The following is a 56692-nucleotide window of genomic DNA, read 5'->3' as shown; positions in this document are numbered from 1 at the left end:
TGTTTGTATAGGTGTAATCCGTAATATTAGTTCCCCGATAGGAAACCATCTCAGCGTAGTCGCCGGATTGATTATCGGTAAAGTTGAAAGTGAATTTACCGACAGCATTCTTAACCACGCTAGCAATATTTACAGCATTACTCAGCGTCGCGCTAGCTACAGCATATTCAGCATAAGCGGTTAAGCGAATGGGGCTAGCAGCAACAGCCTCAGCGCTAGCAGCATCGATAATAGCTTGAATGTTGATAGGTGTTTTTTGGCCGCTCATCTTCTATTCCTTACGTTAATGGTTATCTCTTTAGGGTCAGTATCGTTCCCAAAAGTATTGTCGTAGAATCTAACCGAAAACCCTGTTAGTGATTCATCGTATGTAGAAGAATCATTAATAGGATTATCAGTTTTCCAATTGATAGTAACTACATAGTCCTTAACAGCCGCTTCAATGAAATCAAATCTGTATCTGCCTGTAGATATCTTGCTAGCTGTAATGTTTATTCCATCTCTGATAGTGTTGCTTTCGACATCGTAAACACCGTAAGCAAAATCGGATACAGGAATAGCTACGTTTGTGATTTCAAGGCTAACTGATGCGGTAATGCTATCAGTATCGACAGGGACATAATGAGAAATGCCTGATCCTTTAATCCATACGTTTACCCCTATTCCATTGCGAGCAAAAAGCTTCAGAGAATCGTAGTTTGCACCATAAGGCGCTAACAGGAAGTTTTGATAGTTTTCTAGCTTATGAAACTCTGGTTGCACAAAATAGCCAGAGTCCCATTTTGCAAAGTTAAGGAATACAGGGGTTAAAAACCGCCCCCACACAATTGCATACGGCTTGGGATAACGAGATATTTCTACCTTTACCGCTTCAATGATTTCAGGAAATTTGAAAAATAAAGGGGATTTTCCATCAAATGTATGATTTGAAATGACTTGAATGAAGTCTGCCATTAATGGTTTATCCCCTTTATTCAATAAGAGAGCTATCTAGCTCAGCTCAGAAGTGATGGTAACGGCTACCGTAACTTCAGCAATTCGGACATCCCGATCCGTGAATGCGCCTTGCTGGGCACCTTTAATAGCACGTACCGATTCAATGTTGTTGCCTTCAGCCTCGCTGAAAACTTCAGCCTCATTGACTGAAGCGCTCCAGCTTGCACCAGTCCAATACTCGCTAGACGCGCTTGCTTCATCCGGCCCAGAAACTAGAATCCAGTTCATGTTTTGTTGTTCTCCGTTTGGTAGGTAATTTAGTTAGCAAATAGAAACGAATACAGAAACCTAGATGGTTTCGACAGTCCGGACACGCGGGCGAACTAAGGTAATTTTGCGCTGACGGTAGTTGCCACCGCTGACAGTAGAGGCAAAAGTATCCGCTTTTCCTGGCATGACCATGATCACGAATTGCCCATCCGGCAAGGCACCGGGCTGATCATACTTAATCTCAAAGGGAATGCCGCCGACACGGGCAATGTCAAGCTGCTTGCGAGCAACAACGGTTTTGTTTTCGCCTAGAACTTTGGTGTAACCAGCAGCGGTAAGGATCCCTTCTTCTACATCCTTAAAGAATGTCTGCCGTACAGCGGTTGTAGCAGAGAGATCGCCGTAATAAGTGTTCTTTGTCCGTTTGGCTTGTTGCGCCATAGCTGAAAACCTCAGAAGTGATGTACTCAACTTAGCCCTGAAAATCTCAGTTCTGGCTAGCGGTAAAACCTATAGCTTTTGGTAAAACCCCACTAGATCGGCATAAGATGGATTTTTTGCAAGAGCCATCTATACCATTTTTTGTCACCTACTATACTGAAGCGCTTATAAAGAGAAAGCGAATATAATTAGAATAACGTTACGCTTTTATAAGGAGCGTATGAAGAATGGGCAGAAATTTGAAGTTCGGCGTACCCGCTAAGGCTAAGCGAGTGCCTGAGATTATGCCTGATGAGGTGTTGGATGAAGTGATCGAGCGATGGCTAGAACTGGATTGCCCCGATCGTTCAGAAATTGAAATCACAATAAAGAAAAAAGAGCAACCGAGTAAGGATGTATAAAAAAATAAATTAGAAGTTCAGTATATTTACGGATTTCTAATTCAGGGCTAACAGTGCATGATGTGATTGTCGAGGAAAACGTAACGTTACTAAAAAGGTAAGGGGGAATCGATGGAACCAGAAAAAATATGCCATGTTGGCGGCCCTTTGTTTGGACAATTTGCTGGATTTCTCACGGTAGAAGTCGAAAGCGGTCAGTTAATGTTTGATTTCAAGCCATCAAAAGAATATCCACATCTAGTAGGGAAGAACTTTAGATATCGGTTGATCGCTAATACTCGCTCTAGCATCAAACGCGAAATTCCTGAAGCGCGTTTCATTTTCTAGGATTTCGTAACGTTTCGATATTCACCAACTAAAAAAGGCGACAAAGTGAACAGAACAATCATTGACAACCTCAAAGCAACATACCGAGACAGCATTATTGACCTGCGATTGATGCACATCTCTTTATTGCAGCTTGAAACGAATTCATATGTGATAGAGACACATAGACAGGCAAGCTTGATAAATGTTCAAACAGCGATCGAGGAACTTGAAACAGAGTCTTTATCGCCTGTCTGTTGCAAGCTAGACAAAGCAGAATTGGAGCTAATATGCAAGTCTTTAACCATATCCAAGCGGGTCAATGAAGGCAAGCCTAATCCTGAAGCTATCAAGCGCTATAACGCGACTTGCAGACTGCTTGGAAAGCTAAAAAAACAGCTTGAAGCTTTAAGCTAAAACGTAACGTTACGGAATTAGGGCGAGGTGACTAAGCCCTGTATTCACTTTCAATTGCTAACCAATTTACCTAGTAAATAGGAGAAAACAGAAAAATGGCTACAAATGATCAAAACCCTGGCGGTACTGAAAAAAGCAAAGAGCTGGAACGAAAAGGCCGTGAAGTTAGAGAGGGCGAGCAGTGGCAGCAACCACATAAAGGCAAGTCAATAACGATTGCTTTGCTGATAGCTACAAGCTTAGCTGTGCCACTGCAAAAACCAGCGCTAGCAGATGACGGCAGACCTGATGATCTAAACAACCCTTGCCCTATTTACGTTCCCGGTCGCGGTTGTGTTCCATCCTGGGTAGTTCTATGAATCAGTTTGAGGTCAAGTGCATATTCCCTAATAGCGGGACAAACCAGATCTACACGTTCAGTTTCAGTGCTGAAAATCCTACTGAAGCATTCTCTAAGTTCCATCAAAGATTTAGAGATGAAGTATACCAAATCAAGTCGATCAAGAGAGGGTAGCCATGTCTTATCAAGACAAGAATTCAGAGCTAATAAAAACTGAGCTAGCCAACCAAAAAGCAGAGTTTGTAGATATACAGAAAGTTATCCAAACTGCTCAGTTAAAACTCGCTCTGTTGTTGATTGAAAGCTCCAACGATGAGGATCTAAGAGAGGCTGCAAAGCATTTATGCGAGTGCAGTAAGTCAGTTAGTGATTACTACATTAGAAAGCTTGCAGAGTAGCCAAGCTCGACAAGGGGTGCAATTCCCCTTACAGGTATTCCCGAAAGGGAAGTAAACAAATAAAAGGAATGCAAAGCAATGTCTAAGTCTAACGAGTCTGCAAAGCTTCAGGTTACTCGCACTAACGTTATTGCCGTTTGTGATGAGTTGGTAGCAGCCGGAAGAACTCGGTTTACAAATCGAGAAGTAGCCGATCGTTTTGAGTCTCCTACGTCTCCTAAAATCCCCGTCTATACGGCAGATTATCGTGAAGAGAATGCTATGAAGCTTACCTTTTCTTCTCTGCCTGAAGCGGTACAGCAGCACATTAAAGACCAGGATGAAACTATTCAAGATCTACGCAACACTATCGACGATCTACGGGCTGAGTTAGCGAACGAAGGCAGCTTCTTTGAGTCGGGTGCGCACGAGCAAAACTAGCAGCAGTAAACCAATAGAAATAAGGGGTGAAATTCCCCTTTTTATCTCAATGCAGAAAGTGAAATGGTACCTGGTACTGTACGGGTATTTCAATAGGGCACCATCGCCAGAGATGCTTGAAGATGGCGGCTTGTGGGAGGAAAAGCTGTGCCATATACAGGGTGACAGTCGATTCGACCCCAAACAACCTAGAGCCGTTAATTACGATCGAGATTTCGTGATCAAGTGGCTAGTTAACAAGCTACTCAAAAAGCTAGAACCCGCCAACTATAACGAGCTGCAAAAGCTAATTTCCGAAGCCTGGAGGGTGTGGAAAGATGAAGAAAAGGCTGACAGGGAAAAGAGCCGCGAAGGGTTTTTGGATTGACCCTTTAGATTTCAAGCGGCATCCCTCAAAGGCGAATGATCGTTGCAAGTGGTTTGACTCAGAGCTAGAATTCACCGTCTATTTAGCCCTGAGACAAACTAAAAAACAAGTGATTATTAAGCCTTCAGTGGTAGTCATTCCATCGTCTCAAAAGTATCAAGAGAAAGTATGGAAATGCGATTACTGTCTACTAGCAGGCAAAACAATCTATGTAGAGGCTAAGGGCAAATGGCTTCTGCACGATAAGGCAGAATTGGAGCTTTTTAGGATGAAGCTTCAATGTATTGAATACTTCCGGCCTGATTTGTTTGAGAATTTAATTCTCGTATCAGATGAAGTGTTCAAGATCGACGGAAATGTATCAACAATTCACTACCAACAATTAAGAGGATCAATAGATGGCATTCTTTAGAAACCCAGCGAATGAAAGTAAAGGCGCTCCATATGCGACCCTTGGAGGGAAAATCGAGGAGCAGAATGTTAAGGCTGAATTCTCAGACCTGCGATTCGTTTCAGATGATGAGAACGTCACTGTATACGCCTATTTTACAAAGTTCAGTGAAGTAGTAGTAGAAAAGGAAGATGGAAAGTGGAACCGTAAAGATCTTCCTGATGAAGTACACAGCTTCAGCATTCGATCGAGCGGTGAATCACTGGTAGAGAAGTCTCTGTTTAAGTTCTTCAAAGAAGAGTTAAGCGAGGATAAAAACTACAGTGGCAGAATCGATTTTTCTGGAACTCCTACCCTTAGCATTTACCTCTCTGGAAAGAATGAGGATGGAGAAGAGGTAGATGATAATGTCATCAAAACTATCATTCTGCCATCTCTCATCAAGTGCAAAGAAGTTGAGCCATCCGGCAAAATCGATGCTAGCAAGCTCAAAGTTCGCAAGGGTAAAAAAGGCGGCGGTAACTGGAGCAATGCGGCCTCTCAGAGCGCTAAGGAAGCTTATGCAGAGCGCTACGCTATCTTCTGCGAGCTAGTGGGTGCTAAGGCTGATGAAGGCTTGCTAGTGGCGTCTATGCAGCTAAAAGATCTGATGCCAGCGGCAGAGGATAGAGAGATATTTCTAGCGGTTCTAGATGTGGTTCTAGGCTAGATTCCCCTGTCTTTCCCTGTTTGCTAGGTAAATCACTTAGCAAATGGGGATAGATAGCCCTTAGCTTCCAGGAATAGCGAATAGAAGGGAAGTTGCAAACTATCAACAGCTTTGAGAATGGCAGACGATATTGACTTTGATTATATAGACCCCGATGAAATCTACTCCCAGTTTGAAGAGTCAATCTTGGAGTTCTGGGAGGATGACTTAAATTTCGCTGAGAATGTCATCAACATCTTAGGAAAATGCTTAATCATTCCCTACCCAGATATCCAGTTACCCATCATTGCATCCTATATTCTGGGTTCTCAAAAATGGGCTAGAGTCCTCCCTTTAATGTTCCATTACGGTGATAAAGGATCGGGCAAAAGTACCACAGCGTTTATCGCTGCTAGGATACATGGTTTCAAGCAAACTCATGCAGCAAAAGACACTGTTGTTGCTCTCAGGAACACTCTAGATAATAGCCGTTGGCTTAATCCAGAAACCAAAACGAAGGAACGCGATGGAGTCATCTTATGTTGGGACAACGTAGGGATTGATACTCTTGATGATCCTGACGTATACGAACTGATGTTAATCGGCTATGACAGGAACTCCAGCCGCAAGGCAACGGGGGGTGAGGTTAAAGGGACTAATGCCGAATACGAGACTTTCGCTCACAAGCTGTTCTCAAGTGTTCATGCAATTCATGAGAATCCTTCGTATGACGAATTGCACAGACGTTTATTAATGATCAGGCATAAGCCTTACCACTTAATGTCTGATGCTGAGAAAAAAGGCAATCAGTGCAATCCTGATACTTTGGTCAATTTCAATAACTATAACTGGGATGCATTAAGTGAAAAGTATTTCTCTTTCTGGAGAAGCAGAGATGTAGTTACCCTGTACGTTCAAACTCGCAAGGCGCTAACCGCATCTAAAAAGACTTTCGACATCCCTATGAGTTCTAATAGATGGGTGATAAGCATTGATATTCTTTGCACAATGATAGTTCTGAAAATCGCAAAGAATATTCCTGAAGCTATCAGCATAATGCAGGCTCATTGGAACTACCTTGATGAGAACTTCAAGAATGTCAATTCTGAGATGGAAATGGTAGAAAGCTACCTATATGAAATGCTTTCATCTCAAAAAGTCTCTCAAGATGTGGCTAGGGCTACTGGCAAACAGCCTGAGAAACTGAAAATTCAAGCTGCCTTAGTCGGGCAGTTCTTAAAAGACAGAATTCGCCTAGGAGAGATTGACAGCGAATATAACAAGGTGAAGAAACAAGTCGCTCTAATGAACGGCTTGGGCTATTCAAGGCGAACGATAGACGGTGAAATATTCTGGGTAGAAAAAATCTAACTTTCTATCTCTCAATTTGCTAACCAAAATAGTAGGTAAATGAAATGACACTCTCTCAGATGACTGATGCCATTGAAGGCAAAAAAGGCGACATTACAAGCGCCTACGAGCGCAACTTGCTACCTAGCTCTATGGAATTAAAGCTAGCTGCTGGAGAAGCTTTAATGCTTGCTTGGAATGCTGCCATAAGCGCTGATAACGAAGCAGAGCGCAACTGGCTGGAGTATGCGGCTACATACATCCACCTAGCGCTAGAGCGCTCTTATGAAGGCTATTCATCGGGGTTCAGACCATACGAACTACAGCCTAGCTATCTGTCTGTAGTTGAACTACAAAACGTACCTTGTGGCGAGTTGTTTAGGGAGATAGGCGGCAATGCATAGTTACATCAAAGAAGAGATACAGGTAAAAAACTTACAGGTAGGCGACACAATAGAATTCAACGCTAGCCGAACTCTCAACCCATCTCTTAAGCACCAGAGAGAACAGCATCTACCTATGCAGGGAAGCATCAAAGCGATCGAGACTTACCCTAGCGGTTTAACGGTGATAGAAACTTACGGCTCTATCTGCATTAAATACACTGCACCTACAACATGGGTACACAAGCTGGTAGAGGATCCTCATCAGTGGGTAGGGTATGAAGCGCCTATGCAGATTAATAATCAGGGTGCAACATTCGAGGGAATTAGCATTGAGTAACTAGAGCAGTTAGCAGTAACCAAGGGGAATAGAAGCAATGGCAATGTATTCTGTGAACATAGAAATCGATGTTGAGACTATCGATACTATTAATCAAGACTCAATTGCACTCAAGCTACAAAATGCAATTGATTCAGTGATTAGTCCATCAGACCAACTAGACTGTGAAATTTTGATAGAAGCTAATTACGACTGCAAGCGATGCGAGGATGCTCGTTTTATTGAAGTAAGAACCGATGTCGATAGCTTCACTAAAAAGCCTTGTCCTAGTTGCAACAGCGCCTTAGATCAGTATTAGGAAGAGAAAAAATGCCTGCTATTTTCACTAAATGCAATTCAATTAACGATGAGCGATTTACCCCTAAAGAGTGGATGGATAAAGCAGCAAAGCTAATCTGCATTGATAATTTTGAGCATGATTTTGCTACATGCTCTCAAGCAATTGAGTATCACGGGTCAATTCCTAACAACTACACTAGAGAATACTCGTTTCTAAATGCTCATTGGATATTTAAGGAAAATTGGTTCCTTAATGCGCCTTTTAGCCTAAATTTAGAGTTCGGATACCACTTGATGAAGATGGCTGACGCTGGCTTATTAGGCGATGGAATCATTCTATGCAATGCCAACACCGAAACAAGATGGTTTAGGAATTATGCAAAAATATCCGATTGGGTATGGTTCCCTAGCAAGCGTGTTGACTTCCTTAACCCTGAGACGCTAGAGCCTGTAAAGAATAATCCTAAGCCGCAAGCTTTCTTTATTAGAGCCAGCCATATCCCTAAGCCTGAAGATGGGATTCTAGCCAAGCTCGACACGGTTACTCACCCGCCAGCGCGATCGCGAAAAGGAAAATCCTTAAAGAGCAGTACCACGGGCAACTAGATCAACTGCTCTGAGAAGCAGAAAAACTAAACGTTGACATCTAAGCTAATACATGCTTAGGTATCGGATGGGTATCACTGGCGGTTAGCTCAGTTGGTAGAGCGCCTGAAGAAACGCTGAAACCTTTATCCTGTAAGCGATGGGCGGTACTGGACTCGAACCAGTGACATCCTGCTTGTAAGGCAGGCGCTCTACCAACTGAGCTAACCGCCCCCGTTGCTTGCCGAATTGTATTGTAGCAGACCTACCCGCTCTGTGTACCCCCTTTTGGAAATTTGCAGTAAGCTAAGTCTGCTGATACAAACGCACCATGCCCTCAGGTCGCACCCACGATCGCATCACGCTTTGGAGCCTGCCCTTAGTTTTGCTGCTAGCGTTTCGGCTGACGCTGAGCTGGTGGCTCACCGGACTGGTGGGAATGGGCTTTCTATTTGGCGGGTTTATGTTTGGGCCAGATCTAGATGTGCGATCGTTGCAGTCGCGCCGTTGGGGCTGGTTTCGCTGGATCTGGGTGCCCTATCGCGGCAGTCTCAAACACCGATCGCGCTTTTCCCACGGCCCGATTATGGGAACGGTAGTGCGGGTGCTGTACCTGTCGCTGTGGATGGCTGTTGCAGGGCTGATCGGCGTAGAAATCATCAACACTCTGGGGCTGAGCGAAATTACCTGGACAGAAATCGGGCAGAGTGTTGGTCAATCTCTGAGACACTACTGGCGCGAGTGGCTGGCGCTGGTTGTCGGTTTGGAACTGGGTGCCCTCAGCCACTACACCAGCGACTGGCTGGTTTCTGACTACAAAAAGTCGCGTAAGCGCCGCCAGAAGCAGCGGAAATCTAAGCGAAAATGAGAGACTAAAAGGGTTTTCTCCAAAACCAAAATTTTCCATGACCCACGCTCAGCCTGATACCGCTAACAGCCTAATGCCGCCAATTCTCGCTGCCCTGCAGCGTCTTGTGGAAGTTGTAGCCCAGCTCCGCCATCCTGAAAGTGGCTGTCCTTGGGACTTAGCTCAGACGCCACAAACCCTAATTCCCTATGTGATTGAGGAAGCCTATGAGGTGGTAGACGCTATTCAGGTGGGCAGCCTTACAGATATTGCCGAAGAACTGGGAGATCTGCTGCTACAGGTTGTTCTGCAAGCACAGGTAGCTCAAGATGCCGGACAGTTCGATCTCGCCGTGGTAGCTAACGGCATTGCCGACAAGCTCATTCGCCGCCATCCCCACGTTTTTGGCGAGGCTGAAGCTACCAATATTGATGACATTCACCACACCTGGGAGCAAATCAAGGCCGCAGAAAAAGGGATACCGCACGAACCCAATAAGCTCACGCCCAAGCTGACCAAGTACAGCCGCACGCTGCCGCCGTTAATGGGCGCTATGAAAATTTCCCAAAAAGCAGCGGCAGCCGGGTTTGAATGGGAAACCATAGATGGGGTGTGGCAGAAGTTCCACGAAGAACTAGAAGAACTACGGCAGGCGATCGCTCATGAACCCAAAGCCAACCAGCAGGCTGAACTAGGAGACCTGCTGTTTACCCTTGTCAACATCGCTCGCTGGCATGACCTCGATGCCTCTGCGGCCCTACAGGGCACCAATCGCCGCTTTATTCAACGCTTTGCCCAGGTGGAGGCTGTAGCTGAGGGATCTCTGGCTGACTACAGCCTAGAAGAACTCGAAGCCCTTTGGCAAAAAGCGAAAGCTAAGCTGGCCCGTGAGGCTGATTAATTGGCGATCGCCGTGCTCGGCCAGGGCTGGGGACGGGCGATGCCGTATCCCTGTAGGTAGTCGACCCCAATTTGGCGCAGGTGCTGCATAGCTGTCTCAGTTTCGACAAACTCAGCTACAGTTTGCAGACCCATCACATGCCCTACGTGATTAATAGACTCGACAATGGCATAAGCTGTCGGGTCGTTGACCAGATCTAAAATAAAGCGCCCATCGATTTTGAGAAAGTCAACTGGCAGGGTCTTCAAGTAGGCAAAAGAGGACATGCCGCTGCCAAAATCGTCGAGAGCAAACCGACAGCCTAGAGCCTTAAGTTCCTGGATAAAGTGAGTGGCTTTGTTCAAATCTGAGATGGCAGCCGTCTCGGTAATTTCAAAGCAGATGGCTTCGGGAGCAATCTTATACTGATCAAATTGTTCTCGTAAGAACGCCAAGAAATATTTATCGTTGAGGCTAGCCCCCGACAGATTAAGCGCGTGCAGTTCGTAGGAAAAATTTGATGATGCCTGGGTTTTATGCTGCAAGGTTTCAAAACAGTTGCGGACTACCCAGCGATCAATTTCTGGCATCAGATCATAGCGCTCAGCGGCGGAAATAAAAGCTGAGGGTCGAATTAGCTGCCCCGCATCATCCACCATGCGCAGCAAGATCTCGGTGTGGGCCTGGTTAGCGCTGTTAGTAGCAGAAACAATCGGCTGGTGATACAGGCGTAGCTGACGCAGCTCTAGAGCCTGACGAACCCGAATGCTCCACTGGCGCTCTTGGCGCTGGTAGGTTAGTGTAGCGTCATCGGGCTGATAGACCTGTACCTGGTTGCGTCCGGCATCTTTGGCCGCATAGCAAGCGGCATCTGCTGCACTCATGACGCTCACCAAGTTGAGGCTGTCAGCATTGATCACAACCAGGCCAATGCTGACACCCACCCCAAAAGAATTGTTTTCCCAAACGAAGCGAAACTGATAAACAGCCTGCCGCAGTTCTTCCGCGATCGCGATCGCCCGGTCCAGCGGACACTGATAGAGCAAGATGCCAAACTCATCACCGCCTAGCCTTGCCAGGGTATCAATTGTACGGATACCGTTTCTGATCAGCCGCGCTAGCTGACGCAGCAGCTCGTCACCTGCTATGTGCCCGCAGGTATCGTTAACCACCTTAAACTGGTCAAGATCAAGGTAGCAGAGGACATGGTGCTGATTTTCCTGATGAGCACTTTCAAGTGCCTGAGTCAGCTTTTGCTCAAAGTAGTTGCGGTTAACTAAGCCCGTCAAAGTGTCATGGTTAGCCTGCCAGGAGATTTGCCGCGCTAGCTTGCGGGCCTGGGTAACATCACGAAAGACTAATACAGCACCAATCACAGTGCCTTTGCGATTGCGAATGGGCGCGGCGGAGTCTTCAATACTAGAGCGGGTACCCTCCCGGTGAATCAGGGCTGTGTGATTAGCTAGGCCCAAGATTACCCCTTCCCTGAGGACGCGCTCTACCGGGTTGGGAGCAGGTTCTAGGGTGATTTCATTGATAATCTGGAAAACTTCTAGTAGGGGACGCCCCTTAGCCTCAGCTTCGCTCCAGCCTGTGAGTTGTTCAGCAATGGGGTTGAAGTAAACCACATGCCCAGTGGCGTCAGTGGTAATCACCGCATCACCGATTGACCGCAGCGTAATTTGGGCCAGCTCTTTTTCTTCAAACAGAGCTTGTTCAGATCGCTTGCGATCGCTGATATCTCGAATAATTTGTAGAACCGTATCTTGGGTATAGGGTACCGTTTGAATCTCTTCATATTGCAGGCGATCGCCAATCCGTACCTGCTGTTCGTGGAGCTGAATTTCACCCGTTTCCAAAGCCTGATGACAAGCTGCCAAATGCCGCTGGACAATTTCAGGCGGGAGGAATGTCTGTAGCGGCTGACCGATGGGATCAAAGGTATCGTCCAGAATGTTGATGTCTGAATTTTGGCGCACTCGCTTCGTGTAATAGCCATCCCGATGCAAAATCATCATTAGATCTGGAATAGCCGAGAGAATGGTGCGGGTCTCAACCTCTTTTTCTACCAGTGCGTTCTCAGCCTGCTGCCGCTGGGTCACATCTTGAGCTAAGGACAAAATTGAAACGAGTTCGCCGGCGTCGTTGAATAGGGCAGAGTTATACCATTCGCAGTAAACGATTCCACCGCTCTTGGTGTAGTTGCGATTATGGATAATACTGCACGAAGTCTGACGGTTGAATAGTTCTGCCGCTGCTTGCTGGACAACCTCTGCGTCGGCTTCGTAAATAAATTGCCAGTCATTTATCTCTCTGCCGGCAACTTCTGCAAATGTCCAGCCGAAGATACTCTCCGCATTTTTCGACCACTGTTTCACGCAGAAGTTTTGATCCCACTCGATCACCGCAAGCGGAGAATTTTCAAAATGAAACTGTAGCTGCTGTAGTGCCTGCTGTAGCTGGAAAGCGGTTGCTCGCTGGGTCGTAATGTCTGTGATGGTGCCCACATAACCCGTAATCTTGCCTTCCAGGCTGCGTTCGGCAATGGCCTGTCCATACACCCAGGTGGTTTTACCCGCGCGATTTCTGAAACGATATTCTAGTTGAAAAGGCTGCCGGGTCTGAGCTGCTTTTGTCCATTCGGTATAGATTGTCTCTCGATCGTCTGGATGCAGGGCCTTCACCCAGCCCTCACCCAACGCTTCCATCAGCGTCAGTCCGGCAATTTGGCACCAGCGCTCATTCACATAAAGACAGTTACCTTCGACATCGGCACGAAAAATACCAACCGGAACCACCTCAGTCAGACTGGCATACTGAGACTGACTTTCTAGCAGCGTTTTTTCAATCACCTGACGCTGCTTGATTTCGGCCTGAGCCTGCTGGTATAGCTCACCTTGATGAATGGCGATCGCCACCTGAGCCGCTAACTGCCGTAAAAGTTCAATTTCGGTCTTTTTCCAGGTGCGTGGGGAACGGCACTGATGCGCTGCTAAAACGCCCCACAGCTCCCCCTCATAGTCAATAGGCAACACTAATCTTGCCTGAACACCATACTGCTGCAGACACTCTCTAAAAGCTGGTACGATGACCGCCGTACTGAGATCGCTATCGGCAATTACAAAGTCCTGAGAAATATTGAACTGTTGGCCTAATGGCTGAGAGTCAGGCAGTAAAACATTTTGCAAGGGCGGCCAGGGTGAAGCTACGGACTCAACTTGTACCTGCTGCTGACCGTCGGGTAGCAGGCGGTTGACTAAAACCCGATCTGCTTTCAGAAATTGACGAACTTCGTTTGCGGTAGTCTGAAGAATTGTTTCGATATCTAAAGACTGGCGAATACGCTGAGTCAGAGTGGTTAGCAGCTGATTGAATTCAAGCTGTTGAGACAGTTGCTGCACACGCTTAATCGCTCAAAGTAAGCTTCAAATTAGATGCAATAGCGTATCAAAAAATACGTTTTTCCTAAGTGATACTTATCACTTAGAAACATTCTTATCCTATCCCTGAGAACTTAGACTTCCCTAGAGATAAGCGACTGTCACACCAGTGCCGCCGTCAGCCTGAGCTGCCGCCTCCCATCGATCTACCTGAGGGTGACGCTTAAGAAATTCGTGGACACCTCGCTTCAGTTTACCTGTTCCATGCCCATGAATAATCCAGATGGGGCCATTGGCTCTAGCGATCGCCTCTTCCAACACTACCTCAGCTTCACTGACCCGCTGCCCGCGTAGATCGAAAGTGTTACGAGAGGTACGCACCGCTGGCGCTTTGGGGGGTGGGATCGCGGCAACCGGAGCGGGGGCTTTCGCCGGAATGTCGGCTTTTTCGCCTGATAACGACTCAATCTCGGCCAGGGAAACCGTCATTTTCATCAGGCCGAAGCGCACTGTCAGTCGGTTGTCGTTGTCGACCTCACTCAGCACTTCTGCGGTTTGGCCCAGGCTGGGAATGCGGACGCGATCGCCCGTTTTTGGCTTAAATCCAGGCTTGGGCTTATTAGGCGCTGGCGGTTGGGGAAGCTGCTGCTGGGCAATTTTGTCAATGGCTGCAGTTGCTTTTTGCGCTTCTTGGGCTTTAGGTTCTCCCTGCTGCAGTCGTCGAATTACCTTAGCAATTTCGCCTTTCGCCTCCGCGATCGCCGCTTGCACAGCCTGTTCCTGCTGTCGCTTGAGATCTTGCTCTCGTTCTTGAAGCTGCTGAGCCTTGGTGGAGACTTCCGCATGGAGCTTTTCGGCCTGAGCCAGCAGCCGCGCCGTTTCTTCAGCGCTGTTTTCCTGCCGTCGCCGCTGGGCTTCTAGGCCCGCAATCACCTGATTCACATCTTCCTGACTGCCAGCGCCGACATAGTTTTCGGCCTGAGCAATGACGGTTTCGTCTAATCCTAAACGGCGAGCAATGCTGAGCGCGTTCGATCGCCCCGGAATGCCCCACAGCAGCCGATAGGTAGGTGAAAGGCTGATGTCATCGAACTCCACCGAAGCATTTTCAAACCGCTCGTCCTCATATTTCAGCGCTTTGAGTTCGCCAAAGTGGGTAGTAGCAACGGTGAGCTGAGCGTGGTCGGCTAAATGCTGCAGCAGAGCGATCGCTAGGGCGCTACCTTCGGAGGGGTCAGTGCCAGCGCCAACTTCATCGAGCAGGACTAGGGCATTGGCGGGATGATCAGTCGTGGGCAGTGAGGAGGAAACCGTCGTGTCTGTCGTGTCACCGGTAGCCTCGGTTGCAGACGGGATAATTTCCTCAGAAGCGGCATCATTTCCGCTCTGAGCAGCAGTAAGCCGATCGAGAATGCGGCTGATGCGGCGAATGTGGCCGGAGAAAGTGGAGAGGCTTTGCTCAATCGATTGCTCGTCACCAATGTCGGCTAGGATTTGCTCAAACCAGGGAATCTCAACGGGTTCACGGGCAGGCACAAATAGCCCTGCTTTCGCCATCAGGGCGGCTAGGCCCAGCGTTTTGAGCGTGACGGTTTTGCCGCCGGTGTTAGGCCCGGTGATAGCGACGACTCGAATTTGTGGCTGAATAATAACGTTGATCGGGATAACCGCGTGGCCTTCTTCATGCTGGGCCTGCCAGACTAGCAGCGGATGCTTGAGCTGACGCAGTGTGGTCACTTCGGCTGGGGCCGTGAAACGGGGCGGATTGGCCTGCAGCCAGCGGGAATAACGGGCACGGGCCGTAGCTAGATCAAGGATTGTGGCGATCGCCAGCAGATGCTCTAGATCCGGCAGCACTTCGGCAACCTGCTCTGAAAGCTGCCGCAGAATTTTTTCTTCTTCTGTTTTTTCCTGTCGCTGCAGTTGCCGCAGGCGGTTGCCCATTTCAATCACGCTTTGCGGCTCAATATAGAGGGTGGCCCCGCTGGTAGAGGCGTCATGGACAATGCCGGGAATCGCATCTTTCTGCGGTGCTTTCACCGGAATCACAAAGCGATCGCCCCGCTGCGTAATCAACTGTTCCTGCACGGCTCCGGCCTGTCGCTGCAGAATCCGCTGCAGCTTCTGCTGAATCTGATCGCGCCCCTGCTTGAGCTGGCTGCGAATGCCTCCCAGCTTAGGGCTAGCGCGATCGGTCACATCGCCTAAGTCATCAATGGCGTGGTGAATGGCCTGCTCTAGCTCTGGAGAAGTGCGCAAATCAGCGATTAGTTCGCTCAGCACCGGCAAGTCATCAGCATGAGTATCAATCAGCCGCCGTAGCTGGCGCATTCCGTTCAGCGTCGTGGCGATCGCCAGCAGTTGTTTGCCAGATAGCATTCCCTGCTTCTCAACCCGCTCTAGCGCCGCGCTGATGTCTTCTACGCCGCTGAAGCTCAGCCCGGTCGTCTCGCTCTCTAGCCAGTCCACCTCCCGCGTTTGCGAGAGCAGGTACTCGCTACCTGCCTGACTATCAGGCAAATGCAAATGACGCGCCGCAATTGCCCCTAGCTTAGTGGCCGCAAAGGTGGCAAGCTGTTGACAAAGACGAGGCCATTCCAGCAAATCAAGCGTTTCAGATTGAATCAAGGTTAGCTATGCAATAAGGCTGATGTGGGTAGATTAGGAGTTGAATATCCGAAAAATGTGTTACGCGATCGCAACTGGGCCGTGCTCTTGAAAAACGAGCTAACGCTTAAGCCTCGATCTACAAAACAAAGTGAAATTACTCCTATTGATCAGTATAGAAGCCATAAAAGCTTTAAATTTTGCCAGGTAATTAGGCCATTTAGCTGGAGTTTCGCTAAAAAATTTAGTTTGAGTGGAAAACTATCGATAATTAAGCTGTGGTGAATCTACCTAAATCGGTTTTGAGACTGACAATTTTTAGCCGCTGACGGCTTCGGCTTCAGTGAATGCAGAACAGATCCTACCTAGCCTAGTTACAGGTCTAGCTGTGGCCACCGCCAGCCAAAACGCAAGCACAACTGACCAGTCAGCCAAAACGACAGATCGATAGTAGCCAGCCTGATAGCTTCACGTCCTATGGCCCACTTCTCCCTCAAGCGTTCTCTCTCCAAAGCGTCAGGCAAGCTGCCGCTGCGCAACGTGCTTGTGGTCTCCTTTGTGGTGCAGGTGACAGCCGTTGTCGGTCTCACCGCCTGGATTTCTTTTCGCAATGGTCAAAAGGCAGTTCAGTCCTTAGCAACTCAGCTCAGTCAGGAAATTAGCGCTCGCATTGAAGATCACGTGCAAGACTATCTGGTGCAGCCAACCTGGGCTTTGGAGCAGAGTCTGAGCGCGATCGCCAGCGGTGATCTATCAGCGACAGACTTAGCCTCGTTGGAACGCCACTTTTGGCACCAGCTACAGGCGGCTGAGTATCTAAGTAGCCTTTACTTTGGCAGCGAAACCGGAGCCTTTGTCGGTGTGCAGCGGCGCCAGGATGGCGAACAGGTACTTTGGTACACCGATAGTGACTCTGTACCTCAGCGAGCCACCTATCGCCTGAACGCTCAGGGCCGCCAAATTGAGCTGATGGATACCCAAACATACGATCCGCGCCTGCGTCCCTGGTATCAAGCGGCGGTTAGCGCTGGTGAGCAAACCTGGAGTCCAATCTATCGCTTTGCCTCCCACGACTATGCTCGGCTCGGCATTACTCCGGCTGCGCCTGTCTATGGCGATCGCGGTCAGCTTCAGGGGGTCTTAGCGGCTGATCTCACCCTTGAGCAAATTAGTGAATTTTTACGAGACTTGCGCATCAGCGAAAACGGTCAGGCATTTATCATCGAACGCTCTGGTGAAGTTGTCGCCAGTTCAGCTCAGGAGCTGCCCTTTGTCAGTACCCGTGAGCAGCCACAGCGCCTCCAGGCCACCGCTAGCCAGTCACCCCTGATTAAGAACACGGCTTTGGCCCTGCTAGAGGACTACGGCAGCTTTAATCAAATCAAGCGGGTGAAGCAGTTTAGCTTTCTGCTCAATGAGAGACGGCAGTTAGTCAGAGTGGTGCCTTTTCGAGATGGGAATCGACTGGACTGGCTGATTGTCACGGTGATTCCAGAAGCTGACTTTATGACCCAAATTGCCGCCAGCAATCGCAATACAGCTTGGCTATGCGTCGGCTCTCTGATTATTGCCAGCCTGATTGCAGCGATGACTTCTCGTTGGGTTGTCAAGCCAATTTTGCGACTCAACACTGCAGCCAAACAGCTAGCCGTTGGCAACTGGGATCAGCCTTTGCCCGAAGCCCGATTTGAGGAACTGGCTGAACTCGCTACGTCCTTTGAACAAATGGCAGAGCAGCTGCAGCATTCTTTTGAAACCTTAGAAACCCAAAATACGGAGCTACAGCACCTCGATCAGCTCAAAGACGAGTTTCTGGCTAATACCTCCCACGAATTGCGCACACCGCTAAACGGCATTATTGGCATTGCCGAGTCTTTAATCGATGGCGCGACCGGGTCTCTCCCCCCCCTAACGCGGGCCAACTTAGCCATGATTGTCACCAGCGGGCGGCGGTTAGCAACGCTGGTCAATGATATTTTGGATTTTTCCAAAATGCGCCATCAGACTTTGGCGCTTCAGCTCAAGCCTATTGGTCTTAGAGAAATTGCTGAGATTGTTTTAGCCCTCAATCGCCCTGGGGCTAGCGCTAAAAAACTACAGCTAATCAATGCTGTCTCGCCTCATCTACCAATGGCCCTAGCCGATGAAAATCGCATACAGCAAATTCTGCATAATCTGATTGACAATGCGGTCAAGTTTACCGAAACCGGCATGGTCGGCGTTTCGGCCCAGGTGAAAGCCAGCCCCCAGACTCGGGACGAATCAGAGGCTGAGGCTCTACCTGCCTCTGATTCAGATTTCATCGGCCAGCTCGCAGTCACAGTCTCTGATACAGGACTGGGAATTGCGCCTGAGCAGTTGCAGAAAATTTTTGAACCCTTCGAGCAGGGAGATGGCTCTACTACTCGCACCTACTCCGGTACCGGATTGGGGCTAGCCGTGACCAAGCAGCTAGTAGAGCTACATGGTGGCGTAATTCAGGTCGTGTCGCAAATAGGCGCTGGCTCGCAGTTCACTTTCACTTTGCCAATCGCTTGGTCACCTACCAAGCGGCTATTCAAGACCTCACCTACCAGCCCAGACCCATTAGACTCACCAGAAATTGTAATTCCGGTGGTAACTGAAATCGGCCCATTGACAACAGATTCTTCAGATTCCAATTTAGAAGAGGCTACCCAGCGGCTATCCCTCAATCCAGAAATACTGAAGATTCTAGTCGTAGATGATGAGCTAATTAACCGTCAGGTTATTGCCAATCATCTGCAAATCCACCACTACGGCGTCTTGCAGGCTGCCAATGGCCCAGAAGCACTGGATTTAATAGAAAAGGGACTGCGGCCAGATTTATTACTGCTAGATGTGATGATGCCGAAGATGACTGGCTATGAAGTCTGTCGGCGGGTACGCCAGCGCTTTCCGGCGCATGAGCTGCCAGTTGTGATGCTAACGGCTAAGGGGCAAATTCCCGACATTGTAGAAGGGCTAGATGCGGGGGCCAATGACTACCTAACAAAACCCGTTTCTAAAGACGAGCTAATTGCGCGGATCCGAACCCATCTGCGTCTCTCTAAAATCAATTTGGCCTATGGCCGTTTTGTACCTCAGGAGTTTTTGCAATTCTTGCAAAAAGACAGCATTGTGGACGTACATTTAGGCGATCAGGTGGAGCAGACAATGTCGGTTTTATTTGCCGACATTCTGGACTTTACGCAGCTGTCGGAGCAGATGACGCCAGCAGAAAACTTCCGCTTTATCAATGCTTTTCTCTCCCGCATGGAGCCAGCGATCGCGGAGTGTAACGGCTTCATCGACAAATATATCGGTGACGCCATCATGGCGCTTTTTAGTGGCCGGGCCGATGACGCCATCAAGGCTAGTTTGTCCATGCTGCAGCGCCTCGCCGATTACAATAGCAGACGTACTCGCAAAGGCTACGTGCCGATTCAAATTGGCATTGGTATCAATACCGGGCCGTTGATGCTAGGTACTGTCGGCGGTAAAAATCGGATGGATAGCACCGTTATTAGTGATACGGTCAACGTGGCCGCTCGCATTGAGCGGATGACTCGGCAATATCAGGTGTCGCTGCTGATCTCTCACTATACGTTTTTGCAGCTACAGGATATGGGCCAGTACAGTATGCGAGTAATTGACCGGGTACAGGCGAGAGGTAAAACCGAGTTTGTCAGCGTCTATGAGGTGTTTGATGCCGATCCGCCTCTGGTACGCGATCGCAAACTAGCTAACAAAACCGAGTTTGAAACAGCGCTCATTCTGTACTATCAGCAGAACTACCGCGAAGCCGCCCGTAAGTTTGCGGCCTGCCTGCAGGGAAACCCAGCCGATTCAGTTGCTCAAATTTATGTTGAGCAGTGCCATCGTCAAGTCGTCAGAGGATAGACCCACGTTAACCAGCGATCTGCTTATCTATCGGCTCAATGGTGAAAGCGTTACGCCCAAGCGCTTGGCCCTGACCGCTGCCAACCTCCAGACAGCCGAGGAATTAATTACCCTATTCCAGCAGGCAGTCGATCAGCCCCAATCCCGGCTCAACCAGCAGCTTCAGGAAATTGAAGGGGAAGAAACCGACTATCGCATCAAGCGTGGACTGGCTCATCTACTGCGCAGTGGCTTCAGCACCTTTGACATTGTCAGTCCCCTAGAGCCGATTGAACTACGCCAGCGCGTTTTTGCCCTGTCAGCCCAGAGCGTCTCCAGTCCGTCCCAGAGCGAGCAAACCTTGACGGTTTTGGCCCAGCAGCTTAGCCAAGAACTGGAGCGAGACGTAGAAGTCGCCCACATTCGCCAAGGACTCTATGCCGACCTGCAGGAAAATCGAATTTTAGTGGCTTTTGACCCACCTACTCCTGCAGCCCTGCTGCATCGCTACAACCTGTCCCAGGTACAGGGAGTTTTCTACCGTGCCAGCCAGATTACGCTCAACGTTCACCGCAACGATCCTGGTGAATACAAGCTGATGTTTCGCTATCTCAAGCTTTTTCGCCTCATGACCTACATCGAAGGCGACGCCGACCACGGCTTTACAATTGCGATTGACGGACCTACTAGCTTGTTCAAAGCCAGCACCCGCTACGGCCTAGATATTGCCAAGCTGATTCCGGCCATTCTGCATGTCACCCGCTGGAGCTTGACGGCTACGCTGCAAATTCGTGACAGCTACAGCAATACCACCCGACAGAAACAGTTTACGCTGGACGCCGACTGTGGTCTGGTCAGCCACTACCCGCCCGGCAAACCCTACGATAGTTTAGTAGAGGCCGCTTTTGCCGATCGCTGGAGCAAGCTTAAAACCCCCTGGCAGCTAGAGCGTGAAGTGGATTTAATTCCCCTGCCCGGCAGCGCCATGATTCCCGATTTTCGCTTAGTGCATCCCGATGGCCGCACCTATCTGCTTGAAATCGTAGGATATTGGCGACCTGAGTATCTGCGCAAAAAGTTCTATCAGGTGCAGCAGTCTGGACGCAGGGACTTAATTTTGGCCGTTTCGGAGCGGCTGAATTTAGATAAAGCAGGTATTAAGCTCAGCCAAACCCCTGCCAGGATTGTTTGGTTTAAGGATAAACTACAGCCTAAAGCAGTTTTGAGCCTGCTAGAGCCTACCGAGTGATATCGCCAGTGCCTTGCCGCGATATAGCTTGCATTTCTTGAGAAGTCTAGTGATTATAGACTGGATAAGCTGAACAGAATGTCGCAGTTTAACAGAAAGCTATGAGTACGGTCTTGATTGTAGATGACAGCTCAACCCTAAGAGAAATGATTTCAGGTCTTCTGATCAAGGCTGGTATGACGGTCATTGAGGCGAAAGACGGGGTTGAAGCGAAGGCAAAAATTCAGGCTAGTCCCCCTGACCTGGTGGTTTTGGACATTGTCATGCCTAACATGAACGGCTATGAGCTGTGTCGCTGGGTAAAGAATAATGCGGGTACCGAAGATGTTCCAGTTGTAATTTGCTCCTCTAAAGGCGAAGAACACGATCGCTACTGGGGTATGAAACAGGGAGCCGATGCCTATATTGCAAAACCGTTTCGTCCAGCGGAAATGGTCGAAACGGTGAAGCAGCTTTTGCGCAGTCGCGGCTAGGGTAGGCTGGGCACTGCCCGCCTCATAAGTTTTCCGATGTTAGCTAGGGTAGGGCGGGCACTGCCCGCCTCACCCAGGATTTTCGTGTCAGCTTTTCCTCTAAATCAGGGCCAACAGCCTCCTAGCGGCCAATGCCCAGATAGCGGAATCCAGCCTCTTCAATGATGGCCTGCTCTAGGAAGTTACGACCGTCAATCAGGATTGCAGAGTGCATAGACTCGGCCATCTTGACGTAGTTGAGATTCTTAAACTGCTTCCAGTCAGTCACCAACACCAGCGCATCGCAGCCATCGGCGAGGAGTTCCGGGTCAGTTTCTACAATGACGCCCGTTAGCCCATCGCGCATACCGCTTTGAGAAATAATCGGGTCGTAGGCTTTAACCTTAGCCCCTAGACGATTTAGCTCCTCAATTAATTTCAGAGAGGGAGCATCGCGCATGTCATCCGTATCAGGCTTGAAGGTGAGACCGAGCAGGCCCACGGTTTTACCCTTGAGAATCTTGAGAACCTGCTGCAGCTTCTCAAGCGTAATTATCCGCTGGCGCTGATTGACATTGATAGTCGCCTTGAGCAGCTCTGCTTCATAACCATAGTCGTCTGCGGTATGAACTAGAGCAGAGACATCTTTCGGGAAGCAGGAACCGCCCCAGCCTAGGCCAGCCTGGAGGAACTTATTGCCGATGCGAGAGTCAAGACCGATGCCCTTAGCCACCTGTACCACATCTGCACCCACGCGATCGCAGATGTTGGCAACCTCATTGATGAAGCTAATCTTAGTAGCCAGGAAAGCGTTGGAGGCATACTTTACCATCTCCGCCGAGCTGAGATCAGTCACCACCACCGGAACTGGCGGCAGAGACTTATCTTCAGCAAGCTGGCGCTCTACGATGGGAGTATACAGCTCTTTCATCATGGCGATCGCTTTGCCGCTGTTGCTACCTAGAACGATGCGATCGGGATTGAACGTATCATAAACCGCAGAACCCTCGCGCAGAAATTCGGGGTTGCTGACAACATCAAAGTTCGCATCTACTACCGGCGGTGCCTCAACCGGAGCACCAGCCCCGACTAAGGCTTTCTTACGCTCGGAAATCCCGTCGAGGACAATCATGCGGACCCAGTCACCAGAGCCAATGGGAACAGTGGACTTGTTGACAATGACCTTGTAGCCGCCATTGAGATGCTCACCAATGCTGCGAGCCACCGCTTCTACATAGCGCGTGTCGCTTTCGCCCGTCGGTAGAGCGGGGGTGCCAACGGCAATAAACAGAATCTCGCCGTGGCTCACGCCGGCGGCGATGTCGGCGGTAAAGGTGAGCGTACCCGCCTGCATGGAAGACTTCATCAGATCAGACAGGCCCGGCTCATAGATAGGCGACTGCCCAGACTGCATGAGCTTGACTTTTTCTTCGTTATTATCGACGCAGATAACGCTGTGGCCAGCATGGGCTAGGCAAACGCCTGTCACTAGGCCGACATATCCGGTTCCAATTACACAAACACGCATAGGGCTGAATCCTCTTCAATGAATTAGGGCTATTAGCTTTAGGAAAACTCTTATCAGTCAAACGGTGGGGAAAGGGTTACTTCAAACACGTTACGCCGTTGCAAAAACTCTTCGTTGGGCAACGATGCCTCTCAAAGCAGCAATAGGGGATGCTTTGTAGGTTTGAGCAGGGCAGTTAAACCGAAGTGGCCGCGATCGCTTTTTCTGTCATTAACCGCTCTTTAAAATCACGAATGGTTAACTCCAGTCCTTGATTGAGCGGAATAGTTGGCTCCCAGTCCAGCCAGGTCTTGGCCCGCTTGATGTCAGGCTGGCGGCGGCGGGGATCGTCTTGGGGCAGTGGCTCAAACTTCAGCTCCGCATCTGGATTAATCATGCTCTGAACGGTTTGAGCTAACTCTAAGATCGTGTATTCATCAGGATTGCCCAAGTTGATCGGGCCGACATGCTCCCTATTCATCAGGCTCATCAAGCCTGCCACAAGGTCAGAAACATAGCAGAAGCTACGGGTCTGAGAGCCTTCGCCATAGACTGTGAGCGGCTTGCCCTGAAGCGCCTGCACGATAAAGTTACTCACAACGCGACCGTCGTTTTCTAACATGCGGGGGCCGTAGGTGTTGAAGATACGAGCTACTCTGATATCGACATCATTTTGACGGTGATAGTCAAAAGCTAGGGTTTCTGCCACCCGCTTGCCTTCGTCATAGCAGCTCCGAATCCCAATGGTGTTGACGTTGCCCCGGTACTCCTCCGGCTGAGGATGGACTTCTGGATCCCCGTACACTTCTGAAGTAGACGCCAGTAGAAATCTGGCCTTGACGCGCTTAGCTAGACCCAACATGTTGAGTGTTCCCATCACGTTGGTTTTGATCGTTTTGACTGGATTGTACTGATAGTGAACCGGCGAGGCTGGACAAGCTAGATGATAAATCTGCTCGACTTCTAAGCGAATAGGTTCAGTAATATCATGGCGAATCAGTTCAAAATTAGGATTGTTAAACCAGCGGAGAATATTGCGCTTATGGCCGGTATAAAAATTATCTAAGCAAATAACTTCATGACCTGCTTCCATCAGCCGATCAATGAGATGGGAGCCAATGAAACCAGCGCCACCCGTAACTAAGATTCTCATATCGTTAACAAGTTGAGGAACATTGGGAGCTAAACCTACACCAGCTAACTCAGTGTTTTCTTTAAGCCAAAGCGTCTAAGCTATGTAGCTTGCAAGCAATCTAACAGAGGATTTGGAGCTAAGCGAAACAACCCTGCGTGGGTTCACTAAAACTTCAACGCTCTCTAAAGGAATACCCAAAAAACACGGTTTTTCATCAGAGATTGAGAATATTGGGAGTACCTGCTCTAATTTGTCTGGGCCAGGAAGGCTTTGCTCAAAATCAATTTTGGCCTATTCTCTGCGATTTGGCGTCAATAGGACGACCAGCGCTCGCTTAAGTCTGTAGATTAGGCAGCAGAAACTTTTGGGCGCGGTATCTGTATCAGGTTGTTTGGGCATTTGTGCAAGTTTTTATCAGCTAAGTTTCGGACTCCTCTATGCTCTCGGATGCAGTTGGAGCAGTGAGAGCTTGCCAAAGTCCCCGAATGATCCAGACAAATACCGCTAAGAACAATATCAGCAGTAAAGGCGCTAAACCGGCAAAGGGCGCAAGTACGCTTAGCAGCAGCAGCCCGAAGACAAAAATTTTCAAATTGGGGCGATCCATCAGTTTAGAAGATAGTGAACATCACTCCTAAAGTAAAAGACTCCCTTTGCTTCCATCCTCTAGCGATCGAGACATTTTGTTTTGGCTCAGAGTCCGCTAACCCAGTTACAGTTCATCTTGTAAAGACTGGACTATATTGACGAAAATGCTCCCACACGAGGTTCTATGTTAGTCACCCAACAGCCAGTTCTGCGCCGTTTCTGGTACCCAATTTTGCCGATGGAACAACTGCTCAAGACCCCAGCTTCCTTCACGCTGCTGGGCGAAAAGCTGGTGGTATGGCGAGATCAGGCCGGACAACCGGCAGTGCTGCGCGATCGCTGCTGTCACCGCTCTGCTCAGCTCTCCCTCGGTCAGATCAAGGACGGTAGTATTCGCTGCCCCTACCACGGCTGGGCCTTTGACGCAGCAGGAACCTGTGTGCATGTGCCGCAGCTACCGACAGACGGCGCTATTTCGGCGAGCTATCAAGTCAAAGCCTATTCTTGCGTGGAGCGCTACGGGTATATTTGGGTTTGTCTGGCAGACGAGCCGCTGCAGGAGATTCCGGAGATTCCGGAAGCTAGTGAGGCAGACTTTCGTCTGATTCACGAGTTTTACGAACCTTGGGAGTGTGCTGGCCTGCGGGTGATGGAGAACGAGATGGATATGGCTCACCCTGCCTATGTGCATCCCACTACCTTTGGCAGCGAAGCCTACCCCACTCCAGATGAAATGGAGCTGAAGGAAACTGAATGGGGCATCAACTATCGCAGCGTTCTCAAGGTGGTCAATCCTGACTTGCAAAAACAAAACCTAAAAATGGCTCAGGATCAAACCGTAAGGACAATGACAATGCGCTGGTTTATGCCCTTCACTGTGAAGCTGCGGATTGACTATCCCAACGGGCTGTCTCATGTGATTGTTAACACGATGACGCCTATCAGTGATGGAACCTCTCAGATGGTGCAGTTTTGCTTACGCAATGATACCGAAGCCGAGGTGAAGGCAAACGATGTGATTGCTTTCGATCGCGCCGTGACTTTAGAAGATAAGCGGATTTTAGAGACAACTGACTACGACGTGCCGCTGTCTTTGGGCCACGAGCAGCACATGGCTACCGACAAACCCGGCATTTTGATGCGCAAGAAAATGGCGGCTCTGCTCAAAGCTCACGGAGAATCAGAACAGACTCGGCATCGCAGCCGTGAAGCAGCCTTTCCAACTATGCAGCTAGTTTAGAGGCGTCATGACGGGAAAATTGACTACCCACATTCTCGATACGGCTCATGGCTGTCCGGCTGCTGGACTCAAGATTGCCCTGTGGCAGATTGCCCCTGATTCAGAGACGCGATCGCTGCTGAAAACCGCCGTGACTAATGCTGACGGCCGCACTGATGTTCCCCTACTAGCAGACGCTGAGTTCCAGGTGGGCATTTATGAAATTGTCTTTGCTGTCGGTGCTTATTTTGGGCAGCGGGTTAGGGATCTGCCCGACCCGCCTTTTTTGGATCAAATTCCAATCCGCTTTGCGATCGCCGATACCAGCGCTCACTACCACGTGCCGCTGCTGGCTTCTCCTTGGGCTTACAGCACCTATCGCGGCAGCTAGGAAGACTCCAGTCCCGCATCTTTGATAAGATCAAAGGCTTGCAACTGAAGTTAGCTCAATCTGGCTGAAAGGAGAATCCCCCAATGGCTCGCATGTATTACGACAACGATGCCAATTTAGACCTGCTCAATGGTAAAACCGTTGCCATCATCGGCTATGGCTCTCAGGGCCATGCCCATGCTCTAAACCTCAAGGATAGCGGCGTCAACGTGATTGTTGGCCTCTATGAGGGCAGCAAGTCCGTAGCTAAAGCCGAAGGTGAAGGACTAACGGTGAAACCTGTAGCAGAAGCGGCGAAGGCGGCTGACTGGGTGATGATTTTGCTGCCGGATGAGGTGCAAAAAACAGTCTATAAGCAAGACATTGAGCCAAATCTAACCGAAGGCAACGTGCTGCTGTTTGCCCACGGCTTCAATATTCACTTTGGTCAGGTTGTTCCCCCATCTAATGTAGACGTGGTGATGGTGGCTCCCAAAGGGCCAGGGCACCTGGTACGCCGCACCTACGAGCAAGGCCAAGGAGTTCCCTGTTTGTTTGCCGTGTATCAAAATGCGTCTGGGCAAGCTCGCGATCGCGCTATGGCCTACGCCAAGGGCATTGGCGGCACCCGCGCCGGTATTCTTGAAACTACCTTCCGGGAAGAAACTGAAACCGACCTGTTTGGCGAGCAGGTGGTGCTTTGCGGTGGCCTGAGTGAGCTGATTAAGTCCGGCTTTGAAACTCTAGTTGAGGCAGGCTATCAGCCAGAGCTAGCTTATTTTGAGTGCCTGCACGAAGTGAAGCTAATTGTGGATCTGATTGTTGAAGGGGGACTGGCGAATATGCGCGACAGTATCTCCAACACAGCAGAGTATGGCGACTACAGCCGTGGCCCCCGCATCATCACTGATGAAACTCGTAAGGAAATGAAGCAAATCCTGCGGGAAATTCAGACTGGGCAGTTTGCCAAAGAGTTTGTGCTGGAAAATCTAGCAGGCAAAGCAGGCTTCACCGCCATTCGCCGCCGCGAGGCTGAGCACCCGATTGAAGAAGTGGGTAAGGACTTGCGGGCAATGTTTAGCTGGCTGAAAAAAGTTTAGAGCGCTGCTAGTCTCAAATCTGTGAATTGAGGCTGATACGGGGAAGCGGAGACAGGGGGGAACATGGCGATCGCTCATAAACAGGGCTTCTCCCTGTCTTCGCATCCTTGGGCGTTTTTGACTTTGGCACACTGCCTGGCATTAAGCCCCAGGCTTAATGCAAACTCTGAAAATGGACACAACTGGACTCGAACCAGTGACCCCTACGATGTCAACGTAGTGCTCTAACCAACTGAGCTATGCGTCCAAGCGGATATTTAGATTAGCATAGGCAGGAGAGCCTAAGCAATCCTTCTTTACAGACATTATCTGGTTAGGATAGAAAAAACCTCAAGCATCTCTATGGACTGGCAAGCGGTTGCAGGCAACTGGATTTTAGTACCTCCTAGACCTAAAGCGCTGATTCATTTTCTGGGGGGAGCCTTTGTGGCAGCAGCCCCTCATCTGACCTACCGCTGGCTGCTAGAGAACCTGGGACGGCAGGGATACGCAATCGTCGCCACCCCGTTTGTCAATACCTTTGACCATAAGGCGATCGCTCAGGAAGTTCTCACCACCTTCGACCAGGGACTACACTATCTGCAAAAAAGAGTCCTCACCCAGGGCTACCTGCCGATTTATGGTCTAGGGCACAGCATGGGCTGCAAAGTTCATTTGCTAATTAACAGCCTCTATGAGGTGGAGCGGGCCGGCAATATCTTGGTTTCGTTCAATAACTATCCGGCGCGGCGAGCGATTCCGCTGCTGGAGCAGATGGTTAGCTTTGCCCCTGCCTTCAGTATGGAATTTATTCCCTCTCCTGAGGAAACGTTGCAGCTGGCCTATCAGCACTACGGCGTGCGGCGCAATTTGCTGATCAAATTCCGCCGGGATGATATTGACCAAACGCGATCGCTCTCAGATGTCCTTATCCAGAGATTTCCAGAGCTAACCACGGTACAGATCTTGCCCGGTACTCATACAACGCCCATCGCCCAGGATGTTGCCTGGGAACCAGGCGCTAGTTTTAGTCCCTTAGACGCGATCGGCCAGTTTATGAAGCAGGAGTTTTACCGCGACCTGAATCAGCTTCAGCGAACTATGCTGCAGTGGCTAGATCCGTTGGCCCCGGTTTAGGCCAGGTTGCCCCATGTCCTGTCGCTTATAGTGCAGGCTGGCTTCATTGCGACAAAAAATAGGGAACGGGATGCAAGCAGAATCGCTCAGACTTCTCGTTCCCCCAGGTTTCCCTGCAGTTGTTTATTTCTGGATGGCTGGAACTCATTCAGGCTCTGCCCTGAATACTCGTAATATTCGTAACTGGCAGTGATGGGCGATCGCCCTTGCCTAAAAGTTCTCTAAAATTCGCTGCACAATCTGCATCCCGGTCACAGCCTGCCAGCCAAACAGACCGACTAGGACTACATTTAGCGTGATGTGGGTATAGCGAGCAGCATCATTGCCCTTCTGCATCAGCGGCACTAGCGAAGCGGAAGTTGCAATCAGTCCGGTCATGCCTAGACCCGCCAGCAGATGGGGGCCAAAAAACAGCTTGCCGTTGTTGATGTAGGTAACGGCCATCCCGCCTAAGGAACCAATCACCATGAAAGCCAGCAAGGCAGAACCAATTTTGTGGTGCCGGGTACCGTACTTACCCTGGGCTAGCTCTTTTCGCTTCTCTTTGTCTTCAGTCGTGCGAATGCGACGTGCCTGAATTCCGAGATATAGCGCATACAGGGTGAGCGCTAGCAGACCCCACATAATGATCGGGTGAATAAAATTTAGCCAAGGTTTAATTGGTTCTAAAGCCTCTAGGTTCATAGTCTTTTGCTGAGTTGTTCTTCACAAAAGTTAGCATAAATTTTCACTATCTGAGAGAGCTAAGATGATAAAACCAGCTTCTCTGACAAGGGCAAATGTCAGGGAATAAGCCAACACTACAATTCAATTTTTGCGCTTGAGCAAATTCAAAACTGTTCAGCATATTCGCTAATTACCCAAAATTCGCGTTAAGCCCTCACTCATCATGAAACTGCGCTGGAAATGGCTGTCACTAGTCTTAGCGGGCCTGCTTGCAACCTCGAACATTGGCCTGCTGGGAGAACTGGTTTGGGCGCAATCGCCTCTAGCTCAGGCCCCGGAGGAAAGCGATCGCGGTGAAGCATCTTCTCCAGAGGAATTTCCGCCTTTACCTGATGCACCGGAAGAAGGGGAAGCGCCTGCCGAACCGGATGCCAGCTTAGAGACGCCAGTTCCAGAGGACAACTCGGAGGCTGAAGGCACCGATTCAGCCGGCAGCGATGAATCGGCCACAGACGCACCGACCGAAGCGATTGGAGATGAAGCGGTCTCAGATGAAGCGGTTCAGCCTAGTCCAGAAGAGTTAGCACGCCAGCAGTTGCTGATAGAAGCCGATCGGCTCTTCCTAGCCGGCGATCGCGCTGCGGCAGTCCAGCTCTATCGACAGGCAAAGGAACCTCTGCCAGAGGGAGAAGCCACGTTGGAACTGCCGGAGCCAGTCCTGTCGGCTGACAATCTTTCACCAGCCGCAGCGGTTTATTGGCGTGAGGCTGAGGCGGGGACTGAATTAGGGCTAGAAACCCGGATACTAGTCCCGCTACAGCTCCTGGTTGAACAGTACCCAGAGTTTATTCCCGGTCATATTCGCTACGCTCAAGCTTTGATTGAATACGATCGCTCAGAGGAAGCGATCGCAGTGATGTCAGCCGCCGCCACTCGCTATCCAGCCCAGCCCGACTTGCTGATGGCTCAGGTTGAAGTGCTGATGCATGCTGAGCAGTGGATTGAAGCCTCGATCGCGGCCCGACAGTTTGCAGTGCTCAATCCCCGCCATCCAGAGCACGATGCCATGCTAGAACTGGCAAACACCAATCTGGATCGGTTCCGCCGAGAGCTGCGGCAGGACCTGCAGGGCAACGTCATTGGCAACATTGTCACGGGAGCACTAGGCTATGCGCTGACGGGCGGGCTGTTTGGCCCTTTCTCGGCCTTAGACTCGACGCTGCTGCTGCTGCGGGGTGAGAGCGGTATGGGCGATCGCATTGCTGAGCAGGCGCGGGAGCAGCTCCCCGTTGTCACTGATCCAGAAGTCACGGCTTACATCAATGGTCTGGGTCAGCGGCTAGCCCGCGTCGCTGGACGAGATGAGTTTGACTATGAGTTCTACGTGGTTTTAGACGAGCGGCTGAATGCCTTCGCTCTGCCAGGGGGCAAAATTTTTATCAATGCCGGTGCCATCCTCAAAACCGAATCCGCGGCTGAGCTGGCCGGGCTGCTAGCGCATGAAATTTCTCATGCTGTGCTCTCCCACGGATTTCAGCTAGCCACCGAAGGCAATCTTGCCGCCAGTCTGGCCCAATACATACCCGTACCAGCCGCCGCCAACATTGCCACTGGGCTGGTAGTAACGGGCTATTCCCGGCAGATGGAGCGGCAGGCAGACGTGATGGGCACGCAGATTCTAGCAGCCAGTGGTTACGCGGCAGATGGCCTGTATCGCCTGATGATGACGCTCGACCAGGAAGCTGGGGAACGGGCTGGTCTAAGCTGGTTTGCGACGCACCCTCGCACAGATGACCGAGTGCTGTATTTAGCTGAACTGGTGGAGACTGGTGGCTACGAGCGCTTTGCCTACGAAGGGGTAGAACCCCACTTGGAAATTCAGCAGCGAGTTACCACCCTTTTGAAGGAATATGAGCTGCAGGAGCGCTTAGAAGAAGCTCAATAGTCAACCCAGACTGTTGCAATTCTTAAACTAGGCAACGAGATTTAAGGGCTTTGGGGTTGATACACTAAGGGTCATGATTGGGGATGCTGTCTGGGCTGACCCACCTATTTAATCAAACCTCGTAAAGACTGCAGGCTCAAAGGCTCTTTAGCTGCGATCGCCCGCTACAGGCGCAACCCTCATAAGCAAGTATTAAAGGACTCATGGTAGATTCCCTCAAAAAACCTGATTTTCAAGAAATCCGGCCAGGCGTCAAAGCACCTGCTCAAGACACTATCTTGACGCCGCGCTTTTATACCACTGACTTTGAGGAAATGGCAGAGATGGATATCTCTGTCAATGAAGGGGAGCTGAAAGCCATCCTGGAAGAGTTTCAGGCTGACTACAATCGCCACCATTTTGTGCGTGATGAGCAGTTCAATCAGTCCTGGGAGCATATTGATGGCGAAACCCGCAAGCTGTTCGTTGAATTTTTAGAGCGCTCCTGTACGGCTGAATTTTCCGGTTTCTTACTTTACAAAGAGCTAGGACGCCGTCTCAAGGGCAAAAGCCCGGTACTGGCGGAGTGCTTTTCGTTGATGTCGCGGGATGAGGCTCGGCACGCAGGCTTTCTCAATAAAGCCATGTCGGACTTCAATCTCCAGCTTGATCTCGGCTTTTTGACCAAGAGCAAAAAGTATACCTTCTTCAAACCCAAGTTCATTTTCTACGCCACCTATCTCTCTGAGAAGATTGGCTACTGGCGCTACATCACCATCTATCGCCACCTAGAGTCTCACCCCGAAAACCAGATTTACCCTATCTTCCGCTTCTTTGAGAACTGGTGCCAGGATGAGAATCGTCACGGCGACTTTTTTGCGGCGCTGATGAAGGCCCAGCCTTCTATTCTCAACGACTGGAAAGCGAAGCTGTGGTGTCGCTTCTTCTTGCTGTCAGTCTTTGTGACTATGTATCTGAATGACCTGCAGCGCAGTGATTTCTACAAGTCGATTGGCCTGAACGCTAGAGACTACGACATTCACGTAATCCGTAAGACCAACGAGTCTGCCGGACGGGTATTCCCGGTGATCCTCAATGTTGACCATCCCCAATTCGTGGCGCTGATGGATGAAGCTGCTGCTAGCAACGCTAAGCTCAGCGCCATTGGCAGTTCCACTCAGCCCAAGTTAATCAAGCTGCTGCGGCGACTACCCCATATTGCAGCCATTGGGGCCAAGGTAGTGCGGCTTTATCTGATGAAGCCAATCGATGTCACTTCTCTACGGGCAATGGTGCGTTAATCACACCAGCCCAAATTTTCACCCCCTTCAGGGCGGCTCTGAACGTCAGAGCCGCTTTTCTTTGGAACTCAATCAATTACAAAGCTAATTTTGTATTTGCCCTGGGAGCAAAGATAGGCCAAATGCTGTCAGCTTAACAGGGGTGACGCTGCGACACAGGCCAATAGTCGCGACAAACGGCATCACAGCTTTCCATAGCAAATCATCAAATTACCGGCATGAAGTTTGATTTAATTCCAACCGCCCGGCAGCTTACCGCAGCGGTCAGAGGAACCCATGTGAGGCCGTTGATGGGGCTGTGTTGTGGCTGTCTGGTGGGAGTGGGGGGGGCGTGGCAATTGCCTGCGATCGCTCAGTCTGAAACCAATACCGAAAATGCCGTAGACCGCGTTGAGATTGCGCCAGCAGTACTGGAAGATAGTCCGGTTTTGCAGCGCTGGATAGAAGCGGTCCCAGATCTGCTCTCAGACATGCAGCATGATCCTAGCTTTCGCACTCGGCTCAGGATCGGCTATGCCAATTTTCCCTCCAGCAATCAGGCCAGCGGCATTCATGTTGGCATAGAGGATGTCTTTATTGGTCAAACCAGACTCACTCTCAGCGGCGATTATCAGTCAGACCTTGAGGGCGATCGCCAATCCTATGGCGGTGATTTACGCTATTACGTTTTGCCGCTGGGAGAATACATCAACGTTGCACCTATCGTGGGCTATCGCTCTTTAGCTACCAACCGCTATGAGGTTGACGGTCTCAACCTAGGTGTGCGCCTGCAGGTAGTGCCCTCACGGACTGGGGCTGCTGATGTTTCGCTGACACAGACCTGGGTGGCTCCTTACAGCGAGGAAGAAGTGGGACTCACCACGCTGTCATTTGGCTATGCCCTTACCCCCCAATGGCGGCTGTCAACCGACATTCAGTTGCAAAACTCAAAACAGCGGCAGGACAGTCGAGTCGGCGTAGTCGCCGAATGGATGCTTTAGATGTGATGGGGTCGGAAATTTGTGCTAATTTTAAACCTGAGCTGACCTGATGGGTCAGGCGATATGCTTATGGTTAAAAATTGGTCATAGGTGGTGTTGCTATCTCCCATAGCAGAGCAGCTGAAGTTTTAATTTTGTAGTAGCTTACTATTTTTGCTGAATAGGCTGTAGACGCAAAGACATCAGAACGATATGACTCAGGTTGTAGTTGGTGAAAACGAAGGAATTGAATCCGCACTGCGTCGTTTCAAGCGGCAGGTTTCCAAAGCAGGCATTTTCTCAGAAGTTAAGCGGCGGCGGCATTTTGAAACGCCCCAGGAAAAGCGCAAACGTAAGGCAGTTGCTCGCCGGAAAAAGCGTTTTCGGTAGGCTAGCCGTTTGCTAAACCTCTTTAACTGCGATCGCGCCGATGTAGCTTTACTGGCTGAGGTGCGATCGCAGTTGCTTTAAAGCCTTCAGCTGACAGAGAGAGCGCTATAGCAAGAGTTCAGCCCTCTTTTTTTGGACTGAGAATCTGGTGGTTGTGGTGGATTTTGGCAAAAACCCTAGCTAGAGACTGAGAAAAAGATCCTCTTCCCACTATTATCTTGAGGGAGGCACTGGCTGCCATCATCGATGCGAGACCGAGAGTTGTCGCTCAAAAAATGCTTGGGAAGAGGATCTCAATGTCTATTCGCACAGTTTCTACACAACCCTACTCTGATCAAAAGCCGGGGACATCTGGGCTGCGGAAGCAGGTTCCTGCGTTTCAGCAGGAGAATTACTTAGAGAATTTTATTCAGTCTATCTTCGATAGCTTAGAAAGCCTGCAGGGCGAAACCCTGGTGCTTGGCGGAGATGGACGCTACTACAACCGTCCGGCTATTCAAATTATTCTTAAGATGGCAGCGGCCAACGGCTTAGGCCGGGTAATGGTTGGGCAGGGCGGCATCCTTTCTACCCCTGCCGCCTCCTGCGTCATCCGCAAACACAAGGCTCTAGGCGGTATCATCCTGTCGGCCAGCCATAACCCCGGTGGCCCAGAGGGAGACTTCGGCGTCAAGTACAACACCGAAAATGGTGGCCCAGCCCCGGAGAAAGTAACGCAAGCGATTTTTGAGCGCAGCCAGTCCATTGACAGCTACAAAATTCTAGAGGCAGACGATCTCGATCTCGATCACATTGGTTCAACCCAGCTTGGCTCAATGAAAGTAGATGTGATCGATTCCGTGGCAGACTACGCCTCGCTGATGGAATCAATCTTTGATTTTAATCAGATTCAGCAGTTTGTTACCTCCGGCCAGTTTCGCTTGTGCATGGACTCGCTCCACGCCGTGACTGGACCCTACGCCAAAGCGATTTTGGAGCGCCGTCTAAATGCGCCTTCCGGTACCGTGCAGAATGGCGAACCGCTAGAGGACTTTGGCGGCGGACACCCTGACCCTAATTTGGTCTACGCCCATGACTTAGTTGAAACTATGTTTGGCGACAAAGCGCCTGATTTTGGGGCAGCTTCCGATGGAGATGGCGATCGCAACATGATCTTGGGCAATCACTTTTTTGTGACTCCCAGCGATAGTCTGGCCGTTTTGGCTGCCAACGCTAAGCTGGTTCCTGGCTATCGCTCAGGATTAGCGGGTGTAGCCCGCTCTATGCCCACGAGTCAGGCGGTCGATCGCGTGGCGGAAGATCTAGGTATTGACTGCTACGAAACTCCGACCGGCTGGAAGTTTTTTGGCAATCTGCTGGACGCGGGTAAAGCAACGCTGTGCGGTGAGGAGAGCTTTGGTACAGGTTCTGACCACGTGCGCGAAAAAGACGGTCTGTGGGCGGTTTTGTTCTGGCTAAATATTTTAGCGGCGCGTCAGCAGTCAGTGGAGGATATTGTCAAAGAACACTGGCAAACCTACGGGCGCAACTACTACTCACGGCATGACTATGAAGAAGTGGCTGCAGAACCTGCCAATCAGCTCATGGCAAATTTGCGCAGCGCCGTCAAAGAAATGAAAGGTCAGCAGATGGGCAACTATCGGGTCGCCTATGCCGACGATTTCAGCTACCGCGATCCGGTGGATCACAGCGTTAGCGAAAAGCAGGGAATTCGGATTGGCTTCACGGATGGTTCGCGTATTGTCTTTCGCCTATCTGGCACGGGCACAAAAGGAGCTACTCTACGGGTCTATTTAGAAAGCTATGAGCCAGATCCTGCCAAACACGATATTGATACCCAAGCAGCTTTGGCACCCCTGATTCAGCTTGCAGATGAAATTGCTCAGATTCAGTCACTGACAGGGCGCGATCAGCCTACCGTTATCACCTAACAGCGGTATCAAGGAGATAGTAAGCGAGGTTGTGCAGGTGACATAACCTCGTTTTTTCAGATATAGGCTGCCGGGCAATCATTCTTTAGAACGATGGTGGAGCTACCCGTGGCTGATATTATCCGCACTGTATGTAAAGATTTACGGAATGAAAAAATATCGCTGTACCCTTTGCGGATACATTTACAATCCAGAACAGGGAGATCCTGACTCAGGTATTGAGCCGGGAACTGCCTTTGAAGATATTGCCGATGATTGGGTCTGTCCTCAATGCGGTGCTACTAAGTCTCAGTTTGAACCCGTTGATGCCGAATAGCAGAGCCTAAGAATTGCGATCGCTAACCGCATTTAAGGAGAAATGGGAGTGATTAATAAACAGCCTCATCGGTCTAAAAAATCTGGCTCAAACAGGTTTTTGAATATTATCAACTTCCTGGCGATCGCCACAACTGTTGCTCTGTTGGGTGGCTTTACTATTTACTTTATAATTACCAGTTTTTTAAACGACATAGGCTCAGGCATACGCAGCTTGGCTGCAACTTCTCTGCCTATTATTGTTCTAACCTATATTGGTAAGTATAGTCAGCTTTTTCGCTCACAGCACCGCGTTCCTTTATTCAATATATTTTTTGTTTATGCAGTTTGGCTAATCATTCTCATGCTTGTGGTCAGGCTGCTTTCGCAAGAAGCTTTTCCGATTGGCGAGCTTTTATTTTCCAGCACATTGGCCACTATCTTTTGGCGAGACGATAGCAAGTCGTTTCGAGGAATTCTATCCTGTAGCTATGGAGTTTTAGTCGGCTTTTTAGTCTACATAATTTTCTTATTTCCCTTCGTTTAACGCCAGCCCTTTTATGCCTGAATTTATTACGCTGTCAGATCAGCTACCGCCCGTAGCTCCCTACTCTCATGCTGTTAAAGCGGGCGATTTTCTCTTTGTTACCGGACAGCTCGCTGAAGATCCTGCCACGGGGAAAGTGATTAAAGGCCCGATTGTGGAGCAAACTCATCGGGTGATGGAAAATCTACAGATAGTCTTGGCGAAAGCGGGAACAGATCTAACTCAGGTAGTTATGGCTCGCATTTTTATTACTGATTTTCGCTACTATGAAGCCGTCAATCAGGTCTATGCTTCTTACTTTACGCCGGGACGCTTTCCTGGACGTACCACGGTTGGCGTTCTCGGCCTTGCAGACTTTGGCGATGTGGAAATTGATCTGATTGCCTATTGTGGCAAGGAATAAATAAGGTACCCGCGCGGGTGATGCCGCCCCTATCCAAAACTTGCCATGCTGTGAACGAGTTCGGGACGTAACGTAGTCTGAACTTTTCTTTATCAACAAGTTTTCTATAGGAGCATACTCTATGAGTCGTCACGGCATGACGCCCCTGCGTGCGGGTTGTATTCCTCCCTCTCCTTTTTACCAAGATGGCGGCAAATTTGGCCGAATTTTTTCTTCTCTCGCGCCTCTAATCTCAGAGCACGAAGCCTTAGTTAACCTAGGTAAAATCGGCGGGCCAATGGATGAAGGCACTGGGGATGACGCTGCAGGTGAAAGTAGAACGATTCCGGCAGGCTTTACTTTCCTCGGTCAGTTTATCGACCACGATATTACCTTAGATACCACCTCTAGCCTAGAGCGGCAAAATGATCCGACGGCTATTCGTAACTTTCGGACACCTGTTTTAGAGCTTGACAATGTCTATGGTTCCGGCCCTGAAGCCAGTCCTTATCTCTATGACCAAGAAAATCCGGCCAAACTGCTGATCGGCACTGCGTCCAATCCCAGCTACGATCTGCCGCGTAACCGCCAAAATCGGGCACTGATTGGCGATCCCCGCAACGACGAAAACTTAGTTGTTTCTCAACTGCATTTAGCTTTTCTCAAGTTCCACAACGCTGTAGTCGATCATCTTAAGCAGCGAGGAATAGGAGGCGCTGATCTGTTTCATGAGGCCCAGCAAACTGTCCGCTGGCACTATCAGTGGATTGTACTGCATGAGTATCTGCCTCTCATTGTGGGTCAGCCGTTGCTGGACAATATTCAGGATCAGGGACGTCAGTTTTATCAGTTTGGCCAAGAACCCTTTATTCCGGTTGAGTTCTCAGTAGCTGCATTTCGCTTGGGTCATAGCCAGGTGCGCAATAGCTTTCAAATTAACGATCAGGTCAGCGCTAAGCTATTTGACCTCAGTTTTTTCAATGGCGTACCTGTTGGCAAGGCCGTTGACTGGCGCAATTTCTTTAAAATTGATCGTAAGCGTCCGCCTCAGTTCAGCAAAAAACTGGATGCCAAAATTGCTTCTATTTTGCTGAAGCTGCCTTTCATTCCGCCCTCAGAAGAAGCTTCGCTAGCGACCCGCAATCTTCTGCGAGGCCAGTCTTTCAGCTTGCCTTCGGGTCAAGCAGTAACTTGCGCAATGGGTTTGGAACCGTTAAGCGATGAGCAACTGGAGATTGCGCCTCTGGGTTTTGCGGCAGCGCCCCTCTGGTATTACATCTTGAAGGAGGCGGAAATTTTAGGGAAGGGTGAAACGCTCGGCCCGGTGGGAGGTCGCCTAGTTGCGGAAGTCTTCTTAGGGCTGCTAGAAGGTGACTATCTCTCTTATCAAAACGTGCATCCCTGCTGGAAGCCAACCCTACCGGCAGCCGTACCCGGTACCTTTACGATGGCTGACCTGCTCCGATTTGCAGGCGTTGCGGAGGGGGCTTCAGCCGATCAAGACGGGGATGATGATGAGAGAGATGAAGGCAGTGATGACGACGATGATGAGGATTAAAGCAACGCTTTAGTAGTCGCGGCTCAGCGAATGCTTGAAAAGAGTTGAATATTCTTCCTGTTGAAAATTATGCGAAGAAAGCTTTGAGCTATTCTTCGCATTTTTTTAGGGCGATCGCCCTGTTGAAGTCTTGACGGGGGCTAATCATCTAGCGATCGCTCTTCCCAATCTTCGAGGCTGCCAGTCGTCTCTGTTAGGTCTAAATAGAGATCTTGCAGGGCTTGGTTTTGGCTCCGCCGAGAACGGCGACGATATTTTTTAGCCTGCAGCTTAGGTTCTGCTTGAAGACCTGATTCCGTCGTCTTGAATTTGACCGTGGATTCGCGATCAGACTGCTGCTCTAGCAGCACTTGCTGGGCGATCGCTTCCTCTAGCATTGTCAAATAGTAGTTGTAGCGTTCCCAATCCCCTCGCACCGCACAGCCCGGTTCATCCCGGTGCAGGCAGTTGTTGAACTGACAGTCGCTTTGCTGCAGCCGCCGCCGAATCTCTGGAAACAGCCAGGATAGCTGCTGCGGTTGGCAGATAACATCAGGTTGATTGAATCCTGGCGTGTCGGCAATGAATCCGCCCGTAGGTAGCTCAAAAAGTTCGACATGCCGTGTGGTGTGGCGACCGCGCCCTAACTTACCTGATACCTGACTGGTTCGTAAATCGAGCTGGGGCACAAGCTGATTGATCAGGCTGGACTTACCTACGCCGGAGGGGCCTGAAACAATCGTAATTTTATCTCGCAGCCGCATTTGTAGAGCAGGCAGAGCAGCGCCTTGCTGGACGCTGAGCGAAATGGACTGATAGCCCCACCCTTGCAGGCGATCGCACCAAGCTTGCTGAACGCTAGCCGATACCAAATCGCGCTTATTGAGGCAGACAGAAACAGCCATGTCGGTTGACTCAGCTTTTACCAAAAAGCGGCTGAGCTGATAGGGATCTGGTTCTGGTTCAGCCAGCGCAAAGACCAATAAAATTTGGTTAGCATTGGCGACCGGCGGGCGATCCAGGAAAGTCTGTCGGGGTTGTACCTCAGCGATCGCGCCGCGCTCCCCTTCCCAGTCGGGTTCTTCTATCCGAACCCGATCGCCCACAATCACCCGCTGACCCATTTTCTTCAGCCGCGATCGCCGCGTACAAAGGAGCTGCGTTACGGCTGGAGGTGCTGGCTGAGCCGCTACATCACTAGCCGCTCGATCAAGCTTGATAAAATAAAAATTTGCCTGAACGGCTAAAACGGTGCCCCAAAGCGTGCTTTCAGGGCTGTTGGCGGCTAATTCGGCTGGGGGTGGCTGCTTAAGTGGCTCCACAGAACTAAGGCTTGCGAACCTGGACGACAAAATAGTCATCACGTGGCTGCAACTGTTCCACTGCGTAGCCTGCCATCGTCAGGCTGTCGGGGACTTGTTCGATCGGTTCTCCTGCATCCAGCCAAACTTCCAGCAGCGTACCGGCGGCCATCTGCTCTAGCTTGAGCTTGGTGCGTACGAAGTTGAGTGGGCAGGGAGTACCTCGCAGATCAAGCTGATCGTCAGCCGAACGCATGGAGTTTTGAGGTGTTGAAAAAGACGGGTTCATCCGCGAAACAGCCCTCCCAAAAAGCCACCGCCTTTGCCGATGCGATCGCCTCTTACCTCTGCCAGCTGTTCTAATAGCTCTCGCTCTTCTGGCTTGAGCTTAGTAGGAATTTCAAGCAGTACCGTCAGCAGGTGATCGCCTCGGCTAACAGGATTGCCAAGACGCGGCACGCCGTGGTTTTCTAACTTCAACACCGTATTGGGCTGAGTCCCTGCCGGAATCTGAACCTCAACAGGGCCGTCCACCGTATCCACATCCAGCCGACAGCCTAAGATCGCCTGCAGGTAGCTAACTTTGAGATCGGAGAGGACATTGATACCGTCACGCCTAAACTCTGGATGCTCGTTGACAAACAAATAGACATAGAGATCCCCAGGCGGGCCGTTGCGGCGTCCAGCATCTCCTTCTCCAGAGACTCGTAGCCGAGTACCATTATCGACGCCTGCCGGCACAGTAATCTTAAGCTTCTTCGCTTCCTGCTTTTGACCGCTGCCGCCACAGACCTCACATTTCTCCTCGACCATTTCTCCCGTACCGTTACAGGTCGGGCAGGCAGACACCTGTGTAAAGCTACCAAATGGGGTACGAGTAGCGCGTCTGACCTGTCCAGCACCGTTGCAGGTAGAGCAGGTGCGAGGGCGGGTGCCTGGCTTGGCACCGGAACCGCTGCAGTTAGAACAAGTTTCTAAGTGGCTGATCTTAATCTCTTTCTCGCCACCAAAAATTGCCTCTTCAAAATCCAGCTTCAGATCCAACCGTAAATCATCACCCCGCACCGGGCCGCGCCGCCGCGCCCCTTGCCCGGTACCACCGGCAAAACCGCTGAAAAAGCTTTCAAAAATGTCGGCAAAGCCGCCCATATCTGAAAAGTCTTGATAGCCAGCCGCACCGGCACCGCTGACGCCTGCTTCACCAAAGCGATCGTAGCGGGCGCGGGTTTCTGGCTCAGAAAGCACCTCGTAGGCCCGGTTGATTTCCTTGAAGCGCTCTTCGGCCCCCTCTTCTTTGTTGACATCGGGGTGATACTTACGAGCTAGGCGCCGATAGGCGCGCTTTAGCTCATCTGAATCGGCATTGCGGGCGACGCCAAGGATTTCATAGTAGTCACGAGCCATAAAGCGCTGCTGAAGATTTTAAACTTGGATATACTTAAACATTCTAAAGACAGATGTGAGTGTGTAGCCATTAAGTTTCACCTAAAATCTTAACGACTAAGATTCTTCAATGGGTTCATAGTCAGCCGCCACCGTAGGCTGATCGTCAAAAGCGAGTTCGTCCATATCAGCGATCGCGGTATCTTCTTCAAACTCAGGAGAACTGATAGTTTCATCAATTCCGCCCTGATCTACCTCCTGATACGTTTGCTCAACTTCAGACTCGTTGGCTTGCTGGTACAGGGCAGCGCCAATCGTGAACAACGTTTGCTGCAGCGCATCTAACTTGAGCTTGAACTCATCTGGCGTAATAGCGCGATCGCTCATAGCGGCTCTCAGCTCGCCAGCTTTCTCGGTAGCCTCTGCTTTGGTTTCTTCAGCAATAATGTCAGCATTATCTCGCAGCGTTGCTTCATAGCTGTAGAACAAATTGTCGGCCTGGTTTTTCAGCTCAGCCAGCAGCTTACGCTGTGTGTCTTCATCCGCGAAGACTTCTGCCTCCTGCCGCATTCTATCAACCTCGTCAGGATTAAGCCCTCCTGTGCTGGTAATACGAATGCTCTGCTCCCGCCCAGTTCCCTTGTCGCGCGCAGCCACCTGCAAAATACCGTCAGCATCAATCTCAAAAGAGACTTCAATCTGCGGGACGCCCCGGGGTGCGGGGGGAATTCCCGTTAGCTGAAACTTACCTAAGCTCTTATTATCTTTGGCCATTGCCCGCTCTCCTTGGAGAACGTGAACTTCAACCGAAGTTTGACCATCAGTAGCCGTTGAAAAAACCTGAGTTTTACTGGTTGGGATGGTTGTATTGCGTTCAATCACCTTTGTGAACACCTCGCCCAGAGTCTCAATGCCAAGAGACAGCGGCGTTACATCCAGCAGCAGCAGATCTTTAACTTCACCGCCTAAGACACCTGCTTGAATAGCCGCTCCCAAAGCGACCGCTTCATCAGGATTGACCGATCTATCGGGCGCTTTGCCATTAAAATACTGACCGATGGCATCTTGTACAGCCGGGATACGGGTTGAACCGCCAACTAAGATAATGCGGTCAATCTCATCCGGTGACAGCCCGGAATCGTTTAAAGCCTGTTTGACCGGCTCTAGGGTGGCCTCTACTAGTGGGCGAGCCAGTTCCTCAAACTGAGAGCGAGATAGCTCCATTTCCAAGTGCTTCGGCCCTGACTCATCTGCCGTAATGAAAGGCAAGTTGATGGGCGTCGTCAGCATATTAGATAGCTCAATTTTAGCCTTCTCTGCGGCTTCACGCAGTCGCTGTAGGGCCATGCGATCGGCAGACAAATCAATGCTCTCTTGCTCTCGAAACTTTTCGATCATCCAGGTGACAATGCAGTCATCGAAGTCGTCACCGCCTAGATGGTTATTGCCCGATGTGGCCTTAACTTCAAAAACGCCGTCGCCTAGCTGCAAGATGGAAACATCGAAGGTACCGCCGCCCAGGTCAAAAACTAAAACAACCTGATCTTGATCTTGCTTGTCTAGGCCGTAAGACAGGGAAGCGGCTGTCGGCTCATTGATAATTCGCAGCACTTCTAAACCAGCAATCGTCCCGGCATCTTTCGTTGCCTGACGCTGGGCGTCTGTGAAATAGGCGGGAACCGTAATAACGGCCTGTGTGACTTCCTCACCTAGATAAGCCTCGGCATCTCGCTTGAGCTTCTGCAGGATCATCGCTGAGACTTCTTGGGGCGTGTAGTTTGTGCCTCTGATGGTGACATCAACAGTACTATCCCGTCCTTTCACGCACACGTAGGGAACCCGGGAACGCTCCCCTTCGGTATCGCTCCAGCGACGGCCAATAAAGCGTTTGATGCTATAAACCGTATTTTCGGCGTTGGTAACCGCTTGCCGCTTAGCCAACTGACCTACCAAGCGCTCGCCTGCCTTGCCAAAACCGACAATACTGGGCGTTGTTCGGCCCCCTTCGGTGTTGGTAATAACAGATGGTTTACCGCCTTCTAAAACGGCTACGCAGCTATTCGTTGTGCCCAGGTCGATGCCAATTACTTTTCCCATAGCTTGTCGCTAACTTTGCAGTGAAAAACAGGTGAGATACCGCTAATCAAACTTAGCCCATATGCCAGGGAAAGGAAAAATCATTATCTGAAAACAGATCCATATATACAATTGCCTCTTAAATCTAAAGTGTTAGCGACGACAGAAGCCGCAAGCTGACAGAGACTGAGCTTTGCCCTAGAATGTCAGGCTATTCACACCAGATTGAGACAAGTCTAAGCTACAGTCCCCAATCACCGCTAATCACTCGAAACTATTCAGCTTCATCACCTGAATTGTCTTCAGAGGCTGCCGCAACCTCAGCGGGAGCAGCTACTTTCACCATGGCATGTCGTAAAACGCGATCGCCTAAAATATACCCCCTAACCAGCTCTTCTATAACAGTATCCTCAGGATACTCTGCGGTTGGCTCTCGCATGACTGCCTCGTGCAGGTTGGGATCAAACTCCTGCCCTTCAGCTCGCATGGGTGAAACACCAACCCGCTTCAAGCACTCGACTAGCTGTTTATAAACGCTCTGATAGCTTTTATGAATAGCCATCTCTGAGTCTGATTGCGGCTTGATTTGAGACCTAGCTCGCTCAAAGTTGTCCACAACGGGCAGCAATTCACCAATGGTGGAACATTTGACTTGCACCTCATTCTCTTCCCGCTGCTTGCCTGTGCGCTTGCGGAAATTCTCAAAATCAGCCGCGATTCTCATATACTGGCTGGTTCTATCTTCTAGCTGAGCCTTTAGCTCGGCAACTTGCCGTTCTAGAGCAGTAACTTGTTCAGCAGCAGATGAACTCGACCCGGTATCAGCTTCGTCATTTTGAGTAGAGCTAGCTGCTGTCTCATCGCTCGCGGCAGGCGACTGAAAATTCTTTTCAAAATCAAACTCTACAGCGCCATCTTCCTCTTTCAGCTCTTCGACATCGGCAGCGCCCGAAGTGGCCTCTGGAGAATTGTCCATTTGATTAGCTTCGTCAATCATTACACTCGCGATCCGGCTTTCAACAAAAAACTAAATATAGATATCAATCAACTGAGATTTACTGTAGAGGACTCAGTCCATCCAAAATCTATCATGCATGGCCCTGGGTCAAACTGTACCTCTTGAGAGTCTAACAATTTAATATTAAGCCCTACAAGAAAAAGAATAGTGTCTTTTAGCGGTGTAAGCTCAGGGTTTGAGCGTCTGCTTGCCTTTGAAGATAGCTTTTGGACTCATTTGTTTCAACCGGGTAACTGCCTGACGGCGGAGAAACGCGAAGAGAAGCTGCAAAATTTTGTTGAAGCTTCTATGGAGAGGCTATCATCTTTGAAATAGGGTGGCACCGATCTCTCTTTCTGTGCTTGCCATAGCATTTATCGATAGCCTGCTAGAGTTCCGTATTTTTGTCTCATTCTACGGGCATACTGTGTTAACGATCTTTCTCCTTCAGCTATGACTAATTCTTCCTCACAGCGGCGCGCGCTCGTTCTACAACGAAGTTTTTCTCCCTTCAGCAATAAGCTGGTGCAGGCAGGCTATGTAGATGGCGAGCAGATGCAGCAAGCTTTGGCAGAAAGTCGTAAGTCAGGGCGAGCACTTACCGACATTCTGGAGTCCATGACCGGTCAGCAGCTCTCACCTGAGCTGCTGCGACAGTATAAGAAGCAGCAACTGTTCGAATTAAAGATTCTGTACGGAGTTGAGTCTTTAGATCCTGAACTCAGCAGCGTTTCGGGAACTCAAGTCAGTCAGCTGATCCATGATCTCATCCCCGTAGATACCTGCCGTCGCCACCGGCTAATTCCTCTATCGACTGAAGAAGGGGATCCTCCAACTGTTTTGGTAGCTATGGTTGATCCTGAGAATCTAGAAGCTCAGGACGACCTCAACCGCATTCTGCGCCCCAAGGGTTTCCGCCTGCGGCGTCGAGTCATTACGGTTGATGACTTCCAGCGCTTGCTCAACTCCTTCTTAGACGAGCAGGTCGCTTTAGAGAAGAAGAAAGATTTTGAAAAGTCAGTCGATGTCAGATCTGATCTAGAAGACCTTGATCTAGGCGATTTGCAGGATGCGCCCGATGAGGAAGCCGATTTAAGCGTTGCTTTAGAAGATGCCGGAGCGGCCCCCGTTATTGCCTTAGTCAATAAGATCTTGGTCAAAGCCTTACAGGAAGAGGTTTCTGATATTCACGTTGAGCCTCAGGAAGAGTATCTCCGGATTCGCTTCCGCAAAGACGGCGTTCTGCGTCCGGCCTTTGCCCAAAATTTTCCGAAGAAGATTGTTCCAGCAGTTACAGCTCGATTCAAGATTATTGCTGAACTAGACATTGCTGAACGGCGCGTTCCTCAGGACGGTCGCATTCGGCGGATTTTCCAAAACCGCAAGGTGGACTTTCGGGTTAGCACACTGCCAAGCCGCTACGGTGAAAAGGTTGTGCTGCGGATTCTAGACAACGAGGCCACTCAGCTCGGTTTAGACAAGCTCATCACAGACGCGGAAACGCTCAAGATTGTGCAAGAAATGGCAGCGCGTCCCTACGGTCTCATTCTCGTAACAGGGCCAACGGGATCAGGTAAGACCACAACGCTCTATTCAATGCTGTCAGAGCGCAACGATCCGGGGGTCAATATCAGTACGGCAGAAGACCCAATTGAGTACACGCTACCGGGCATTACTCAGGTGCAGGTACTCCGTGAAAAAGGCATGGTGTTTGCCTCAATTTTGCGGGCTTTTCTGCGGCAAGATCCAGACGTAATTCTGGTAGGAGAGACTCGCGACCCGGAAACGGCCAAAACTGCTATTGAAGCGGCTTTGACCGGGCACTTGGTTTTGACGACGCTGCACACGAATGACGCTGCCGGGGCGATCGCCCGTCTAGATGAAATGGGTGTCGAACCTTTTCAGGTTTCTAGCTCTCTGATCGGCGTTTTGGCCCAGCGTTTGATGCGGCGGGTTTGCGCTGACTGTCGCATTCCTTACAATCCTAATTCAGAAGAACTGGCCCGGTTCGGTCTGACTTCTTCTGGCGATGCAGACGTTACTTTTTATAAGGCGAAGACTGTAGCTACGGAGCAGCTAGAGTCCGAGCGGGCAGCTGGAAATCTCTGTTCGACCTGCCAGGGCAGCGGCTATAAGGGGCGGGTCGGTGTATATGAAGTCATGCGTATTACCGAGAATTTACAAGCCCTAATTTCGGAAGGTGCTCCCACCGAACGAATTAAAGAAAGCGCTGTTGAAGAGGGTATGCAAACGCTGTTATCCTACAGCCTTAATCTGGTTCGAGAAGGGCATACCACCCTAGAAGAAGTAGAGCGAGTTACCTTTACAGATACAGGCTTAGAAGCTGAACTCAAGGCTAGACGTAAAACCTCGCTGACCTGTAACACCTGCGGTGCCGGTCTTAAACAGGAATGGCTAGACTGCCCTTACTGTCTAACGCCCCGCTTCCAAAGCTAGCAAGTGTCGGCATGTAGGCTCAACGCCAACATTCAAGTTTACGTTTTTACTGTTTAGCCGCTAGTCTTGCAATAGCCGTTAGCGGGCCATAAACAGGCTTAAGTAATTCGTTACAGCAGAAACCATTTGAGGTAGTCCTATGGAACTGATGATTGAAGACCTGATGGAAGAAGTCGTTGAAAGAGGCGGCTCTGACTTGCACCTTTCAGCCGGTCTGCCACCATATATTCGCGTCAGTGGACATCTAACCCCCACCGAGCATCCGCCCATGTCGCCGGAGCAGTGCCAGCGACTCATTTTTAGTATGCTCAACAATACCCAGCGTAAGCATTTAGAGCAAACCTGGGAATTAGACTGCTCCTATGGCGTTAAAGGGCTAGCCCGTTTTCGCGTCAACGTCTATAAGGATCGGGGTACCTATGCAGCCTGTTTACGGGCCCTAAGTTCAAAGATCCCCAGCATGGATCTGCTGGGTCTGCCCAATATTGTGCGCGAGCTTTCAGAGAAGCCTAGAGGTTTAATCTTGGTGACCGGGCCTACTGGCTCAGGTAAGTCCACCACGCTAGCGTCGATGATCAACAACATCAATCTGACGCGAGCTGAGCATATTCTGACGGTCGAAGATCCGATCGAATTTGTCTATGAGCCGATCAAGAGTTTGGTGCATCAGCGCCAGATTGGGGAAGATACAAAAAGCTTTGCCAATGCGCTCAGAGCGGCCTTGCGGGAGGATCCAGACGTCATTCTCGTGGGTGAGATGCGAGATTTAGAAACGATCTCTCTTGCTATCTCTGCTGCGGAAACAGGCCACCTGGTTTTTGGAACGCTGCACACTAGCTCAGCAGCGCAAACCGTAGACCGCATGGTTGATGTTTTCCCGCCTGAGCAGCAGCAGCAGGTGCGGGTGCAGCTATCAAACTCGCTCGTAGCTGTGCTTAGCCAAACCCTAATTCCTAAGCAGAATCCCAAGCCTGGGGAATTTGGTCGGGTGATGGCCCAGGAAATTATGATTGCGACCCCTGCGATCGCGAACCTGATTCGGGAAGGTAAAACCGCCCAGATTTACAGCGCCATTCAAACGGGCGGTAAGGTCGGGATGCAGACTCTGGAAAAGGTACTGGCCGATCTCTACAGAGAAGGGGCGATTTCATTTGAATCAGCAATGGCGAAGTCGTCTAGAACTGATGAACTACAGCGTCTAATTGGTAGCGCTCCGGCGACAGCCGGTACGGCAGCTACCCGACAAGGTGCGGCAATGGGCGCGGCGCGCCGTCGTTAAACAGTGCTGCTCGCCTGATCGATAGCCTTGCAAGAGACTGTGGTTCTGGCAAGGCTATCAACGCTTTAGGGCGATCGCGAGTCTCCCATTCCTAGCCAGCAGCGGCGTGCTGCCTTTGCCCTTTGCTGTTGGCAATCGTTGTCACAGATTATGTACGTCAGACAGGTTAAATATTTTTTATGATAGGTTGACAGAACAAACTAGCAGAGGCTCTCAAGAGCGCTAGTTGAATCGCTTCAGGCTAGACTGCCTTTGAAGCCAGCATTGCCCATAACAGCTCACAGAAGACTTTAATTGCTATGCCTACCTACGTCGCCACTGGTCGGGATGCTGCTGGACGCAATCGGCGCGAAAAAGTTGCTGCAGAAACGCCGGGTGAGGCCCGGAATCTGCTGAGAGATCGGGGCATCTTTATCCAAGATATTCGGGAAGAGAAAGGCTTCAGCATTGACCTAGAGGACGTGAAGACCTCACTCACTAGCGTCAGCGTTAAGGACAAAGCTATTTTCTCACGGCAGTTTGCGGCCTTGGTCAACGCTGGCGTTGCTCTGGTCAGAGGACTAGGGGTACTTTCAGAAGAATGTCCTAATCCAAAATTGAAGCGATCGCTGCAGGAAATCAATGCTGACGTGCAGCAGGGAACAAGCCTTTCGGACTCGATGCGTAAGCATCCCCAATGCTTTGATGATCTCTATGTGGCTTTGGTACAGGCTGGCGAAGTGGGCGGTGTCTTGGATGAAGTCCTCAATCGCTTGGCCAAGCTGCTAGAGGATCTTAATCGCTTACAGAACCAAATTAAGTCAGCAATGGCCTATCCGGTGACGGTTGGCATTCTGGCGGTGGTTATTTTCGTGGCAATGACCGTCTTTTTGCTGCCCACGTTTGCCGGTATTTTCGCAGAATTTGACGCCGAACTGCCTATGTTTACCCGGTTGATGCTGGGTATCAGTGATTTTCTGCGAACGCCTTTATACGTTGCCATGTTAATTGGTGCCATTGTGGCGGCTGTCTTTGCTTATCGGCAGTACTACAAGACCCGGGTGGGACGCGAAACAATGGATCGCTTTTTCCTGAAGATGCCACTGTTTGGTGATTTGGTACAAAAGACTGCAACCGCTCGGTTTTGCCGAACTTTTGGTTCTCTTTCGCGCTCGGGGGTACCAATTTTGACTGCTCTAGAAATTGTCCGCGATACCGCAGGTAATCGCGTCATCTCCAATGCCATTGATGAGGCCCGTCAGGAAATTCAAACGGGCGGCATGATCAGTTTGGCGTTGCAAAAGCACCAGGTTTTCCCGGTTATGGCAATTCAGATGATCTCTATTGGGGAGGAGACGGGTGAACTTGATCAGATGCTGATGAAAGTGGCTGACTTCTACGAGGATGAAGTTGAGCAGGCTGTCAAAGCGCTGACTAGCATCATGGAGCCAATTATGATTATTGTGCTGGGGGGTATGGTCGGCTCTATTTTGATCTCTATGTACCTGCCGATGTTCAAGATTATGGAAGTGGTGCAGTAGACAACTCACTGTAAAGGACATCTGAAACAACCCATCTGTCATGAGTTTATGCCTAAAGCTCATGGCAGATTTTTTATGACGGGTTATTCAATGCGGTTACTGCAAAACTTCTTCTAACTGATGTTGGTTCCAAAGAGTCTGATAAAGTCCTGGCTGCGCGACTAGATCCTCATGGGAACCGTTTTGAACAATGCGGCCTTGATCCATCACCAGAATGCGATCGGCGGTTGCAGCAGCAGACATTTGGTGAGAAATGAAAATCACGGTCTTGCGCTGGGTACCTTCGGCTAAGTTCTTCAAGATTTCGGTAGCCGTTTTGTTGTCAACGCTGGAGAGGGCATCATCTAAAACCAAAATGGGCGCATCCGTCAGCAACGCCCGTGCTAGCGCTGTGCGCTGACGCTGCCCGCCTGAGAGCGTGATACCCCGCTCGCCAACAACGGTGTCATACTGCTGCGGGAAATTGACAATTTCTTCGTTGATTTGGGCCTGCTTAGCCGTGTGCTGCACGGTCAAGACTTCTGCGAGGGGGTCACCGTAGCGAATATTGTTTTTGATTGTGGTGCTGAAAAGAAAGCTGTCTTGGGGCACAAAGGCGATCGCTTTTCTCAGGTCAGCTACGGCGATCTGAGTAATGTCGTAGCCGTCGAGAAAAAGCTGTTGGGGCTGAATATCGAGTAGACGTGGAATAGCATTAGCCAGGGTGGACTTGCCAGAACCAATAGGGCCGACGACGGCCACCGTCTCGCCGGAGCGAATATGAAAGCTCACCGACTGCAGCGCCGCCTGAGTCGTTCCGGGAAAAGTATAGGTGAGATCGCGGGCCACAATCTCGCCCGTGAGTTTTTGCGGATTGAGCGCAATCGGCTGGGGGACATTTTTGATCTTGGGTCGAGCTTTGAGGATTGCTTCGACCCGGTCGATACTGACTTCGCCTCGCTGATAGGCAGTGATGGTGAAGCCGAGTAGGGCTGTGGGAAAGACTAGGCGCTCTACATACAAAATCAGCGCTACAAAGTCGCCAACGGTGAGAGCACCGCTGGCGATCGCCCCGGCTCCTACGGCTAAAATCACCAGCAAGCTAACGCTGGCCAAACCTCCCAGCAGCGGAAACAGGGTGTTGCGGGTTCTTGCTAGGGTCAAATTGGCCTCTAGCAGCCGCTGGTTAAAATCGGCAAAGGCGTGGCGCTCGTTGTTTTCCTGAGCATAAATTTTGATCAGCGCAATACCGCTCATGTCTTCCTGAATCATTTCGCTCAGGTTGGCGATTTCTTGCTGTACCTGGAGCTGCTGGTTGCGCAGGCGGTGGCTAAAGAGCTGTACCAGGATTAGCATCACCGGGTAGACAATCAGCGCCATGACCGTCAGCCGCCCGTTGATGGTCAACATAACGGGCAGGGTAAACGCATAGGCAAATACTGTATTAGCCAGGCTTAAAACCGCAAATCCCAAAAGGCGGCGAATGTTGTCTACATCGCTAGTGGCTCGGCTAATGAGATCGCCAGCGGTATTGACAGAAAAATAGGCGGGTTCTAACGTCAGTAAGTGTTCAAAGATTTTTTGTTTTAGGTCAAATTCCACCTGTCGGCCTACGCCAAAAATGAGAATCCGAGAACCCATGCGGATAAACCACATGACCGAGGCCAGCAGCAAAATTAGCACAACATAGTAGAGGACTCGGTCGTAGCTGAAGGTAACCTGTAGTTCGTCGATGCCGTCTCGAATCAGCAGCGGGATGGAGACACCGACTAAATTGACAATCAGCAGCGCCCCGATCCCCATCGCGGTTCGACGCCAGTGGGGACGCAAATAGGTGGCTAGTTTGTTCAGTTGCGATCGCGCCATGAATCCAGTCCAGAGAGAAGCAGAGCTACAGCCCTGCTCCCCATCCTAGACGAATTTGGCCGTCAGCCGTTTTGATAGCGGCGGCTTAAACCTCAACCAGTTCGCCCCAGCTAACATCGAAGGGCGGTAGCCAGTCACGGAGGAAATAGTAAATCGAGGATAAAAACTCTTCCCAATAAAGCGTTGTCAGTCGCAGCGCCTCGACGCTAGGAATAATATCCTGCAGGCGAGCCGCTAGATCGCCACTACGGCCCTCTTCAGAAATATAGAAATCTGTTGGACGGGCGACAACCTGCAAGCCTATGTTTTCAAAAGTTAGACCAACACGTCGCATCGTCAGCGCCGGGGCTATCACAATAACGCGGTTATCTTGAGGTCTGGGATTATCTGTGGCGTCAAATAACTCCCGTTCCCGTAAAAACTCTCGAACATCTTCGGCGCTAGCCCGCACGTTGCTGCCAGAATTTTCAATTCGGATTAAATCGGGGGGCACACCATTGTTAGTCAGCAGTTGCCGAATCGCCTGGTCTTTTTCGGCTCTTTCATCCCCGTTTCCAGAGCGCGATCCGGCTGTCACAATGAAGAAGGGTAAAACGCCACGATTGCGCAGGTCACGATAAAGCTCAGTTCCATAAATTAGCCGGGGCACTAGTCCCACATTAAAAGGCCGCTCATTGTCTAACTGGCTAGGAAAGTCACCAGCCTGGTTGACCGTATCAGCGCTGTCGCCTAAAACAACAATGGCAATCACGTCGTTGAGGTCGGCAACTTCAGGAATATCCGCCGGACAGATATCTTCACACAGCGTTCGCCGATCCTGAAAGGCTTCCTGCACCGACTGCTCAGCCTGTCCGACTAGAAAGCGGGCCACTAGCGGCATACTGGCGATCAGCAAAATTGTTAATGCCAACGCGACCTGATTGCCGCTCACCTTCTTGACCCCCTGACTCAAAGCTACAGCCATCAGGGTAATTGCAGCACCCAGCGGTTTGAGCGGAAAAGAAATGATGTTCCAGATGATAGCAACAGTGGGATCGTCTGTCTCCACAAACGACAGAACCAAGAGCGCTAAGAAGATCAGTCCTCCAAACCAGGTGAGATAGTTTCTAGGAATAAATTTGAGTAGAACGTACCAGATGATTAAGCCGACGGCTGCCCACAGCAAGATTCGAGTTAGCAGTACTAGCAACATTACCCTGTATTCCTCTATCAGCCTTCGGTTTAGGAGTTCTGCGGTTTGTTGTAGCACGAGACTAACCCAAAATGATCACAAGTTACCGAGTTTTTTGCCGAATTCGGCAAAAAAACAAAGAAGCCACCTGTCGGTGACTTCTTCGCGCTTTTGAGCTATCAGAACTTGCGGATTAGATCAGCTTTAAGTTGGGATATTCGGCTACAAGCTCGTCAGCGGTCAGCGTCTCGCCTGAAGCTTGAGGTGTCCACAGCACTTCGACAGCCAGCAGCTTTTCCTGTGAGATCGCACCGATCTGATTAAGTGCCTGCCTTAGATCTTGGGTGCTGCTGACTTTGGGAATGGACAGATCTCCCTGAACGCCCACTAATAAAGTCGCCACAATGTACTCTCCGGGACCTTCTGAGAGGGCAATATCGGCAGAGTCTTGCCCTGGTAGGGTCGCTGGCTTATCAGCTTGCCGCAGCTGATTGTTGACGTTGGAAAGGGTTTCGCCAGTAAATTTACTGCGCTCAGTGAGGGCAAAGCGGTTGAACTCTTGCTCAGCAGAGAGCAGGCGAGTCTGCTTGTCTTCAGCAGCGGCATAGGCCCAGTATTCGGGGTGACGCAGCAGAGAGAGGGTAGCCTCTTGCAAAACCTGAGTCAGTCCAGCGCTAGAACCTGTATCAGCCATCTCGGCCATGCGGTTGAGATCGGCCTGGAGTTCCCTGGCATCGGCTAGCAGTCCCACCTGAACCCGGGCTACAGAAACCGTAGGGTTAGTTGCTTCTTCATAGCTAGAGGACTCGCTAGCGTTGCGGAAGCTGCGAACTAAAAAGTTAGCGATCGCCACAAACAGCAGAATGGTGAACAGTCCCCCAAAACCGCCGCCAATGCCAAAAATGGGGAACAGGAAGGGAAAACCAAATCCCCCACCCGGATAATATCCGCCGCCGGAAGGGCCACGATAGGTACGGCTGGGTGGAGCGTAAGGGCGACTGGGTGCTCTAAAGCTACCGCCGCCGATACGACCGCCGCCTCTCGCGGCTAGAGCACTCCCTGCCTGACCCAAGACCAGGGCAGCAATGAGGCTGAGCACTAACAGCGACTTCAAAACGGGTTTTACAAACTTCGTCAGCTTGGACATAACAAATTACCTTGCAATCAAACTTTTTAACAGGTGGGTTCTAAATCGGGCGGGAATGCATGTCTAACGCAGAGCAGCTTATTTCCAATGTAACGTTTCTTAAAGCTAGCTTAGACAGGGCTGGGGCGGCAATTTGGAGGGATTACCGTCCTCTATTCTCAACAAGATTGTCACGTAGATGGCTGAGCATGGCGCTGCTTATCCACCCCCAACAATCGTAACAACTTCTAAGCGATCGCCATTTTGCATTTGAGTGGTTGACCAAAACTGGCGGTGCAGAATTTCGCCATTATATTCAACCGCTACCAGGCGAGGATTGAGCCCGAGCTGCTCTAACAGCGCTGGGAGGCTGGTTTGGGGAGGACAATGCTTGTCTTCTCCATTGACCTGAAGCTGAATTGACTGATTCTGGGCAGAGTCGGGCATGGTTTAGGCGGTCGTTTGCGATAGCGTTTTCAGCGTTTGGCGGTGATGTAGCTGGGCCACGAAATACTGGGTCATGAGCGTTGGCTGCTCTGCCGCCATGATGGCTCTAACCACGGCTACGCGCTCGGCCCCCGCATCTAGAACTTCATCAAGATTGTCGGCATTGATGCCACCGATGGCAAACCAGGGCACAGTGGCCTGGGCTGCAGCCTGTCTAACGTAGTCTAAACCTGCAGCAGGTTTATTAGGCTTAGTCGGTGTGGCATAGACGGGGCCAACGCCAATGTAGTCGGCTCCAGCGGCGATCGCGCGCTCCATCTCATCGAGATTGGTGGTGGAGCAGCCGATGATCCGCTGATCTCCCAGTAGCTGTCTAGCAAAGGCGGGGGAGAGATCCTGCTGGCCGAGGTGAACACCATCGGCCTCAGCCGCCAGGGCTAAGTCAATCCGGTCATTGACGATGAATAACGCCCCATAGTGATGGCAGAGATCTCTCAGCGTCTTCGCCACTTCTAAGCGATCGCTGTCGTCTAGCGCCTTTTCTCGATACTGCACAATCTCCAGCCCCCCTGCCAGGGCTGCCTCAACCACTTCTAGCAGGTGCTCATGGGGCGACGTGACCAGATAAGACTGGGCCTGTCGCAGTCGCTGATGGCGCTGATAGCCCGCTAAATAGCTCTCCAGCGTATATACCTGATAGCGCATTTGCTTGCAGTCAGCCCCCATTTTGGGGTCAATCAGCTTGCCGTACTCTTCCAAAACTCGCAGCGCTTCCTGGGTGCGGCAAAAGTTGGCCTGCAACACCTGCTGTAGATCGGCTCGAACTTCTTCCTGGGGATGGCTGAGGCGGGTGCCAGGATCGGTCGGCGTATTGCGAGCGGCGCGAATTTCAGAGGTGTGCCAAGCTGCTAGGCGCTGGCGCAACTGCTTGAGCTGCTGAGTTGTTTCCGTCTGGTTCAACCCAAAACGACACCATTCTTCTACAATTCTCAGACCTTCACGGGCGCGATCGAGATTGGCATCTAAAATTCGATAGATCGCCGCCTGATTTTTAGAAATGCTTTCGTTTAGCTCGCTGCTAGCCGAGAAAGTATCCATGAGGGCGCTTCTAGCCTAATCGGTTGCCTTCATCCTATCAGCCCGAAACAGGGAGAAAGATCTTTCAATGGTAGGGCTTGCCGACCTTTCAAGGTGACCACCAGGCTGCTGGCAAGGAGGGATTTAGTTAACTTCTTTAACATTTAGGATTCAGGCGGGAGTATCTGAGATATTAATTTGTCGAAATCCCGACGCGACAACTGTTGTCATAATGGCTACACCTCAAAGATTTCTGACCCACCTATTTCTGCTAAGTTTCACGTGGGGACTTCTGCAGCCTCAGGCGATCGCTCAAGCTGAAAGTCTGATGGCTCAAGCCCAGCCCGGCGCTAGTCCGACTCAGCCTCAGCCGCGCCAAGCCAATCCCTATCAGGTGCTACACGTCAACCCGACAGCCGGTAGTGATACTCAAGGTTCCGGGGGCCAAAGACGGCCCTTGCAAACTATCGCCTATGCGCTGCAGGTAGCCCAGCCCAACACGATTATTTTGCTAGCGCCCGGACTATACAATCAAGCTTCAGGCGAAACTTTCCCGCTACGGCTCAAACCTGGCGTCACGATTCAGGGTTCTCCTGGCTCATCTGGGCACACGGCGGTCATTCAGGGAGGTGGCCAGTTTAGCAGCCCCAGCCTAGGGCGACAGAATGTGGCAGTTGTGGCCGCCGATCGCGCTGGCTTAGCGCATGTGACGGTCTCCAATCCCAGCAGCCAAGGGCATGGTCTGTGGATCGAATCTGGCAGTCCCGTCATTCTGGAAAATGTTTTTTCTGGTAGCGGTCAGGCGGGCATCTTTTTGGCAGGAGCGGGAGCGCCCGTGATCCGCGGTAACTATTTCTATCGCAATGCGATCGCCGGTCTGATCATTCATGGCGAAAACGAAGCTGAAATTCACAATAACCGCTTCGAGGAAACGGGGGCAGGCATCACCGTTTCGCAGAATGCCGTACCGCAGATCATTGGTAACCAGATTATCCGCAATCAAGAAGGCTTAGTTCTACTGGCCGGGGCGCAGCCTGTTTTACAGAACAATGATATTTCCCAAAACCGCCGCAACGGAGTGGTTGAGTTTGGCCGCTCGGCTGCGTTGGCGACCGCCCGCGTCCCTGTTGAGCCAGCTTCATCCCCGCCACCGGCTAGCCGCGCCGCTGCCGCCAGTCCTCTCTCGGTCCTGCCAGAAGCACCAGCCGTATCCCCATCGCAGCCAGCCGCGCCGCCGACTCTCAGCCCCGATCCGGCAGCCACTCGTTTGCCCCAGGCCGAAAATCAGCAAACTGCTTTCCCCGCAGACACAGCCGCAACCTCACCTAGCCCAGGTGCCGCAATAGAGGCGATTGGAGGGACTGCTGAAATCCCAGCAGCGTCCCAACCTGAGGCGATCGCCCCTGAACCAGAAACGCTCGCAACAGCCGCCGATTCATCT

General features: G+C 50.5%; 55 protein-coding genes and 2 tRNA genes (1 of these 57 cut by a window edge). 36 read left to right on the top strand and 21 right to left on the bottom strand.

Features of this window, described 5'->3' with window-relative positions; all coding sequences use genetic code 11:
• The 4 genes in view from QJQ48_RS12685 to QJQ48_RS12670 are tightly spaced (at most 60 nt apart) and all read right to left on the bottom strand, a layout consistent with a single transcriptional unit that may run on beyond the window.
• Positions 1 to 268, bottom strand: the start of a protein-coding gene (locus QJQ48_RS12685) for a hypothetical protein (protein ID WP_346291604.1). The gene continues 398 nt to the left of window position 1, outside the view; the window shows 268 of its 666 coding nt (coding positions 1–268); its start codon is at positions 266 to 268; its stop codon lies beyond the left edge, outside the window.
• Positions 265 to 954, bottom strand: coding sequence for a hypothetical protein (locus tag QJQ48_RS12680; protein ID WP_346291603.1), 690 nt, complete (start codon positions 952 to 954; stop codon positions 265 to 267). Before QJQ48_RS12680 ends, QJQ48_RS12685 begins: the two co-directional genes overlap by 4 nt.
• A 36-nt stretch (positions 955 to 990) precedes the next feature.
• Positions 991 to 1224: a hypothetical protein gene (locus QJQ48_RS12675; RefSeq protein WP_346291602.1), complete on the bottom strand. Its 234-nt coding sequence runs from the start codon at positions 1222 to 1224 to the stop codon at positions 991 to 993.
• A 60-nt stretch (positions 1225 to 1284) separates the two neighbouring features.
• Positions 1285 to 1647 (bottom strand): hypothetical protein, encoded by a 363-nt coding sequence (locus QJQ48_RS12670; protein WP_346291601.1) that lies wholly within the window; start codon positions 1645 to 1647, stop codon positions 1285 to 1287.
• 227 nt (positions 1648 to 1874) lie between these two features.
• Between QJQ48_RS12670 and QJQ48_RS12665 the strand changes: the two genes are divergently transcribed.
• The 14 genes from QJQ48_RS12665 (at position 1875) to QJQ48_RS12600 (ending at position 8333) form a co-directional block, all read left to right on the top strand.
• A complete protein-coding gene (locus QJQ48_RS12665; RefSeq protein ID WP_346291600.1) occupies positions 1875 to 2048 on the top strand; it encodes a hypothetical protein in 174 nt (57 codons plus the stop codon).
• 111 nt (positions 2049 to 2159) lie between these two features.
• Entirely contained in the window at positions 2160 to 2375 is a 216-nt protein-coding gene (locus tag QJQ48_RS12660) for a hypothetical protein (protein ID WP_346291599.1), read from the top strand.
• A 45-nt stretch (positions 2376 to 2420) separates the two neighbouring features.
• Positions 2421 to 2771: a hypothetical protein gene (locus QJQ48_RS12655; protein ID WP_346291598.1), complete on the top strand. Its 351-nt coding sequence runs from the start codon at positions 2421 to 2423 to the stop codon at positions 2769 to 2771.
• Positions 2772 to 2866: 95 nt separating this feature from the next.
• Positions 2867 to 3130, top strand: coding sequence for a hypothetical protein (locus QJQ48_RS12650; RefSeq protein WP_346291597.1), 264 nt, complete (start codon positions 2867 to 2869; stop codon positions 3128 to 3130).
• Between the two features lie 157 nt (positions 3131 to 3287).
• Positions 3288 to 3509 (top strand): hypothetical protein, encoded by a 222-nt coding sequence (locus QJQ48_RS12645; RefSeq protein ID WP_346291596.1) that lies wholly within the window; start codon positions 3288 to 3290, stop codon positions 3507 to 3509.
• Positions 3510 to 3587: 78 nt separating this feature from the next.
• A complete protein-coding gene (locus tag QJQ48_RS12640; protein WP_346291595.1) occupies positions 3588 to 3929 on the top strand; it encodes a hypothetical protein in 342 nt (113 codons plus the stop codon).
• A 49-nt stretch (positions 3930 to 3978) separates the two neighbouring features.
• Entirely contained in the window at positions 3979 to 4296 is a 318-nt protein-coding gene (locus tag QJQ48_RS12635) for a hypothetical protein (protein WP_346291594.1), read from the top strand.
• Positions 4247 to 4708, top strand: a complete 462-nt coding sequence (locus QJQ48_RS12630) for a hypothetical protein (protein WP_346291593.1) — start codon at positions 4247 to 4249, stop codon at positions 4706 to 4708. Before QJQ48_RS12635 ends, QJQ48_RS12630 begins: the two co-directional genes overlap by 50 nt.
• Positions 4695 to 5396, top strand: a complete 702-nt coding sequence (locus QJQ48_RS12625) for a hypothetical protein (protein WP_346291592.1) — start codon at positions 4695 to 4697, stop codon at positions 5394 to 5396. The genes QJQ48_RS12630 and QJQ48_RS12625 overlap by 14 nt, the downstream gene beginning before the upstream one ends.
• 117 nt (positions 5397 to 5513) lie before the next feature.
• Positions 5514 to 6746: a hypothetical protein gene (locus QJQ48_RS12620; RefSeq protein ID WP_346291591.1), complete on the top strand. Its 1233-nt coding sequence runs from the start codon at positions 5514 to 5516 to the stop codon at positions 6744 to 6746.
• Positions 6747 to 6790: 44 nt separating this feature from the next.
• A complete protein-coding gene (locus QJQ48_RS12615; RefSeq protein ID WP_346291590.1) occupies positions 6791 to 7129 on the top strand; it encodes a hypothetical protein in 339 nt (112 codons plus the stop codon).
• On the top strand, positions 7122 to 7448 hold the full coding sequence (locus QJQ48_RS12610; protein ID WP_346291589.1) for a hypothetical protein: 327 nt from the start codon (positions 7122 to 7124) through the stop codon (positions 7446 to 7448). The genes QJQ48_RS12615 and QJQ48_RS12610 overlap by 8 nt, the downstream gene beginning before the upstream one ends.
• A 37-nt stretch (positions 7449 to 7485) precedes the next feature.
• Positions 7486 to 7746 carry a hypothetical protein gene (locus QJQ48_RS12605; RefSeq protein ID WP_346291588.1) on the top strand — a complete coding sequence of 87 codons (261 nt, stop codon included), beginning with the start codon at positions 7486 to 7488 and terminating at the stop codon, positions 7744 to 7746.
• Between the two features lie 11 nt (positions 7747 to 7757).
• Positions 7758 to 8333 carry a DNA N-6-adenine-methyltransferase gene (locus tag QJQ48_RS12600; RefSeq protein WP_346291587.1) on the top strand — a complete coding sequence of 192 codons (576 nt, stop codon included), beginning with the start codon at positions 7758 to 7760 and terminating at the stop codon, positions 8331 to 8333.
• A 140-nt stretch (positions 8334 to 8473) separates the two neighbouring features.
• Here QJQ48_RS12600 and QJQ48_RS12595 read toward each other — a convergent pair.
• A tRNA-Val gene (locus QJQ48_RS12595) sits at positions 8474 to 8546 on the bottom strand.
• A 97-nt stretch (positions 8547 to 8643) separates the two neighbouring features.
• Between QJQ48_RS12595 and QJQ48_RS12590 the strand changes: the two genes are divergently transcribed.
• Together QJQ48_RS12590 and mazG are read left to right on the top strand one after the other, a co-directional pair.
• The gene (locus QJQ48_RS12590; protein ID WP_346291586.1) at positions 8644 to 9180 is read left to right on the top strand and encodes a metal-binding protein; all 537 of its coding nucleotides are present in this window, start codon (positions 8644 to 8646) and stop codon (positions 9178 to 9180) included.
• A gap of 37 nt (positions 9181 to 9217) precedes the next feature.
• Positions 9218 to 10060, top strand: a complete 843-nt coding sequence (gene mazG / locus QJQ48_RS12585) for a nucleoside triphosphate pyrophosphohydrolase (protein WP_346291585.1) — start codon at positions 9218 to 9220, stop codon at positions 10058 to 10060.
• Here the strand turns inward: mazG and QJQ48_RS12580 are convergent.
• Positions 10057 to 13440 carry an EAL domain-containing protein gene (locus QJQ48_RS12580; protein WP_346291584.1) on the bottom strand — a complete coding sequence of 1128 codons (3384 nt, stop codon included), beginning with the start codon at positions 13438 to 13440 and terminating at the stop codon, positions 10057 to 10059. The two genes, mazG and QJQ48_RS12580, sit on opposite strands and share 4 nt — an antisense overlap.
• 123 nt (positions 13441 to 13563) lie before the next feature.
• Positions 13564 to 16047 (bottom strand): endonuclease MutS2, encoded by a 2484-nt coding sequence (locus QJQ48_RS12575; protein ID WP_346291583.1) that lies wholly within the window; start codon positions 16045 to 16047, stop codon positions 13564 to 13566.
• Between the two features lie 456 nt (positions 16048 to 16503).
• Here QJQ48_RS12575 and QJQ48_RS12570 point away from each other — a divergent pair, with 456 nt between their 5' ends.
• From QJQ48_RS12570 to QJQ48_RS12560, 3 genes are all read left to right on the top strand, one after another.
• On the top strand, positions 16504 to 19926 hold the full coding sequence (locus tag QJQ48_RS12570; protein ID WP_346291582.1) for a response regulator: 3423 nt from the start codon (positions 16504 to 16506) through the stop codon (positions 19924 to 19926).
• The gene (locus QJQ48_RS12565; RefSeq protein WP_346291581.1) at positions 19889 to 21154 is read left to right on the top strand and encodes a DUF790 family protein; all 1266 of its coding nucleotides are present in this window, start codon (positions 19889 to 19891) and stop codon (positions 21152 to 21154) included. Before QJQ48_RS12570 ends, QJQ48_RS12565 begins: the two co-directional genes overlap by 38 nt.
• A 101-nt stretch (positions 21155 to 21255) precedes the next feature.
• Positions 21256 to 21627 (top strand): response regulator transcription factor, encoded by a 372-nt coding sequence (locus QJQ48_RS12560; protein WP_346291580.1) that lies wholly within the window; start codon positions 21256 to 21258, stop codon positions 21625 to 21627.
• A 121-nt stretch (positions 21628 to 21748) separates the two neighbouring features.
• Here the strand turns inward: QJQ48_RS12560 and QJQ48_RS12555 are convergent, their stop codons facing one another.
• Both QJQ48_RS12555 and QJQ48_RS12550 read right to left on the bottom strand, forming a co-directional pair.
• On the bottom strand, positions 21749 to 23134 hold the full coding sequence (locus tag QJQ48_RS12555; protein WP_346291579.1) for a UDP-glucose dehydrogenase family protein: 1386 nt from the start codon (positions 23132 to 23134) through the stop codon (positions 21749 to 21751).
• 175 nt (positions 23135 to 23309) lie between these two features.
• On the bottom strand, positions 23310 to 24266 hold the full coding sequence (locus tag QJQ48_RS12550) for a UDP-glucuronic acid decarboxylase family protein (protein ID WP_346291578.1): 957 nt from the start codon (positions 24264 to 24266) through the stop codon (positions 23310 to 23312).
• A 754-nt stretch (positions 24267 to 25020) separates the two neighbouring features.
• Between QJQ48_RS12550 and QJQ48_RS12545 the strand changes: the two genes are divergently transcribed.
• From QJQ48_RS12545 to ilvC, 3 genes are all read left to right on the top strand, one after another.
• Positions 25021 to 26076, top strand: coding sequence for an aromatic ring-hydroxylating dioxygenase subunit alpha (locus tag QJQ48_RS12545; protein ID WP_346291577.1), 1056 nt, complete (start codon positions 25021 to 25023; stop codon positions 26074 to 26076).
• Positions 26077 to 26083: 7 nt separating this feature from the next.
• The gene (uraH, locus tag QJQ48_RS12540; RefSeq protein ID WP_346291576.1) at positions 26084 to 26446 is read left to right on the top strand and encodes a hydroxyisourate hydrolase; all 363 of its coding nucleotides are present in this window, start codon (positions 26084 to 26086) and stop codon (positions 26444 to 26446) included.
• A gap of 83 nt (positions 26447 to 26529) precedes the next feature.
• Positions 26530 to 27525 carry a ketol-acid reductoisomerase gene (gene ilvC, locus QJQ48_RS12535; RefSeq protein ID WP_346291575.1) on the top strand — a complete coding sequence of 332 codons (996 nt, stop codon included), beginning with the start codon at positions 26530 to 26532 and terminating at the stop codon, positions 27523 to 27525.
• A gap of 173 nt (positions 27526 to 27698) precedes the next feature.
• Here the strand turns inward: ilvC and QJQ48_RS12530 are convergent.
• Positions 27699 to 27772 (bottom strand) — tRNA-Val (locus QJQ48_RS12530).
• A gap of 95 nt (positions 27773 to 27867) precedes the next feature.
• Here QJQ48_RS12530 and QJQ48_RS12525 point away from each other — a divergent pair.
• On the top strand, positions 27868 to 28641 hold the full coding sequence (locus tag QJQ48_RS12525) for a DUF1350 family protein (RefSeq protein ID WP_346291574.1): 774 nt from the start codon (positions 27868 to 27870) through the stop codon (positions 28639 to 28641).
• A 210-nt stretch (positions 28642 to 28851) separates the two neighbouring features.
• On the opposite strand, the gene QJQ48_RS12520 is transcribed toward QJQ48_RS12525, so the two are convergent.
• Positions 28852 to 29325, bottom strand: a complete 474-nt coding sequence (locus tag QJQ48_RS12520; protein ID WP_346291573.1) for a DUF4079 domain-containing protein — start codon at positions 29323 to 29325, stop codon at positions 28852 to 28854.
• A gap of 205 nt (positions 29326 to 29530) precedes the next feature.
• Between QJQ48_RS12520 and QJQ48_RS12515 the strand changes: the two genes are divergently transcribed.
• From QJQ48_RS12515 to QJQ48_RS12475, 9 genes are all read left to right on the top strand, one after another.
• Positions 29531 to 31252, top strand: a complete 1722-nt coding sequence (locus QJQ48_RS12515) for a M48 family metalloprotease (RefSeq protein ID WP_346291572.1) — start codon at positions 29531 to 29533, stop codon at positions 31250 to 31252.
• 203 nt (positions 31253 to 31455) lie between these two features.
• Complete coding sequence (gene acsF, locus QJQ48_RS12510) at positions 31456 to 32532, top strand: magnesium-protoporphyrin IX monomethyl ester (oxidative) cyclase (RefSeq protein WP_346291571.1); 1077 nt, start codon at positions 31456 to 31458, stop codon at positions 32530 to 32532.
• Positions 32533 to 32750: 218 nt separating this feature from the next.
• Positions 32751 to 33512 (top strand): hypothetical protein, encoded by a 762-nt coding sequence (locus QJQ48_RS12505; protein WP_346291570.1) that lies wholly within the window; start codon positions 32751 to 32753, stop codon positions 33510 to 33512.
• Positions 33513 to 33704: 192 nt separating this feature from the next.
• On the top strand, positions 33705 to 33881 hold the full coding sequence (gene rpsU, locus QJQ48_RS12500) for a 30S ribosomal protein S21 (protein ID WP_272064374.1): 177 nt from the start codon (positions 33705 to 33707) through the stop codon (positions 33879 to 33881).
• 296 nt (positions 33882 to 34177) lie between these two features.
• Positions 34178 to 35812 (top strand): alpha-D-glucose phosphate-specific phosphoglucomutase, encoded by a 1635-nt coding sequence (locus QJQ48_RS12495; RefSeq protein WP_346291569.1) that lies wholly within the window; start codon positions 34178 to 34180, stop codon positions 35810 to 35812.
• A 148-nt stretch (positions 35813 to 35960) separates the two neighbouring features.
• Positions 35961 to 36128, top strand: a complete 168-nt coding sequence (gene rd / locus QJQ48_RS12490) for a rubredoxin (RefSeq protein WP_346291568.1) — start codon at positions 35961 to 35963, stop codon at positions 36126 to 36128.
• Positions 36129 to 36170: 42 nt separating this feature from the next.
• Positions 36171 to 36653 (top strand): hypothetical protein, encoded by a 483-nt coding sequence (locus tag QJQ48_RS12485; RefSeq protein WP_346291567.1) that lies wholly within the window; start codon positions 36171 to 36173, stop codon positions 36651 to 36653.
• Positions 36654 to 36666: 13 nt separating this feature from the next.
• Complete coding sequence (locus tag QJQ48_RS12480) at positions 36667 to 37056, top strand: RidA family protein (RefSeq protein WP_346291566.1); 390 nt, start codon at positions 36667 to 36669, stop codon at positions 37054 to 37056.
• A gap of 121 nt (positions 37057 to 37177) precedes the next feature.
• The gene (locus tag QJQ48_RS12475) at positions 37178 to 38593 is read left to right on the top strand and encodes a peroxidase family protein (protein WP_346291565.1); all 1416 of its coding nucleotides are present in this window, start codon (positions 37178 to 37180) and stop codon (positions 38591 to 38593) included.
• A gap of 140 nt (positions 38594 to 38733) precedes the next feature.
• On the opposite strand, the gene rsgA is transcribed toward QJQ48_RS12475, so the two are convergent.
• From rsgA to grpE, 5 genes are all read right to left on the bottom strand, one after another.
• Positions 38734 to 39894, bottom strand: coding sequence for a small ribosomal subunit biogenesis GTPase RsgA (gene rsgA, locus QJQ48_RS12470; protein ID WP_346291564.1), 1161 nt, complete (start codon positions 39892 to 39894; stop codon positions 38734 to 38736).
• Positions 39895 to 39898: 4 nt separating this feature from the next.
• Positions 39899 to 40129 (bottom strand): sulfurtransferase TusA family protein, encoded by a 231-nt coding sequence (locus QJQ48_RS12465; protein ID WP_346291563.1) that lies wholly within the window; start codon positions 40127 to 40129, stop codon positions 39899 to 39901.
• 29 nt (positions 40130 to 40158) lie between these two features.
• Positions 40159 to 41277, bottom strand: a complete 1119-nt coding sequence (dnaJ, locus tag QJQ48_RS12460) for a molecular chaperone DnaJ (protein WP_346291562.1) — start codon at positions 41275 to 41277, stop codon at positions 40159 to 40161.
• Positions 41278 to 41373: 96 nt separating this feature from the next.
• Positions 41374 to 43353 carry a molecular chaperone DnaK gene (dnaK, locus tag QJQ48_RS12455; protein ID WP_346291561.1) on the bottom strand — a complete coding sequence of 660 codons (1980 nt, stop codon included), beginning with the start codon at positions 43351 to 43353 and terminating at the stop codon, positions 41374 to 41376.
• A 253-nt stretch (positions 43354 to 43606) separates the two neighbouring features.
• On the bottom strand, positions 43607 to 44329 hold the full coding sequence (grpE, locus tag QJQ48_RS12450) for a nucleotide exchange factor GrpE (RefSeq protein ID WP_346291560.1): 723 nt from the start codon (positions 44327 to 44329) through the stop codon (positions 43607 to 43609).
• Between the two features lie 453 nt (positions 44330 to 44782).
• Here grpE and QJQ48_RS12445 point away from each other — a divergent pair, with 453 nt between their 5' ends.
• The 3 genes from QJQ48_RS12445 to QJQ48_RS12435 all read left to right on the top strand — a co-directional run bounded on the left by QJQ48_RS12445 (position 44783) and on the right by QJQ48_RS12435 (position 49585).
• Positions 44783 to 46786, top strand: a complete 2004-nt coding sequence (locus tag QJQ48_RS12445) for a GspE/PulE family protein (RefSeq protein WP_346291559.1) — start codon at positions 44783 to 44785, stop codon at positions 46784 to 46786.
• A 139-nt stretch (positions 46787 to 46925) separates the two neighbouring features.
• Positions 46926 to 48065, top strand: a complete 1140-nt coding sequence (locus QJQ48_RS12440) for a type IV pilus twitching motility protein PilT (RefSeq protein WP_346291558.1) — start codon at positions 46926 to 46928, stop codon at positions 48063 to 48065.
• A gap of 299 nt (positions 48066 to 48364) precedes the next feature.
• Entirely contained in the window at positions 48365 to 49585 is a 1221-nt protein-coding gene (locus tag QJQ48_RS12435) for a type II secretion system F family protein (RefSeq protein WP_346291557.1), read from the top strand.
• A gap of 96 nt (positions 49586 to 49681) precedes the next feature.
• On the opposite strand, the gene QJQ48_RS12430 is transcribed toward QJQ48_RS12435, so the two are convergent.
• The 5 genes from QJQ48_RS12430 to QJQ48_RS12410 all read right to left on the bottom strand — a co-directional run bounded on the left by QJQ48_RS12430 (position 49682) and on the right by QJQ48_RS12410 (position 55272).
• Positions 49682 to 51430: an ABC transporter ATP-binding protein gene (locus tag QJQ48_RS12430; RefSeq protein ID WP_346291556.1), complete on the bottom strand. Its 1749-nt coding sequence runs from the start codon at positions 51428 to 51430 to the stop codon at positions 49682 to 49684.
• Positions 51431 to 51515: 85 nt separating this feature from the next.
• Positions 51516 to 52622, bottom strand: coding sequence for a YdcF family protein (locus QJQ48_RS12425; RefSeq protein ID WP_346291555.1), 1107 nt, complete (start codon positions 52620 to 52622; stop codon positions 51516 to 51518).
• Between the two features lie 172 nt (positions 52623 to 52794).
• Positions 52795 to 53748, bottom strand: coding sequence for a DUF1517 domain-containing protein (locus QJQ48_RS12420; RefSeq protein WP_346291554.1), 954 nt, complete (start codon positions 53746 to 53748; stop codon positions 52795 to 52797).
• 198 nt (positions 53749 to 53946) lie between these two features.
• Complete coding sequence (gene thiS / locus QJQ48_RS12415) at positions 53947 to 54174, bottom strand: sulfur carrier protein ThiS (protein WP_346291553.1); 228 nt, start codon at positions 54172 to 54174, stop codon at positions 53947 to 53949.
• A 3-nt stretch (positions 54175 to 54177) separates the two neighbouring features.
• Positions 54178 to 55272 carry a thiamine phosphate synthase gene (locus QJQ48_RS12410; protein ID WP_346291552.1) on the bottom strand — a complete coding sequence of 365 codons (1095 nt, stop codon included), beginning with the start codon at positions 55270 to 55272 and terminating at the stop codon, positions 54178 to 54180.
• Between the two features lie 211 nt (positions 55273 to 55483).
• Between QJQ48_RS12410 and QJQ48_RS12405 the strand changes: the two genes are divergently transcribed.
• Positions 55484 to 56692: DUF1565 domain-containing protein (locus QJQ48_RS12405; RefSeq protein WP_346291551.1), on the top strand; the 1209-nt coding region annotated here is incomplete at its 3' end.

It is taken from the genome of Sphaerothrix gracilis Ecp01 (assembly GCF_030405905.1).
In the GTDB taxonomy this organism is placed as follows: Bacteria; Cyanobacteriota; Cyanobacteriia; order Phormidesmidales; family Phormidesmidaceae; genus Sphaerothrix; species Sphaerothrix gracilis.
The sequence above is the reverse complement of the archived record's forward strand: the minus strand, read 5'-3'. Positions and strand labels throughout refer to the sequence as shown.

Excerpts from the sequence above, each read along its gene's own strand:
- QJQ48_RS12625 (WP_346291592.1), top strand. The coding sequence starts at position 4,695 with ATGGCATTCTTTAGAAACCCAGCGAATGAAAGTAAAGGCGCTCCATAT.
- mazG (WP_346291585.1), top strand. The coding sequence starts at position 9,218 with ATGACCCACGCTCAGCCTGATACCGCTAACAGCCTAATGCCGCCAATT.
- QJQ48_RS12675 (WP_346291602.1), bottom strand. The coding sequence starts at position 1,224 with ATGAACTGGATTCTAGTTTCTGGGCCGGATGAAGCAAGCGCGTCTAGC.
- ilvC (WP_346291575.1), top strand. The coding sequence starts at position 26,530 with ATGGCTCGCATGTATTACGACAACGATGCCAATTTAGACCTGCTCAAT.
- dnaK (WP_346291561.1), bottom strand. The coding sequence starts at position 43,353 with ATGGGAAAAGTAATTGGCATCGACCTGGGCACAACGAATAGCTGCGTA.
- QJQ48_RS12440 (WP_346291558.1), top strand. The coding sequence starts at position 46,926 with ATGGAACTGATGATTGAAGACCTGATGGAAGAAGTCGTTGAAAGAGGC.
- QJQ48_RS12410 (WP_346291552.1), bottom strand. The coding sequence starts at position 55,272 with ATGGATACTTTCTCGGCTAGCAGCGAGCTAAACGAAAGCATTTCTAAA.
- uraH (WP_346291576.1), top strand. The coding sequence starts at position 26,084 with ATGACGGGAAAATTGACTACCCACATTCTCGATACGGCTCATGGCTGT.
- QJQ48_RS12520 (WP_346291573.1), bottom strand. The coding sequence starts at position 29,325 with ATGAACCTAGAGGCTTTAGAACCAATTAAACCTTGGCTAAATTTTATT.
- QJQ48_RS12495 (WP_346291569.1), top strand. The coding sequence starts at position 34,178 with ATGTCTATTCGCACAGTTTCTACACAACCCTACTCTGATCAAAAGCCG.
- QJQ48_RS12680 (WP_346291603.1), bottom strand. The coding sequence starts at position 954 with ATGGCAGACTTCATTCAAGTCATTTCAAATCATACATTTGATGGAAAA.
- QJQ48_RS12555 (WP_346291579.1), bottom strand. The coding sequence starts at position 23,134 with ATGCGTGTTTGTGTAATTGGAACCGGATATGTCGGCCTAGTGACAGGC.
- rpsU (WP_272064374.1), top strand. The coding sequence starts at position 33,705 with ATGACTCAGGTTGTAGTTGGTGAAAACGAAGGAATTGAATCCGCACTG.
- QJQ48_RS12640 (WP_346291595.1), top strand. The coding sequence starts at position 3,588 with ATGTCTAAGTCTAACGAGTCTGCAAAGCTTCAGGTTACTCGCACTAAC.
- QJQ48_RS12525 (WP_346291574.1), top strand. The coding sequence starts at position 27,868 with ATGGACTGGCAAGCGGTTGCAGGCAACTGGATTTTAGTACCTCCTAGA.
- QJQ48_RS12515 (WP_346291572.1), top strand. The coding sequence starts at position 29,531 with ATGAAACTGCGCTGGAAATGGCTGTCACTAGTCTTAGCGGGCCTGCTT.
- QJQ48_RS12610 (WP_346291589.1), top strand. The coding sequence starts at position 7,122 with ATGCATAGTTACATCAAAGAAGAGATACAGGTAAAAAACTTACAGGTA.
- QJQ48_RS12670 (WP_346291601.1), bottom strand. The coding sequence starts at position 1,647 with ATGGCGCAACAAGCCAAACGGACAAAGAACACTTATTACGGCGATCTC.
- QJQ48_RS12605 (WP_346291588.1), top strand. The coding sequence starts at position 7,486 with ATGGCAATGTATTCTGTGAACATAGAAATCGATGTTGAGACTATCGAT.
- rd (WP_346291568.1), top strand. The coding sequence starts at position 35,961 with ATGAAAAAATATCGCTGTACCCTTTGCGGATACATTTACAATCCAGAA.
- QJQ48_RS12615 (WP_346291590.1), top strand. The coding sequence starts at position 6,791 with ATGACACTCTCTCAGATGACTGATGCCATTGAAGGCAAAAAAGGCGAC.
- QJQ48_RS12435 (WP_346291557.1), top strand. The coding sequence starts at position 48,365 with ATGCCTACCTACGTCGCCACTGGTCGGGATGCTGCTGGACGCAATCGG.
- QJQ48_RS12420 (WP_346291554.1), bottom strand. The coding sequence starts at position 53,748 with ATGTCCAAGCTGACGAAGTTTGTAAAACCCGTTTTGAAGTCGCTGTTA.
- QJQ48_RS12480 (WP_346291566.1), top strand. The coding sequence starts at position 36,667 with ATGCCTGAATTTATTACGCTGTCAGATCAGCTACCGCCCGTAGCTCCC.
- QJQ48_RS12620 (WP_346291591.1), top strand. The coding sequence starts at position 5,514 with ATGGCAGACGATATTGACTTTGATTATATAGACCCCGATGAAATCTAC.
- QJQ48_RS12650 (WP_346291597.1), top strand. The coding sequence starts at position 2,867 with ATGGCTACAAATGATCAAAACCCTGGCGGTACTGAAAAAAGCAAAGAG.
- QJQ48_RS12430 (WP_346291556.1), bottom strand. The coding sequence starts at position 51,430 with ATGGCGCGATCGCAACTGAACAAACTAGCCACCTATTTGCGTCCCCAC.
- QJQ48_RS12485 (WP_346291567.1), top strand. The coding sequence starts at position 36,171 with ATGGGAGTGATTAATAAACAGCCTCATCGGTCTAAAAAATCTGGCTCA.
- acsF (WP_346291571.1), top strand. The coding sequence starts at position 31,456 with ATGGTAGATTCCCTCAAAAAACCTGATTTTCAAGAAATCCGGCCAGGC.
- thiS (WP_346291553.1), bottom strand. The coding sequence starts at position 54,174 with ATGCCCGACTCTGCCCAGAATCAGTCAATTCAGCTTCAGGTCAATGGA.
- QJQ48_RS12545 (WP_346291577.1), top strand. The coding sequence starts at position 25,021 with ATGTTAGTCACCCAACAGCCAGTTCTGCGCCGTTTCTGGTACCCAATT.
- QJQ48_RS12475 (WP_346291565.1), top strand. The coding sequence starts at position 37,178 with ATGAGTCGTCACGGCATGACGCCCCTGCGTGCGGGTTGTATTCCTCCC.
- QJQ48_RS12660 (WP_346291599.1), top strand. The coding sequence starts at position 2,160 with ATGGAACCAGAAAAAATATGCCATGTTGGCGGCCCTTTGTTTGGACAA.
- QJQ48_RS12600 (WP_346291587.1), top strand. The coding sequence starts at position 7,758 with ATGCCTGCTATTTTCACTAAATGCAATTCAATTAACGATGAGCGATTT.
- QJQ48_RS12590 (WP_346291586.1), top strand. The coding sequence starts at position 8,644 with ATGCCCTCAGGTCGCACCCACGATCGCATCACGCTTTGGAGCCTGCCC.
- QJQ48_RS12665 (WP_346291600.1), top strand. The coding sequence starts at position 1,875 with ATGGGCAGAAATTTGAAGTTCGGCGTACCCGCTAAGGCTAAGCGAGTG.
- grpE (WP_346291560.1), bottom strand. The coding sequence starts at position 44,329 with ATGATTGACGAAGCTAATCAAATGGACAATTCTCCAGAGGCCACTTCG.
- QJQ48_RS12630 (WP_346291593.1), top strand. The coding sequence starts at position 4,247 with ATGAAGAAAAGGCTGACAGGGAAAAGAGCCGCGAAGGGTTTTTGGATT.
- QJQ48_RS12570 (WP_346291582.1), top strand. The coding sequence starts at position 16,504 with ATGGCCCACTTCTCCCTCAAGCGTTCTCTCTCCAAAGCGTCAGGCAAG.
- QJQ48_RS12560 (WP_346291580.1), top strand. The coding sequence starts at position 21,256 with ATGAGTACGGTCTTGATTGTAGATGACAGCTCAACCCTAAGAGAAATG.
- QJQ48_RS12645 (WP_346291596.1), top strand. The coding sequence starts at position 3,288 with ATGTCTTATCAAGACAAGAATTCAGAGCTAATAAAAACTGAGCTAGCC.
- QJQ48_RS12465 (WP_346291563.1), bottom strand. The coding sequence starts at position 40,129 with ATGCGTTCGGCTGACGATCAGCTTGATCTGCGAGGTACTCCCTGCCCA.
- QJQ48_RS12505 (WP_346291570.1), top strand. The coding sequence starts at position 32,751 with ATGAAGTTTGATTTAATTCCAACCGCCCGGCAGCTTACCGCAGCGGTC.
- dnaJ (WP_346291562.1), bottom strand. The coding sequence starts at position 41,277 with ATGGCTCGTGACTACTATGAAATCCTTGGCGTCGCCCGCAATGCCGAT.
- QJQ48_RS12565 (WP_346291581.1), top strand. The coding sequence starts at position 19,889 with ATGTTGAGCAGTGCCATCGTCAAGTCGTCAGAGGATAGACCCACGTTA.
- QJQ48_RS12445 (WP_346291559.1), top strand. The coding sequence starts at position 44,783 with ATGACTAATTCTTCCTCACAGCGGCGCGCGCTCGTTCTACAACGAAGT.
- QJQ48_RS12425 (WP_346291555.1), bottom strand. The coding sequence starts at position 52,622 with ATGTTGCTAGTACTGCTAACTCGAATCTTGCTGTGGGCAGCCGTCGGC.
- QJQ48_RS12550 (WP_346291578.1), bottom strand. The coding sequence starts at position 24,266 with ATGAGAATCTTAGTTACGGGTGGCGCTGGTTTCATTGGCTCCCATCTC.
- QJQ48_RS12635 (WP_346291594.1), top strand. The coding sequence starts at position 3,979 with ATGCAGAAAGTGAAATGGTACCTGGTACTGTACGGGTATTTCAATAGG.